This window comes from Tenacibaculum tangerinum (genome assembly GCF_029853675.1).
Classification (GTDB): Bacteria; Bacteroidota; Bacteroidia; order Flavobacteriales; family Flavobacteriaceae; genus Polaribacter; species Polaribacter tangerinum_A.
Genome location: NZ_CP122539.1, coordinates 3,427,470 through 3,485,140, shown reverse-complemented (window position 1 = coordinate 3,485,140; position 57,671 = coordinate 3,427,470). Strand labels below are relative to the sequence as shown.

General features: G+C 36.5%; 30 protein-coding genes and 3 tRNA genes (1 of these 33 only partly in view). 14 read left to right on the top strand and 19 right to left on the bottom strand.

Features of this window, described 5'->3' with window-relative positions:
* From P8625_RS15685 to P8625_RS15655, 7 genes are all read right to left on the bottom strand, one after another.
* Nucleotides 1-1,058, bottom strand: partial view of a MotA/TolQ/ExbB proton channel family protein gene (locus tag P8625_RS15685; RefSeq protein WP_279651360.1) — the 5' portion only. Its footprint begins 70 nt before the window's first position; 1,058 of the gene's 1,128 nt are visible here — the first part of the coding sequence; its start codon is at nt 1,056-1,058; the stop codon falls past the left edge of the window.
* A 2,477-nt stretch (nt 1,059-3,535) separates the two neighbouring features.
* A complete protein-coding gene (locus tag P8625_RS15680) occupies nt 3,536-4,879 on the bottom strand; it encodes a sensor histidine kinase (protein WP_279651359.1) in 1,344 nt (447 codons plus the stop codon).
* 571 nt (nt 4,880-5,450) lie between these two features.
* The gene (locus P8625_RS15675) at nt 5,451-8,003 is read right to left on the bottom strand and encodes a carboxypeptidase regulatory-like domain-containing protein (RefSeq protein WP_279651358.1); all 2,553 of its coding nucleotides are present in this window, start codon (nt 8,001-8,003) and stop codon (nt 5,451-5,453) included.
* Nucleotides 8,004-8,018: 15 nt separating this feature from the next.
* Nucleotides 8,019-8,969: a PorP/SprF family type IX secretion system membrane protein gene (locus tag P8625_RS15670; protein WP_279651357.1), complete on the bottom strand. Its 951-nt coding sequence runs from the start codon at nt 8,967-8,969 to the stop codon at nt 8,019-8,021.
* A gap of 22 nt (nt 8,970-8,991) precedes the next feature.
* Nucleotides 8,992-10,218 (bottom strand): gliding motility-associated C-terminal domain-containing protein, encoded by a 1,227-nt coding sequence (locus P8625_RS15665; RefSeq protein WP_279651356.1) that lies wholly within the window; start codon nt 10,216-10,218, stop codon nt 8,992-8,994.
* Between the two features lie 17 nt (nt 10,219-10,235).
* Nucleotides 10,236-17,888 carry a DUF4347 domain-containing protein gene (locus P8625_RS15660; RefSeq protein WP_279651355.1) on the bottom strand — a complete coding sequence of 2,551 codons (7,653 nt, stop codon included), beginning with the start codon at nt 17,886-17,888 and terminating at the stop codon, nt 10,236-10,238.
* A gap of 19 nt (nt 17,889-17,907) precedes the next feature.
* Nucleotides 17,908-29,220: a hypothetical protein gene (locus P8625_RS15655; protein WP_279651354.1), complete on the bottom strand. Its 11,313-nt coding sequence runs from the start codon at nt 29,218-29,220 to the stop codon at nt 17,908-17,910.
* A gap of 705 nt (nt 29,221-29,925) precedes the next feature.
* On the opposite strand from P8625_RS15655, the gene P8625_RS15650 reads away from it, so the two are divergent.
* On the top strand, nt 29,926-30,684 hold the full coding sequence (locus P8625_RS15650; RefSeq protein ID WP_279651353.1) for a LytR/AlgR family response regulator transcription factor: 759 nt from the start codon (nt 29,926-29,928) through the stop codon (nt 30,682-30,684).
* A 679-nt stretch (nt 30,685-31,363) separates the two neighbouring features.
* On the opposite strand, the gene P8625_RS15645 is transcribed toward P8625_RS15650, so the two are convergent.
* The 4 genes from P8625_RS15645 to P8625_RS15630 form a co-directional block, all read right to left on the bottom strand.
* Nucleotides 31,364-31,437: transfer RNA gene (locus tag P8625_RS15645), tRNA-Arg, on the bottom strand.
* A gap of 6 nt (nt 31,438-31,443) precedes the next feature.
* Nucleotides 31,444-31,518: transfer RNA gene (locus tag P8625_RS15640), tRNA-Pro, on the bottom strand.
* Between the two features lie 80 nt (nt 31,519-31,598).
* Nucleotides 31,599-31,680, bottom strand: a tRNA-Ser gene (locus P8625_RS15635).
* Between the two features lie 91 nt (nt 31,681-31,771).
* A complete protein-coding gene (locus P8625_RS15630; protein ID WP_279651352.1) occupies nt 31,772-33,814 on the bottom strand; it encodes an HD family phosphohydrolase in 2,043 nt (680 codons plus the stop codon).
* 211 nt (nt 33,815-34,025) lie between these two features.
* On the opposite strand from P8625_RS15630, the gene P8625_RS15625 reads away from it, so the two are divergent.
* Together P8625_RS15625 and P8625_RS15620 are read left to right on the top strand one after the other, a co-directional pair.
* Nucleotides 34,026-35,201 (top strand): acetyl-CoA C-acyltransferase, encoded by a 1,176-nt coding sequence (locus tag P8625_RS15625; RefSeq protein ID WP_279651351.1) that lies wholly within the window; start codon nt 34,026-34,028, stop codon nt 35,199-35,201.
* Between the two features lie 28 nt (nt 35,202-35,229).
* Nucleotides 35,230-36,000: a C40 family peptidase gene (locus P8625_RS15620; protein ID WP_279651350.1), complete on the top strand. Its 771-nt coding sequence runs from the start codon at nt 35,230-35,232 to the stop codon at nt 35,998-36,000.
* Nucleotides 36,001-36,077: 77 nt separating this feature from the next.
* Here P8625_RS15620 and P8625_RS15615 read toward each other — a convergent pair whose 3' ends face one another.
* Together P8625_RS15615 and gyrA are read right to left on the bottom strand one after the other, a co-directional pair.
* Nucleotides 36,078-37,316: a tetratricopeptide repeat protein gene (locus P8625_RS15615; RefSeq protein WP_279651349.1), complete on the bottom strand. Its 1,239-nt coding sequence runs from the start codon at nt 37,314-37,316 to the stop codon at nt 36,078-36,080.
* Between the two features lie 17 nt (nt 37,317-37,333).
* Nucleotides 37,334-39,835, bottom strand: coding sequence for a DNA gyrase subunit A (gene gyrA, locus P8625_RS15610; RefSeq protein ID WP_279651348.1), 2,502 nt, complete (start codon nt 39,833-39,835; stop codon nt 37,334-37,336).
* A gap of 567 nt (nt 39,836-40,402) precedes the next feature.
* On the opposite strand from gyrA, the gene P8625_RS15605 reads away from it, so the two are divergent.
* The 4 genes from P8625_RS15605 to P8625_RS15590 all read left to right on the top strand — a co-directional run bounded on the left by P8625_RS15605 (nt 40,403) and on the right by P8625_RS15590 (nt 43,266).
* Complete coding sequence (locus tag P8625_RS15605) at nt 40,403-41,023, top strand: Crp/Fnr family transcriptional regulator (RefSeq protein WP_279651347.1); 621 nt, start codon at nt 40,403-40,405, stop codon at nt 41,021-41,023.
* Nucleotides 41,024-41,098: 75 nt separating this feature from the next.
* Nucleotides 41,099-41,305 (top strand): YgaP family membrane protein, encoded by a 207-nt coding sequence (locus P8625_RS15600; RefSeq protein ID WP_279651346.1) that lies wholly within the window; start codon nt 41,099-41,101, stop codon nt 41,303-41,305.
* Between the two features lie 5 nt (nt 41,306-41,310).
* Nucleotides 41,311-41,757: a hypothetical protein gene (locus P8625_RS15595; protein ID WP_279651345.1), complete on the top strand. Its 447-nt coding sequence runs from the start codon at nt 41,311-41,313 to the stop codon at nt 41,755-41,757.
* Nucleotides 41,758-42,198: 441 nt separating this feature from the next.
* Nucleotides 42,199-43,266 (top strand): Cj0069 family protein, encoded by a 1,068-nt coding sequence (locus P8625_RS15590; protein WP_279651344.1) that lies wholly within the window; start codon nt 42,199-42,201, stop codon nt 43,264-43,266.
* Nucleotides 43,267-43,507: 241 nt separating this feature from the next.
* Here P8625_RS15590 and P8625_RS15585 read toward each other — a convergent pair whose 3' ends face one another.
* Both P8625_RS15585 and P8625_RS15580 read right to left on the bottom strand, forming a co-directional pair.
* Complete coding sequence (locus tag P8625_RS15585) at nt 43,508-44,728, bottom strand: transposase (protein ID WP_279651343.1); 1,221 nt, start codon at nt 44,726-44,728, stop codon at nt 43,508-43,510.
* Between the two features lie 324 nt (nt 44,729-45,052).
* A complete protein-coding gene (locus P8625_RS15580) occupies nt 45,053-45,859 on the bottom strand; it encodes a DUF1338 domain-containing protein (RefSeq protein WP_279651342.1) in 807 nt (268 codons plus the stop codon).
* A 154-nt stretch (nt 45,860-46,013) separates the two neighbouring features.
* On the opposite strand from P8625_RS15580, the gene P8625_RS15575 reads away from it, so the two are divergent.
* The 3 genes from P8625_RS15575 (at nt 46,014) to P8625_RS15565 (ending at nt 49,923) form a co-directional block, all read left to right on the top strand.
* Entirely contained in the window at nt 46,014-46,472 is a 459-nt protein-coding gene (locus P8625_RS15575) for an Lrp/AsnC family transcriptional regulator (protein ID WP_279651341.1), read from the top strand.
* Nucleotides 46,473-46,509: 37 nt separating this feature from the next.
* A complete protein-coding gene (locus P8625_RS15570) occupies nt 46,510-49,407 on the top strand; it encodes an FAD-binding and (Fe-S)-binding domain-containing protein (protein ID WP_279651340.1) in 2,898 nt (965 codons plus the stop codon).
* 63 nt (nt 49,408-49,470) lie between these two features.
* Nucleotides 49,471-49,923 carry a hypothetical protein gene (locus tag P8625_RS15565; RefSeq protein ID WP_279651339.1) on the top strand — a complete coding sequence of 151 codons (453 nt, stop codon included), beginning with the start codon at nt 49,471-49,473 and terminating at the stop codon, nt 49,921-49,923.
* Here the strand turns inward: P8625_RS15565 and ctlX are convergent.
* Complete coding sequence (gene ctlX, locus P8625_RS15560; protein ID WP_279651338.1) at nt 49,920-50,858, bottom strand: citrulline utilization hydrolase CtlX; 939 nt, start codon at nt 50,856-50,858, stop codon at nt 49,920-49,922. The genes P8625_RS15565 and ctlX overlap by 4 nt on opposite strands.
* Nucleotides 50,859-50,976: 118 nt before the next feature.
* Between ctlX and P8625_RS15555 the strand changes: the two genes are divergently transcribed.
* From P8625_RS15555 to P8625_RS15535, 4 genes are all read left to right on the top strand, one after another.
* A complete protein-coding gene (locus P8625_RS15555; RefSeq protein ID WP_279651337.1) occupies nt 50,977-52,251 on the top strand; it encodes a S41 family peptidase in 1,275 nt (424 codons plus the stop codon).
* Nucleotides 52,230-52,661, top strand: coding sequence for a S41 family peptidase (locus P8625_RS15550; RefSeq protein WP_322790525.1), 432 nt, complete (start codon nt 52,230-52,232; stop codon nt 52,659-52,661). The genes P8625_RS15555 and P8625_RS15550 overlap by 22 nt, the downstream gene beginning before the upstream one ends.
* 309 nt (nt 52,662-52,970) lie before the next feature.
* On the top strand, nt 52,971-53,552 hold the full coding sequence (locus tag P8625_RS15540) for a Crp/Fnr family transcriptional regulator (protein ID WP_279651336.1): 582 nt from the start codon (nt 52,971-52,973) through the stop codon (nt 53,550-53,552).
* Nucleotides 53,553-53,628: 76 nt separating this feature from the next.
* Nucleotides 53,629-54,057, top strand: coding sequence for an SRPBCC domain-containing protein (locus P8625_RS15535; protein WP_279651335.1), 429 nt, complete (start codon nt 53,629-53,631; stop codon nt 54,055-54,057).
* A 51-nt stretch (nt 54,058-54,108) separates the two neighbouring features.
* Here P8625_RS15535 and P8625_RS15530 read toward each other — a convergent pair whose 3' ends face one another.
* The 3 genes from P8625_RS15530 to P8625_RS15520 all read right to left on the bottom strand — a co-directional run bounded on the left by P8625_RS15530 (nt 54,109) and on the right by P8625_RS15520 (nt 57,585).
* On the bottom strand, nt 54,109-55,173 hold the full coding sequence (locus P8625_RS15530; RefSeq protein WP_279651334.1) for a HesA/MoeB/ThiF family protein: 1,065 nt from the start codon (nt 55,171-55,173) through the stop codon (nt 54,109-54,111).
* 112 nt (nt 55,174-55,285) lie between these two features.
* A complete protein-coding gene (locus P8625_RS15525; protein ID WP_279651333.1) occupies nt 55,286-56,239 on the bottom strand; it encodes an arginase in 954 nt (317 codons plus the stop codon).
* A gap of 59 nt (nt 56,240-56,298) precedes the next feature.
* Entirely contained in the window at nt 56,299-57,585 is a 1,287-nt protein-coding gene (locus P8625_RS15520; protein WP_279651332.1) for a citrate synthase, read from the bottom strand.
* Nucleotides 57,586-57,671 lie beyond the last annotated feature (86 nt).

Genomic DNA, 57,671 nt, shown 5'->3' with positions numbered 1-57,671 from the left:
AGGGCAATTAATGTTGTTGAAAATGCAACACCTAGTACTTGTGTGATGGAAGAAATAGAAATCGCTTGGTCTAAACCAGCACCTGACCTAAAAATAATATCCGCATCAGAAAGGGCATTGCTTAAACCTCTAATAGTACCAATAAATCCTATAGCTGTAAGTGAGGAGAAAATCCAATTGTAGTAATTGTAATAACGGCTTGCTATTTCATGATGCTCTTCATTTTTATTAGAAATATTGCGTTTTACAATAAGAATTAATAAGGCTACAAAAAACAGACATATCATTACCAATTGTTCTGGACCTTTTATCCATTCTTTTCTTTGTGTTGCATACTTCACCGCTTTGTCATCAGAAATAGAAAGTAGTATTTGAAAACATACGTCTTTAATTTGCTTGTATTCTTCTTGCGCTTCTAAGTTTGAATTTGGAATGCTATTGGGTACATCAACAAACACCTGTTCTACTCTATAATGGTAAAAAAGCCTATTTAGTACCGCATGAATTTCATCTGTAGAAGAGTCTTCAATTTTTTTATAGGGGTCTTGAGAGGTGTTTTGAAGTAAAAATTCGTCATAAGCATCTAAGGCTCCCTTTTTTTCAGACAAGCTTTGTACAATATGTTTTTTTATTTCATTTCTGGCTTCGGGTGCTAATCCGTTTTGACTTTTTCCTATAGATTGAAGTAAATCAATTAGTAGGTCTAACGATGTTGTGGTTCTTATGTCATTGGTATTGGTAATTTCTTTTTGAAAAAACGTAGACAACAAGTTGCTAACATCAGAAATTTGAAGGTCGTTATCAATAACGTTGGCTGCATTTAATATTCTCCAAGTTAATACAGGAGTGTCGCCTCCTTTCATGGCTGATAATCGTTCTTCAGATTGTAACGCTCCGCTTAAAGATGGATCTTTTTCAAAGGTTTGGACTAAAAAGTTACTCTTCAACATGTGCTTCTCCATGGAATTATAAGCCAAGCCTAGAATACTATAATAACAAATAATACCTACTATAATTCCTGTTAAAATCAAAAACACAGGATGCTTTAAGTTTTTCATTTTTTATTCTTTAAGTTTGATTGTGACTAAATTAAGAATTTATAAAACAAAAAAAAGTACCTATGTGTAAGTAGTTTTACAGGGTAGGTAAAATGTCTCTATATAATAGCAGCGTTTTAAAGTGATACGATGTATGTTTTATTATTTTGCATTTAAACCCATTGTCTCTTCGAGTAAAATTAGTTGAATGAGTGTCGAGAAGTCATAGCATGGTTGTGAATAGCTCTGTTGAGTGTTAGTCGAAAGACTTAGTGTCCGTTCGTAATGACGTTGTTGTTTTTTGATTTTCGTCATTGCGAGGCACGAAGCAATCTTTTCCTTGAAAACTCTCATTTCAATCAGTGGGAGAAATAATCTTAATATTATGAGTTGCTTGTGTTTTTTCTTATTGTTATTCTTTTTCCATTGATGAAAAAGAACCAAAAAATCTAGTCTTACGAAACCTTCACTCGAAAATTATCATCCTCGAAACTAAATGAAAAGAACTCGCTGTCGCTCAAACAGCTTTTCATTTTTGACGTTTCTTGTGGTGTAATTTTCGGTTTGTTTTCTGAGGACGTTTCTAATATGGTGGTTATAAAGAGGTAGAGAAGAGAATGGGTAAACGCCGACCTATTTTTATTTTAGTAGAATTCAAGGTTATGGAGTACAAGAGAATCCAAAGAGTTTACGGTCTGGATTCGAATACGGAATACAACGTAGAATTCAATAAAAAGAAAAATAAGTCTTGATTTTTTGTTTCGTTTTGTATCAAGACAAAATGAAAGTAGGTGTTTGTTAGTAACTCCAATTTATGAGATTACGTCACTTTCCACTTCGACTTCGCTCAGTGTCCGTTCGTAATGACGTTGTTGTTTGTTGGTTTCTGTCATTGCGAGGCACGAAGCAATCTTTTCCTCGAAGACTGTTATTTCAACCATTGGAAGAAATCTTAATAGTATGAGTAACTTTTATTTATGAGGTTACGTCATTTTCCACTTCGACTTTAGTTTATCTTGAGTGTTAGTCGAAAGGCTCAGTGTCTGTTTGTAATGATGTTTTTGTTCTTAAAGAGAAGTAGAAAATAGTAAATCAAATACCGACCTATTTTTATTTTAGTAGAATTCAAGGTTATGGAGTACAAGAGAATCCAAAGAGTTTACGGTCTGGATTCGAATACGGAATACAACGTAGAATTCAATAAAAAGAAAAATAAGTCTTGATTTTTTGTTTCGTTTTGTATCAAGACAAAATGAAAGTAGGTGTTTGTGAATAACTCCAATTTATGAGATTACGTCACTTTCCACTTCGACTTCGCTCAGTGTCCGTTCGTAATGACGTTGTTGTTTTTTGGTTTTCGTCATTGCGAGGCACGAAGCAATCTTTTCCTCGAAAACTATCATTTCAATCAGAGGGAGAAATCTTAATATTATGAGTAACTCTTATTCATAAGGTTATATCACTTCAATGCGTTTCGTTTGTAATGACGTTTTATAACCGTCATTACAAGGAGGTAGAGAAAAAAATGGGTAAACGCCGACCTATTTTTATTTTAGTAGAATTCAAGGTTATGGAGTACAAGAGAATCCAAAGAGTTTACGGTCTGGATTCGAATACGGAATACAACGTAGAATTCAATAAAAAGAAAAATAAGTCTTGATTTTTTGTTTCGTTTTGTATCAAGACAAAATGAAAGTAGGTGTTTGTGAATAACTCCAATTTATGAGATTACGTCACTTTCCACTTCGACTTCGCTCAGTGTCCGTTCGTAATGACATTGTTGTTTGTTGGTTTCTGTCATTGCGAGGCACGAAGCAATCTTTTCCTTGAAAACTGTCATTTCGATCAGAGGGAGAAATCTTAATATTATGAGTTGCTTGTGTTTTTTCTTATTGTTATTCTTTTTCCATTGATGAAAAAGAACCAAAAAATCTAGTCTTACGAAACCTTCACTAGAAAATTATCATCCTCGAAACTAAATGAAAAGAACTCGCTGTCGCTCAAACAGCTTTTCATTTTTGACGTTTCTTGTGGTGTAATTTTCGGTTTGTTTTCTGAGGACGTTTCTAATATTCTGGTTACAAGGAGGTAGAGAAGAGAATGGGTAAACGCCGACCTATTTTTATTTTAGTAGAATTCAAGGTTATGGAGTACAAGAGAATCCAAAGAGTTTACGGTCTGGATTCGAATACGGAATACAACGTAGAATTCAATAAAAAGAAAAATAAGTCTTGATTTTTTGTTTCGTTTTGTATCAAGACAAAATGAAAGTATGCGTTTATGAATAACTCCAATTTATGAGATTACGTCACTTTCCACTTCGACTTTAGTTTATCTTGAGCGTCAGTCGAAAGGCTCAGTGTCCGTTCGTAATGACGTTGTTGTTTTTTGATTTTCGTCATTGCGAGGCACGAAGCAATCTTTTCCTTGAAAACTCTCATTTCAATCAGAGGGAGAAATCTTAATAGTATGAGTAACTTTTAAATACAGCATATTATTTAAAGTCCTTGATTTTTTGGGAGGTTATCAGGAAAGCTTAGAACAACTTTTGTTCCATGCGTTTTATTTTTTAAAAATAAATCAATGACACGCATTTCAATTTTAGTTTTGTTAAGCGAATTGATATCTTTTATTCTTTCTTTGATAAAGAGTGTTCCTAAAGATTTATACGATCTTTTACTATTTATTTTTCTCTTTCTTGATTCTTCCATCCCAATTCCATTATCAATAATCTCAACAACTACTTTATCGTCGCTTCTTAAGAAATTTACCACTAAATTTCTATTGTCTTTTTTTGGAAGCAACCCATGCAAAATTGAATTTTCGATTATTGGTTGAACTACTAGAGACGGAATGAAAATGTTTTCACAATCTAAACTCGCTGAAATATTAAAAGTATAATCAAGACTATTGTCTAAATTTACTTTTTGTAATGCTACATAATGGGTAAGGTATTCTATTTCGTTTTTTAAAGAAACAAATTCAGTACTACTCATATCCAAGGTATATCTAATAAACATCGAATATTGTTTAATATAAGAACATACTGATTCATGGTCTTCTAAAAACATGATACTTTGAATGTTATTTAAAACGTTAAAAATAACATGCGGTTTCATTTGAGACCTTGTTAATTTCAGCTTCACTAATTGAAATTGTGTTCTTTTCTTTAATTTATCTACGTACAAAGACCATGAAAGAATTATTAGTTTGACAATAATTAGCGATAGTACTATAATTAATAAGTGGTCGCGATTGAAAAAACCTGCTTCATTAACATTGTATTGTACTGCTACTGATTGATAATTATTACTGCTTTCTAATTCACTTTTTAGTTCTCGACTGTCTAAAAAATAAGTATTTACATCTATACAATTGGGGGGAATGTTTGTAGTTTTCAAATTAAATGGAGGTATTTGTTTTTTTTTAATGTTGATATAGCGGTTATTTAGTAAGTAAAAAAATATTTTTTTCTTAAAGTTAACTCTAAGAAAATCATCAAAATAATCACGACTTTTTTTTGATAACCTTTTAGAAAATCTAAGAATATCTGAGCTATATTGTTCGATAAAAGTATGAATGGTTGATAATTTAACCCCTACTTTTTGCAGAATTGCAGGTGCTGTTTGTTTATCGTAAGAATAACAACTATTAAAATTAGTTGGTTTTGTAGGTACCAGTAAAGATTGTGTCAATGTATTCTGAACTCTTACGGAATAAGTCATCTTTATTTCAGCATCTAACGATGTAGTTGCTAAAAAAAGGCGTTCACGCAAACCAGTTTTTTTAAAATTAAAATTAATTCTAAGATATACATAAGTGTAATATAATTTGTTAAACATTAGCTACTGGGTAGCTTCCATTAACGCAGCCAAAATAAACTACCAAAAAGACGTGAAGCATCTCATTGAAAATTCATTTCAACTATTTATATTACTCTTTATTATATATATTTGAATCTTTTGGGAGACTTTTTAAGCTATAAACACTTAGTAATTTTCTCTCGATTTTGGATAATTAACAATTGTTTTTTATAGAAGGCAGGTATATAAAAAACGAACTGATAAAAACCTCATCTAATCTATACTGTTGTTAATTATATAACATTTTAAATACTAAAAGATTGTTTTTTATAGAAGTACTTCTACTACTAAAATTCACCTCTCTTAAGTACTATAAACACCCAACAGATTCGCATTGCAAATATAATAATAAAACATACAAAATCTAGCTTTATTACAGTTTATTTACTTAAATATCTATTAATTGACACTTAAACTTGCAAAATTTTAAGAGTTTAGATAAAGATATTCTTCTAGAATACTGAATTTTTAAGCTATTTGATACTCAGATTTAGCTTCTGATATTTGTTTTAAGGTTATGCGTTAAGGAATCTTAATCTTTCTCATAGGTTTATTTACTTAGTAATATTGCTTCTTTTAACGTAATCTTTTTTCCGTCGAAAAACGGTACTATAAACGCATCTTTATATCCTAATTTATTTACTTTTCTTCTTTCTGCTTTTGCTTGTTTTAGCGTAGTAGAAGCACAACAAAAATATTTGTAATAGCTTTCAATATAAAGTACTTCTAAGTTTTTTAAGTTTGGAAATAAATCTTTTCTATTTGGGCTATTTAAAACCCCTACTTGAATTCTATACACTAAACCTGTAGCTACTGTTTTGGTTTCTTCATCCGAAAATTTTACTGTTTCGCTTGTATTCAAATTGTTTGTTTCTTGATATTTAGTTGTTGACTCCTCTTTTTTAACGTCAACTATATAAAAATTAGATCTTCTGTTTACTTGGTGTTCTTCTTCGGTACATTTATTCTGATTGGCATTGCCACAATGGTTTAACAGTTTGTCTTCTCCATAGCCTGTAGCACTTGTTATACGATTGTCACTTATTCCTTTATAAATGATATAATCTCTCGTAGCCTTTGCTCTTTTATCCGATAGGTTTCTGTTAAAATCACTCGTTCCTCTACTATCGGTATGCGACTCTATTTTAATGACTAAGGTTGGGTACTTTCTTAGTACTTGTACTATTTTCTCAAGTTCTACCGCTGCATCTGGACGTATGTTACTTTGTCCATAATCGAAATAAATAGGATTTAAGATGGTAGAAATATCGTTACCCATTTCTAATAAAACATTATTTTTTGCTAAATAAATATCTTTTATAAACTCTCCGTTGTGTACTTCTTTAAGATTAATCTCTTCTTCTTCTGTTTGATAAGAGCTTTTCTCTGCGCGCATAAATACCACTGCATTTGTGGTTACATTACTAAACACATAACTTCCTGCATCATTTGATGTTGTTTCTTGTAGTACGTTATTGTTAATATCTAATAGTTTAACAGTAGCCCTTGAAATAGGAGCTTTTAATTTGACATCTTTTACTTTTCCGCTTATGGTTATAAACTTTGGAATTTCTTTCGCTAGCGACAGCATCGTTACATCAAGAATTTTTGCTTCAATATGTTTTGGAGTAATATTCTTTTCTGTGTGTTGATAGGCTTCCTTATCAGCTGTTATATATCCCATTTCAGATGCTTTTATTTCATCAAATTCATATCCACCGAATGCATTAGTTACTGTTTTACTCACGATGTTGTTCTCTTTATCAAAAAGAGTTATTTGTACTTGATGTAAAGGAAGGTCTGTATCGTAATCTGTTACAATTCCATTCAATTTAAAAAAGTTAGGCACCTGAAAATCTTTCAGCATTTCAAAGCTATAAACATCGTCCATGCCTACATCATTTACCTTATTGGAAGCAAAATAACCTATTCTGTTTTTTCCAATAAGAAATGCAAAATCATCGTAGGTACTGTTTATTTGATTTCCTAAATTATAAGCTCTTTTATACACTTTATCTGCTGTTAATTTTGAAATAAATACATCTAACCCTCCCATACTTTGGGGGCCGTCAGAAGAAAAGTAAAGGCTGCCGTCTATATGGTCTATAAAAGGAAACATTTCATCTCCTAAGGTATTTAATTCAACCATGTTTTCAGGTTCTCCAAAAGTACCGTCTTTAAAAACAGTTACTTTATACAAATCGGTACCTCCTTTTCCTCCTGGTTCGTCCGATATATAATAAAGTGTCTTATTATCTTTACTCAGCGTTGGATGTCCGACAGAGTAGTTTTCATTATTAAAAGGGAATTCTTTTACATTTTTCCATTCACCATCTCTAAACTGAGCTACGTAAACTCCAATGGTAACAACGTCGTCTGATCTTTTTTTTAAGCGACCATTCAAATAGGAATTACGTGTAAAATACATTGTTTTTCCGTCGTTGGTAATGGTAAAAGAGCCTTCGTTATACACTGAGTTAACAAAATCTGAGATGGGCACAAACTTTCCTGATTCTTCTAACTTGTATAGGTCTGTGGTTGTATCACGAATACGTCGCTTTTTCTTACTATCTAAGTCATATCCAGAAACATACAAATCATTTTCCTTTATAAAAGCTGGATACTCAGATAAAACAGTATTCCACTCGAACTGTTGAAACCTGAAAATACCACTATTATCAATAATTTCTGTATACTCATTAACGCCTTCTAAACTCTTGTAGCGCATGCCCTTATATTGGTAATATGTTGCCAATAAGCTGTCTGCCTCTTTATACTGTTTTTGCGTTTTTAATACTTGTCCATACCTATAATCATCTAAAATAGTACGTTTTACAGTAGGAATGCTATAATATTTTTTATACCATTTTGCAGCATCGTCGTACTTTCCATTAAAATAATTTGCACTAGCAAGTCGATGAATGAGTTTCGGGTCTTCTACACCACTTTCAACAACGCTTTCGTAAATTTCAATTGCATTTATGTAATTTAGGTTGTCATACTCAGTATTTGCCTTCTCTATAGCATCTGACTGACCTAAAGCACTACTAGACAATCCTATACATAAAAAAAACACATAAATTATTGTTGTTTGATTATTCATAGTAAATTATTTTCTTTAGAAAAAGCGAGGAGTTAACAATCGAACAGATCTTTTCGATTCAAAATCATAACGTAAAAATATACCATGAGATCCTCCGTTGTAATTACCAAGATTTGTCGTATCTAAGTCATACGAATATCCTATAAGGAAGTTGTCGTTTACTTGGAATCCTGTGATGGCACTCACCGCCAATCCAAACCTATACGATGCCCCTAATGTAAACTTTTCATTGAATAAAAAGTTGGCAGATATATCGGCTACTATAGGCGCTCCGCTAGTCATTTTTGCTAAGAAAGCAGGTTTAAATTTGAGGTCGTCGTTTATATAAAACACATACCCTCCCATTGCGTAATACGTCATTCTTTCTCTTGCCGTCGAAACGGTAGTATCGTCATAATAATCGGTCGTTAAAAAGTCAGGTACCGATACCCCCGCATACCATAAATCATCATAAAGATATAGGCCCGCCCCTATTACAGCGCCTAATCTATTATTTATATTATATTGGAATGAGGGGTCGGTAGTATCATAAATATCTAATTTTGTATAATCTATATTAATTAGTTTTAAGCCTGCCTTAACTCCAAAAGCTAACGAAATGTATTGGTTTAGTTTTACTTTATAGGAATAGTCTGCTACCAAGTTTGATTCTACTGACGGACCAATAGTTTCATGTATGATATCTAGCCCAATTCCCATATTATCATATCGAGAGCTTAGTGGACCATTTACCGTTAAATTAATAGTTTTCGGAGCACCTTCTAGTCCCGTCCATTGTGCTCGATACTGGCTGGTAATGCTCCACATGTCTCTCGAACCAACATACGCGGGGTTGATAATATTTGTGGCATACATGTATTGTGTGTATTGACTATCTTGTTGCGCTTCGACATGGTTCGTTCCTAAAAATAGAAACAGTAGTATCGGGCAAACAACTATGTGCATGTATTTCGTAATTTTATTCATGTGTGTTGGTATTAGTGTTTGTCTAATCGGTTGATAGGTATAGAAAACCTGCTTTTTTGACCCTTCCAGAACTTGTGCTATCATAGGTTAATACATAAAAATAGGTTCCTGAAGGAAGTAAGGTATCACTTCTTCCTTGCGCATAACCTCTAAAGACATTGCCCTCGGTATCGTAGTCTGATGTTTTAAAGACTAGCGTACCCCAACGATTGTAAATCTCTAGCCTATTATTGGGTAGTTTTTCTATACCTTCTATAAAAAAGTAATCGTTTTTACCATCGCCAATGGTAGAAACTGCATTCCAAACAACCACGTTATCTGGAAGCACAATATCTAAATCGGCTCCTGCAATGGTAAATACCGCTAAACCATTAATTGTTTGTCGTGAGGTTACGGTGCGGTTAGCAACGTCTACCGTACCACCTACATCTCGCCACGCATTTGCATCAAAATCCCAACGCGCCATACGAATACCTTCGGGGTTCGCAACTATCTCAATAGGGGTCGTTTTACTCTCATCCCATGAAAGTGTCACATCTAAGGTTTCATTTTCTTGATTGTTATCTAACAACCAGTATTCATCTTCATTCATAAGAATAATGTTCCCTATCCTAAATTCGGCAGGATATGGATTTTCTGGGTCTTTATAAACATATCGGCTTTTATAAAGAGCCGAAGTAAAAGCTGGGGAACTTATACCTGCATACCTATAAAACATTGCGTCTCCAATGGGAAAAGTAAAATTGCTATTTCCTTCTTTGGTAATAAAGCCATCTACAAAACTAAGATCGCTGGTATTGCTTACAAACCCTCCGTTTTGTATGATGAACAAACCGTCGTTATCAATCGTGTTAACAATCCCTTCGGTAAAATCAACTTCTTGGGTTACTTCTATCGTACCCGATAGGTCTATTGCTTTTTCCAAACCTGAGCTGTTGTTAAATAACAAATTAAAAAAGTAGCTAGGTACGGGGCTTGTTATGAGTTGTTGATTCATTCCTTCCATACGAGTAAGCCCCCCTGCAATATAATCTACCACACCATTGTTGGTAAAATCACTGTAAAAAAAAGACTCTCCATCGTTTATAAATTCAGCCCCTGAATTGTTCGTAAAATCGTCTACAACACTAAACTGAGTAGCTGACTTTACCACGATATTACCCGTATTTACCGTTTGACCATATACCGTGCCCGCTATAAGACATGCTAGGCATAATAAGTTTATGGTTGTATTTTTATAGTTTATCATCTTCAATCGTTTTAGTGTTATTTACCAAAAATCATAGGTTTTAACTTACCATTATAGAAGTACTTACCGTGTCGCATGTAATCTTTTTGACATGCAGCTCCAACGATCTGGAAATTTTGAAAATCAAAGAAGTTGGGTATACTTTCAATAAGGGTATAGTTACTAGTCGTTGAGTAGGTATCGTTTGTTTCTACAAGACTAGACATACCATTGGTGCCTACATCGCTACCATCGGTAATGGTACCATTTGGCAGTACTGCTTGGTTATGACCCGCTTCGAAGGCATCTAAACAACCATCGGCGTCTGAGTCGAGTTCAAGATAATCTGGATTGTTCACACCATCTGTATTTACTGGTGTAAGACCATTAGTCGCCACATAGGCATTGTCCAGACCCTGTGCATTGTAAGTTCCAGAAGGGATTATATAATTTTGTGTGGTTTGTGCCTCAATATTATCAGGAATACCATCGTTGTCGGCGTCGAGGTCGAGGTAGTCTGGGATGCCATCTGCATCAGTATCGGCAGGGACACAAAAGGCTATCGAGTAAAGGTAAAAGTTAGAGGGATTAGCTGTGGTAGAAAACCCAAAGTTAAAGTCATTTAGGAACGTATCAGAATCCCAAGCTATGAAACCCGTATTTTTAGTGGCGCCAGTGTTCTCTACATAGTAGGTATTGGTTGTGGCATCGTAGCCACTAACAAAGCCTGCAACAAGATTGCCAACATAGCTAAAAGTACCAAAGGTGGTGCCCGCATGGAAATTATCCCTCGAGGATCCTGGTACAACTGAGCCATGCTCAGCACGCAATTGTAGCGCGTACGTGGAGCTCACGGTGTAACTAGACGTGTCTCCTAATCGTTCTAAATAAGTTGATACATCTGTGGTTTTTACACCGGTATAGCTGATGGTAACACTTCCGGGGGCTAGCCCAAGAGCCGCACTGATGTCTGCCGTTCCGCTTTGATTGACCGTATTGGGGGCTAAGCCCAGGTCTGCCAATGTCAGTTTAGCAGTGAGGCTACAGTTGTTTTCTATGTCATCCAAAATACCATCATTATCATCGTCTATATCACAGATGTCCGTTACATTATCGCCATCGGTATCGGTATTAAATGAGATACTGGCATCGCAGGCGTCGTCACTGGCATCGCGGTAGTCGAAATCTACACTATTTGGTATTGCATTGCCACCATTGGCATTGGTATCGTTGTCGCTGTCTATTAAGGTGAATACAGTACCATCGTGTGCTAAGCCATTAACATCAGTATACAATTGGTCTGTTCCACCCGTTTCGGCAGTATCAAATAAACCATTGGCACCTTCTGTACCCGTAGGTGCTGGAGCCAAACCTTCATTGATATCCAAGACTCCATCCTCGTCACTGTCGGTATCTAAAAAGTCGGGTTGGTCTCCTAATCCATCTGTATTTACTGGTGTAAGACCATTAGTCGCCACATAGGCATTGTCTAGACCCTGTGCATTGTAAGTTCCAGAAGGGACTATATAATTTTGTGTGGTCTGTGCCTCAATGTTATCAGGAATACCGTCGTTGTCGGAGTCGAGGTCTAAACTATTGAGCACATTGTCCGCATCGTAATCCTCCCATGATGTACCATTGTTATAACTCGCGTACTTGGCATCATCAATCAGACCGATATAGTTTGATAAACCGTTTCCCTTTGGTGTTCCATTAATAGGACCTCCTATCCCTCCGTTGTCTGAATGGGCTGGTATTACGGTATATGCCGCCGTAACGGCATCCCTTTTACCGTTCACATATACAGCAACCGTACCATTGTCAAAAACAGCAGCTACATGGTACCAGTTGTTGGTAACCAGTCGAGCAGTAGAGGTAACCTCTACCAATCTATCGGCTGCTGGTACACTGGTATCACCAGTTCGGGCACTTACCACAGGCGTATCGTCATCAAGCCACAACATAAAGCCCTGACCCAATGCACCCTCTTCATAAATGACACGTTGCCCTGTAAGGTCGCCCGGCTTGATCCAGGCCGAGAAGAATATATTTGTAGCCGTGATTTCCATAAATCCTCCGTCAACACTGTAGCGAATAGTTGTAGTACCATTTAGATTAAGGGCATTGCTACCCTCAATGGCATCCGTACTATAAGCTGGAGCATTACCAAATGTGGCAACTGCGTTATTACTACCAAGAGCATCGTCGGTAGTGTTTTCAAAAGTCCAGTTCGCTTGTATAGGCTCGCCAAGTACTTCATCTATATCCAATATCCCATCATTATCATCGTCTATATCGCATACATCGGTTACGCCATCGCCATCGGTATCGATATTAAATGAGATACTGGGATCGCAGGCGTCGTTACTGGCATCGCGGTAGTCGAAGTCTACACTATTTGGTATTGCATTGCTACCATTGGCATTGGTATCGTTGTCGCTGTCTATTAAGGTGAATACAGTGCCATCGTGTGCTAAGCCATTAACATCAGTATACAATTGGTCTGTTCCACCCGTTTCGGCAATATCAAATAAACCATTGGTACCTTCTGTTCCTGAAGGGACTGTAGCCAAGCCTTCGTTAATGTCTAAAGTGCCATCTTTGTCACTATCGGTATCTAAAAAGTCGGGTTTGTCTTCTAACCCATCTGTATTTACTGGTGTAAGACCATTAGTCGCCACATAGGCATTGTCTAGACCCTGTGCATTGTAAGTTCCAGAAGGGACTATATAATTTTGTGTGGTCTGTGCCTCAATGTTATCAGGAATACCGTCGTTGTCGGAATCCAGATCGAGGTCGTTGTTGATACCATCGCCATCAGTGTCAACAATATTAGAACTAACATAAATCTCTCCTGTGATAATAGTGGGTCCACTTACTGCTTGATTGATCACAAAATTATTTGTCGAACTCGCATTTAAGGTTACGGGGTTTACGCTGGCTCCATTATACAATTCCATCGGCTCTAAATCACAGGTGCTACAACGCTTACCGAACATTTGCACTGTGCCGTTTGCTTGAACAACAAGACGGAAGTTAGGATTACCAGATGACCCAATAGGGAAACCCCATATGTTAGGAATTCCACCTAGTCCATAGCTTAGACCGTCTAAAAATCTAACATTTCGGGTAGTACCGAATGCTCCAGAAAATTGAAGTTCATTGGGGCCGCCAAATGTATTAAAATTGGGATGATTAAATAATTGTGTGCCATTAATTGTAAAATTAAACGAGTTATCTACTCTAAACACATCGAGCACTATGGGACCATCAGAAAAACCTGGTAAAGAAAAGTTTACAGGATTACCACCGCCGGTTGAAAATGGGGTTAAATGGATTATATAACTCTCATTCACATCCAGTATCCCATCATTATCATCGTCTATATCGCATGCATCGGTTACGCCATCGCCATCGGTATCGATATTAAATGAGATACTGGGATCGCAGGCGTCGTCACTGGCATCGCGGTAGTCGAAATCTACACTATTTGGTATTGCATTGCCACCATTGGCATTGGTATCGTTGTCGCTGTCTATTAAGGTGAATACAGTACCATCGTGTGCTAAGCCATTAACATCAGTATATAATTGGTCTGTTCCACCCGTTTCGGCAGTATCAAATAAACCATTTGCCCCTTCTGTACCCGTAGGTGCTGGAGCCAAACCTTCATTGATATCCAAGACTCCATCCTCGTCACTGTCGGTATCTAAAAAGTCGGGTTGGTCTCCTAATCCATCTGTATTTACTGGTGTAAGACCATTAGTCGCCACATAGGCATTGTCCAGACCCTGTGCATTGTAAGTTCCAGAAGGGACTATATAATTTTGTGTGGTCTGTGCCTCAATGTTATCAGGAATACCGTCGTTGTCGGAGTCTAGGTCTAAGTAGTCGGGATTACCATCTCCATCGGAATCTTTAGGTACACAGATTCCAATAAAATAATTAGCCTGCCCACCACCCGTTGTAGAAACTGCAAAATCAAAATTAAACAAAACATTGTCTGAACGCCATGTTATTAAGCCTGTGTTTTCGTTGGTAACATTGTTATTCTGTACATAATACGTGTTGGTTGCACTGTCATAGTCTTGTGTAAAACCAGCTATAAGGTTTCCTGTATAAGTAAAAGAACCGAATGTGCTTTCCGCATGGAAATTATCTCTTTGTCCTGCAGGTACAATTTCACCATGACTAAAATCCAATTGAAGTGGGTAGCTTGAAGTGATGCTGAAATTGGGTCTGTCTCCTATTTCAACATAAGTAAGATTGGTTGTGCTAACCCCATCATAACTTATAAAAGCAGTGCCTGCAGGCAAGCCTAAGGCAGTACTAATATCTATATCTGTACCACTTTGGTTCGGGGTATGTGTAGTTAATCCTAAATCGGCTAATGATAAGGTGACTAAATTACAATTTGTTTCAACTGTATCTAATATTCCATCGTTATCGTCGTCGAGGTCGCAAGTGTCTGCAACATTATCACCATCCGTATCTGTGTAGTTAAATAGGGTGGCATCACAACATGGTACAATACCTGTATTTGTGGAAGAACCTACTGCTTGTCCTTGCCCACTGCCATTGTCTGCTGTTCCCCCTGTATTCACAATCGTAGGAACGCCGTCTGCATCTACCCCTGTCGTGTTGTTTACCAAGTTATACAATACGGGCTGATTGTGTGTCCCGCTCGTTGCAGCTACATTACCCCCTTGCAAGGTACCGCCAGCCGTTACCAATTGGCTGTTGGTTACATTATCTCCAGCCTCTATGGCATCTGGACAGCCATCGTTGTCCGAGTCTAGGTCCAGGTGGTTTGGTAATCCATCACCATCGGTATCTAAGGCAGCACTTAAATAAATTTTAAAGTTTGAAATCGACGTCGGTGTAGCTCCTTCGTTAGAAAAGGAAAAATTGGAAACAGGTGCATTAGACCTAAAACCAACATTAGGAAAAGTATAAGTGGTACCTGTATCGTTCCTGAGTCCATAATCAAAGTATTCCACCCCTGCCGGTAAAGAAGCTGCCCCTTCAAAACGTGTGTAAGACACACCATCATTACTGAAGAGTTGTTCAACGTTTCCAGCACCTATAGTACCATCCATAATTAATGTAGTGTATACGCCATAACCCGGTAATGTAGTTATTTGGATGTTTGTTACTGGTCGAAGTGACCCGCTCCAATAATTATCTGCTGCTGCAGCATCTCCTGTATGAATTCCAGTTCCCGATACCAGAATGGTGCCTGCCGGTAATCCGAATAAATTACTTATATCTCTATTTGTCACAGTAGCGTTTACTACACCAAGACCCAAACCTAAATTTGCCGGAGTAAGTATAATTACATCGCCATATTCATCCACATCCAAAACCCCGTCGTTGTCATCGTCTAAATCGCATTGATCTACAACGCCATCGCCATCGGTGTCGGGTTTTACGTCGGATGCCAATACGGTTATGGTGTTAGTTTGTTCTGAGACAAGGCCATCGCTTGCTACAGCGTAATAATCTCCCGCGGTTGTAGGCACATAGTCTTGTGCGGTTGCACCACTAATAAGTACCCCATTTAAATACCAGGAATAGATGGACCAAGGACCATCGCTAACACGTAAGGTTGCCCCACAGATATCACTTATTTTTTCTATTATGGGAATATTGCTAAACCCTGCATAATAACTACTAAAACCAAGATATTGAGTTGCACCAAGGCTGGAAACCTGTATGGGGCTATTACTGCTAAATGCGTAATGACTTCCAAGTGTAATAGGACTAACATTGTAGTAAACCCAATCAGATGTTCCAGGAATAGAAATGGGAGAAACCAAACTAACTGGAGTTCCAGAATTTTCGGTGTATTGCACAGTAGCACCAGCATAGGCCAAAACACGAAATTGAGAGGTTGAAGCGCTAAGATTTAAAGTTCCTATTGTTGCGGAAAAGGGAATATTATCAATATAATTGGAAGCAAATCCGTTTAACCTAGGCACGAAAACCAACCCTTGCCTCATAATGTTACCTGACGATATGGCGTGCAGTGCATATATAGGGTTGGTAGTTTCCACGTACATAGCATTATTAACATTGTTATTACCATCTATTTTTACATAATCGCCATCGTTTAAGGTAACCAATGGCGTAGCTGAGCCATTGAGGTAAACCTCAGTATTGTCTGTTGTAGCAATAAGAAAAACATTATCATAATTCACATCCCTAATTACAAAAGCATGGCGTGACCCGAGATAATCAACAGGGACTATTTGGTCTATTCCTATATCAGATGATGTGTTCGTATTGATTTCATTAACCGATGTAATGTTAAAGCCCCCAACTGCCACTGCAATTTTTCCAGTAGATGATATATTTGCACCTATCATGCCCTCGCGGTTGGCGGCAGTATTGTTAGCGGTTTGGATATTATAAATAACACTCTGCCCTGCATTTAATGAAACTGTTATCGTACCCGAGTGCGTAACCCCTGTAATCTCTGTTGCAGGATCAATTCCGGTTATAGTAATATCCGCATTTTCTGTAGCAAAAATGGAGAGCATATTATTTGTATTATTATTTAGGACATAATTAGACGCACTGGCCCACCTAAAATTTGTACCTAAAGCATAGTTACCCTTTGAAGAGAGTGATCCCCCATGATGTATTCCGCTTTGATTGAGAAATCTATATTCGGCATAAAACAAATCCGCAGAGGTCGCTATGAGCCCTACCCCAGTCATGGGGCTACCAAGTGCTGCACTACTTACAGAAACTGGCAAAGACGTGTTGCCATCTCCAAAATCGATGTAAGTAGGACTGCTATTTGAGATGGTAAAAGGACTACCTGTTATGGGATTTCCAGCGCCATCGGTTACCGCAACGGATATATTAGTTAAAGAAGGCGTAGACAGATAAAGATATTGCTTATAGGTTAGAGGCCCATAAACTGGATTTAGGTAATGCACATTATCCAGTTGAAGGTTATATGGATAAGCGATTTGAAGTAGGTTGGTATTGGAGTCATTGGTTTCCAGCACCCAATCTCCATCTTTACCTGTGATGTTTGTGGAGGCCGCAATGCTTAGTCCAAGTTCTTTTTCGAGATAGGCAACTGCTGCTGCTCCTTTTTCGCCTTTAGCGAATTCACAACCGTAGATGTTTACAGTTGTTGGTTGATAGTTGTACGCTTCGACTCCGCTCAGCGCACGGGTTGATAGTTGACGGTGTACAAATTTGGCGATTTCTTCTTTTTTAAGCCATTGGCCGTTGATGAGGAGTTCTCCTGGGCGACCGTGGGTGAAGAGGTGGAAGCTTTGCGTTTCCCATGGTTTTATGCTATTTTGAATTATAGCTTTTCCCTGTACATCCTGATCTATAAAGTAGGCGGTATTGTGGTTGATTGCTGAGCCATTTTTAGCATTGTAACTCAAGCCGCTGCTCAAGGGGTTATCTGCTGGTATAATATCAATAGATTTAAAATTATATTCAGCCTCATCCAATATCCCATCGTTATCGTCGTCTATATCTACGCTATCAGGAACTAGATCTCCATCTGTGTCTCGGGCATGTAAGGTATTTGTACTTGCTAATAAGAATACAGCCAAGATTAAGCTAGGTAGTATTTTTAAAACCGATGTTTTAATATGCTCAGCATTTAGAGCAGCTTTAAAAACAACAGTACATGTATTTTTGAAAATTTGATGTAACATGGTATCCTATTATCTCTTATTAAAACTTATTCTTAATGTAGTTTAAGGTCACATCTCCTATACGGATGATACTCGTGTTTTGAGTAGCTACATCTGTTACTTGAAGTTTGATCACTATAACAAAGGTGTTACCTGCTATTACGTTTGTTAAGCTAGCAGCAGTAGCAACTGTACTTTCAGCAAAGCCTGTTAAACCTGTTCCAGATATAGCCGCATTGTCTTGTAAAGCAGTAGCATTGCCTTCTTGGAACACATCGGCTTCGAAAGAAGCATCTGCGGTGCCCTCGAAATCAATCACGATAGCATCGGTGGTTGTAGACCAAGCTTGAAAATCTTCTGGTAGTGTGATGCGCAGTACTACGTTAAAATCGTTGTTTCCACCATCGGTTAAAAAATTACGAGCTTCGTAGTAGTTCATAAACGATGGGGCGCCAGAATTAGATGCATTCATCGTTAAATTATTATCTGTTCCATCTGCCTGTAATGCTGCTCCTGCATATTCTGCGCTAAACACGAGTTTTTCAGGTACTAATAAACTCACAGCAGTTACAGCACCTGTTTCGTCTGTATAGCTGAGTTCTTGAAAATCATCGGTTGTGTCTGCTGCTGTACCATTGTCGTTGGTCGTTAACCCAAACGTTGTGATGGTTTCATTTACAGGTACCGCTGTACCGTCTTCATTCGTATAGGTTGCAATTGTTCTAGCTGTACCAGCAGTAACTTCTGCATCGGTATTGCCAACTGCTTGTACCGCCGTAGTTATGGTTTCATTAAGGTTTACTGCTGTACCTTCTTCGTTCGTGTAAACACCTATAGTTCTCGCTGTACCAGCGGTAACTTCTGTATCGGTATTACCAGCACCTTGTGTTGCCGTAGTTACGGTTTCGTTAAGGTTTACAGGTGTACCTTCTTCATTCGTGTAAAAACCTATAGTTCGTGCTGTACCCGCAGTAACTTCTGCATCGGTATTACCAGCACCTTGTGTAGCGGTCGTAATCGTTTCATCAATATCTACCGTTGTGCCATCAGCTTCGGTTACTGTAGCAATCAACTTTCCGTCAATCAAATTGGTTATCGCTACTCCATTGGTATTAATCGTTACATCGGTGCCGTCGTTGTTGGTAAAGGTATAGGTACCATCGCCATTATCCGTTAAATCGGCTTTGGCTACTGTTTGGGTAGTGCCGCTTTCGTTGGTGTAGGTTATCGTACCGTTTGCATTGTCTACTAGATTGGTAACCGTCTCATTGATGTTGGTCACTGTATTGTCTTCACTGGTATAGGTACCCACTGTGCGTGCTGTACCTGCAGTAACTTCTGCATCCGTATTACCAGCACCTTGTGTAGCGGTCGTAATCGTTTCATCAATATCTACCGTAGTACCATCAGCTTCGGTTACTGTAGCAATCAACTTTCCGTCAATCACATTGGTTATCGCTACTCCATTGGTATTAATCGTTACATCGGTACCGTCGTTGTTGGTAAAGGTATAGGTACCATCGCCATTATCCGTCAAATCAGCTTTGGCTACTGTTTGTAACGCTCCTGATTCGTTGGTGTAGGTTATCGTACCGTTTGCATTATCAACTAGATTGGTAACCGTCTCATTGATGTTGGTCACTGTATTGTCTTCACTGGTATAGGTACCCACTGTGCGTGCTGTACCTGCAGTAACTTCTGCATCGGTATTACCAGCACCTTGTGTAGTGGTCGTAATCGTTTCATCAATATCTACCGTAGTACCATCAGCTTCGGTTACCCTAGCAATCAACTTTCCGTCAATCACATTGGTTATCGCTACTCCATTGGTATTAATCGTTACATCGGTACCGTCGTTGTTGGTAAAGGTATAGGTACCATCGCCATTATCCGTCAAATCAGCTTTGGCTACTGTTTGTAACGCTCCTGATTCGTTGGTATAGGTTATCGTACCGTTTGCATTATCAACTAGATTGGTAACCGTCTCATTGATGTTGGTCACTGTATTGTCTTCACTGGTATAGGTACCCACTGTGCGTGCTGTACCTGCAGTAACTTCTGCATCCGTATTACCAGCACCTTGTGTAGCGGTCGTAATCGTTTCATCAATATCTACCGTAGTACCATCAGCTTCGGTTACTGTAGCAATCAACTTTCCGTCAATCACATTGGTTATCGCTACTCCATTGGTATTAATCGTTACATCGGTACCGTCGTTGTTGGTAAAGGTATAGGTACCATCGCCATTATCCGTTAAATCAGCTTTGGCTACTGTTTGTAACGCTCCTGATTCGTTGGTATAGGTTATCGTACCGTTTGCATTATCAACTAGATTGGTAACCGTCTCATTGATGTTGGTCACTGTATTGTCTTCACTGGTATAGGTACCCACTGTGCGTGCTGTACCTGCAGTAACTTCTGCATCGGTATTACCAGCACCTTGTGTAGCGGTCGTAATCGTTTCATCAATATCTACCGTAGTACCATCAGCTTCGGTTACTGTAGCAATCAACTTTCCGTCAATCACATTGGTTATCGCTACTCCATTGGTATTAATCGTTACATCGGTGCCGTCGTTGTTGGTAAAGGTATAGGTACCATCGCCATTATCCGTTAAATCGGCTTTGGCTACTGTTTGTAACGCTCCTGATTCGTTGGTATAGGTTATCGTACCGTTTGCATTATCAACTAGATTGGTAACCGTCTCATTGATGTTGGTCACTGTGCCGTTTTCACTAGTATACGTACCTACTGTTCGTGCTGTACCCGCAGTAACTTCTGCATCGGTATTACCAGCACCTTGTGTAGCGGTCGTAATCGTTTCATCAATATCTACCGTAGTACCATCAGCTTCGGTTACTGTAGCAATCAACTTTCCGTCAATCACATTGGTTATCGCTACTCCATTGGTATTAATCGTTACATCGGTACCGTCGTTGTTGGTAAAGGTATAGGTACCATCGCCATTATCCGTTAAATCGGCTTTGGCTACTGTTTGGGTAGTGCCGCTTTCGTTGGTGTAGGTTATCGTACCGTTTGCATTGTCTACTAGATTGGTAACCGTCTCATTGATGTTGGTCACTGTGCCGTTTTCACTAGTATACGTACCTACTGTTCGTGCTGTACCCGCAGTAACTTCTGCATCGGTATTACCAGCACCTTGTGTAGCGGTCGTAATCGTTTCATCAATATCTACCGTAGTACCATCAGCTTCGGTTACTGTAGCAATCAACTTTCCGTCAATCAAATTGGTTATCGCTACTCCATTGGTATTAATCGTTACATCGGTACCGTCGTTGTTGGTAAAGGTATAGGTACCATCGCCATTATCCGTCAAATCAGCTTTGGCTACTGTTTGGGTAGTCCCGCTTTCGTTGGTATAGGTTATCGTACCGTTTGCATTGTCTACTAGATTGGTAACCGTCTCATTGATGTTGGTTACTGTATTGTCTTCACTAATATAGGTACCTACTGTGCGTGCTGTACCTGCAGTAACTTCTGCATCGGTATTACCAGCACCTTGTGTAGCGGTCGTAATCGTTTCATCAATATCTACCGTAGTACCATCAGCTTCGGTTACTGTAGCAATCAACTTTCCGTCAATCAAATTGGTAATCGCTACTCCATTGGTATTAATCGTTACATCGGTACCGTCGTTGTTGGTAAAGGTATAGGTACCATCGCCATTATCCGTCAAATCGGCTTTGGCTACTGTTTGTAACGCTCCTGATTCGTTGGTATAGGTTATCGTACCGTTTGCATTATCAACTAGATTGGTAACCGTCTCATTGATGTTGGTCACTGTATTGTCTTCACTGGTATAGGTACCCACTGTGCGTGCTGTACCTGCAGTAACTTCTGCATCGGTATTACCAGCACCTTGTGTAGCGGTCGTAATCGTTTCATCAATATCTACCGTAGTACCATCAGCTTCGGTTACTGTAGCAATCAACTTTCCGTCAATCACATTGGTTATCGCTACTCCATTGGTATTAATCGTTACATCGGTACCGTCGTTGTTGGTAAAGGTATAGGTACCATCGCCATTATCCGTTAAATCGGCTTTGGCTACTGTTTGGGTAGTGCCACTTTCGTTGGTGTAGGTTATCGTACCGTTTGCATTGTCTACTAGATTGGTAACCGTCTCATTGATGTTGGTCACTGTATTGTCTTCACTGGTATAGGTACCCACTGTGCGTGCTGTACCGGCAGTAACTTCTGCATCGGTATTACCAGCACCTTGTGTAGCGGTCGTAATCGTTTCATCAATATCTACCGTAGTACCATCAGCTTCGGTTACTGTAGCAATCAACTTTCCGTCAATCACATTGGTTATCGCTACTCCATTGGTATTAATCGTTACATCGGTACCGTCGTTGTTGGTAAAGGTATAGGTACCATCGCCATTATCCGTTAAATCGGCTTTGGCTACTGTTTGGGTAGTGCCGCTTTCGTTGGTGTAGGTTATCGTACCGTTTGCATTGTCTACTAGATTGGTAACCGTCTCATTGATGTTGGTTACTGTATTGTCTTCACTGGTATAGGTACCCACTGTGCGTGCTGTACCTGCAGTAACTTCTGCATCGGTATTACCAGCACCTTGTGTAGCGGTCGTGATCGTTTCATCAATATCTACCGTAGTACCATCAGCTTCGGTTACCCTAGCTATCAACTTTCCGTCAATCACATTGGTTATCGCTACTCCATTGGTATTAATCGTTACATCGGTGCCGTCGTTGTTGGTAAAGGTATAGGTACCATCGCCATTATCCGTTAAATCGGCTTTGGCTACTGTTTGGGTAGTGCCGCTTTCGTTGGTGTAGGTTATCGTACCGTTTGCATTGTCTACTAGATTGGTAACCGTCTCATTGATGTTGGTCACTGTATTGTCTTCACTGGTATAGGTACCTACTGTTCGTGCTGTACCCGCAGTAACTTCTGCATCGGTATTACCAGCACCTTGTGTAGCGGTCGTAATCGTTTCATCAATATCTACCGTAGTACCATCAGCTTCGGTTACTGTAGCAATCAACTTTCCGTCAATCACATTGGTTATCGCTACTCCATTGGTATTAATCGTTACATCGGTACCGTCGTTGTTGGTAAAGGTATAGGTACCATCGCCATTATCCGTTAAATCAGCTTTGGCTACTGTTTGTAACGCTCCTGATTCGTTGGTATAGGTTATCGTACCGTTTGCATTATCAACTAGATTGGTAACCGTCTCATTGATGTTGGTCACTGTATTGTCTTCACTGGTATAGGTACCCACTGTGCGTGCTGTACCTGCAGTAACTTCTGCATCGGTATTACCAGCACCTTGTGTAGCGGTCGTAATCGTTTCATCAATATCTACCGTAGTACCATCGGCTTCGGTTACTGTAGCAATCAACTTTCCGTCAATCACATTGGTTATCGCTACTCCATTGGTATTAATCGTTACATCGGTGCCGTCGTTGTTGGTAAAGGTATAGGTACCATCGCCATTATCCGTTAAATCGGCTTTGGCTACTGTTTGTAACGCTCCTGATTCGTTGGTATAGGTTATCGTACCGTTTGCATTATCAACTAGATTGGTAACCGTCTCATTGATGTTGGTCACTGTGCCGTTTTCACTAGTATACGTACCTACTGTTCGTGCTGTACCCGCAGTAACTTCTGCATCGGTATTACCAGCACCTTGTGTAGCGGTCGTAATCGTTTCATCAATATCTACCGTAGTACCATCAGCTTCGGTTACTGTAGCAATCAACTTTCCGTCAATCACATTGGTTATCGCTACTCCATTGGTATTAATCGTTACATCGGTACCGTCGTTGTTGGTAAAGGTATAGGTACCATCGCCATTATCCGTTAAATCGGCTTTGGCTACTGTTTGGGTAGTGCCGCTTTCGTTGGTGTAGGTTATCGTACCGTTTGCATTGTCTACTAGATTGGTAACCGTCTCATTGATGTTGGTCACTGTGCCGTTTTCACTAGTATACGTACCTACTGTTCGTGCTGTACCCGCAGTAACTTCTGCATCGGTATTACCAGCACCTTGTGTAGCGGTCGTAATCGTTTCATCAATATCTACCGTAGTACCATCAGCTTCGGTTACTGTAGCAATCAACTTTCCGTCAATCAAATTGGTTATCGCTACTCCATTGGTATTAATCGTTACATCGGTACCGTCGTTGTTGGTAAAGGTATAGGTACCATCGCCATTATCCGTCAAATCAGCTTTGGCTACTGTTTGGGTAGTCCCGCTTTCGTTGGTATAGGTTATCGTACCGTTTGCATTGTCTACTAGATTGGTAACCGTCTCATTGATGTTGGTTACTGTATTGTCTTCACTAATATAGGTACCTACTGTGCGTGCTGTACCTGCAGTAACTTCTGCATCGGTATTACCAGCACCTTGTGTAGCGGTCGTAATCGTTTCATCAATATCTACCGTAGTACCATCAGCTTCGGTTACTGTAGCAATCAACTTTCCGTCAATCAAATTGGTAATCGCTACTCCATTGGTATTAATCGTTACATCGGTACCGTCGTTGTTGGTAAAGGTATAGGTACCATCGCCATTATCCGTCAAATCGGCTTTGGCTACTGTTTGTAACGCTCCTGATTCGTTGGTATAGGTTATCGTACCGTTTGCATTATCAACTAGATTGGTAACCGTCTCATTGATGTTGGTCACTGTATTGTCTTCACTGGTATAGGTACCCACTGTGCGTGCTGTACCTGCAGTAACTTCTGCATCCGTATTACCAGCACCTTGTGTAGCGGTCGTAATCGTTTCATCAATATCTACCGTAGTACCATCAGCTTCGGTTACTGTAGCAATCAACTTTCCGTCAATCACATTGGTTATCGCTACTCCATTGGTATTAATCGTTACATCGGTACCGTCGTTGTTGGTAAAGGTATAGGTACCATCGCCATTATCCGTTAAATCGGCTTTGGCTACTGTTTGGGTAGTGCCACTTTCGTTGGTGTAGGTTATCGTACCGTTTGCATTGTCTACTAGATTGGTAACCGTCTCATTGATGTTGGTCACTGTATTGTCTTCACTGGTATAGGTACCCACTGTGCGTGCTGTACCGGCAGTAACTTCTGCATCGGTATTACCAGCACCTTGTGTAGCGGTCGTAATCGTTTCATCAATATCTACCGTAGTACCATCAGCTTCGGTTACTGTAGCAATCAACTTTCCGTCAATCACATTGGTTATCGCTACTCCATTGGTATTAATCGTTACATCGGTACCGTCGTTGTTGGTAAAGGTATAGGTACCATCGCCATTATCCGTTAAATCGGCTTTGGCTACTGTTTGGGTAGTGCCGCTTTCGTTGGTGTAGGTTATCGTACCGTTTGCATTGTCTACTAGATTGGTAACCGTCTCATTGATGTTGGTTACTGTATTGTCTTCACTGGTATAGGTACCCACTGTGCGTGCTGTACCTGCAGTAACTTCTGCATCGGTATTACCAGCACCTTGTGTAGCGGTCGTGATCGTTTCATCAATATCTACCGTAGTACCATCAGCTTCGGTTACCCTAGCTATCAACTTTCCGTCAATCACATTGGTTATCGCTACTCCATTGGTATTAATCGTTACATCGGTGCCGTCGTTGTTGGTAAAGGTATAGGTACCATCGCCATTATCCGTTAAATCGGCTTTGGCTACTGTTTGGGTAGTGCCGCTTTCGTTGGTGTAGGTTATCGTACCGTTTGCATTGTCTACTAGATTGGTAACCGTCTCATTGATGTTGGTCACTGTATTGTCTTCACTGGTATAGGTACCTACTGTGCGTGCTGTACCCGCAGTAACTTCTGCATCGGTATTACCAGCACCTTGTGTAGCGGTCGTAATCGTTTCATCTATCTCTTCAAAAGTGCCATCGGCTTGGGTTACTGTAGCAATCAACTTTCCGTCAATCAAATTGGTTATCGCTACTCCATTGGTATTAATCGTTACATCGGTACCGTCGTTGTTGGTAAAGGTATAGGTACCATCGCCATTATCCGTTAAATCAGCTTTGGCTACTGTTTGTAACGCTCCTGACTCGTTGGTATAGGTTATCGTACCGTTTGCATTATCAACTAGATTGGTAACCGTCTCATTGATGTTGGTCACTGTGCCGTTTTCACTAGTATACGTACCTACTGTGCGTGCTGTACCCGCAGTAACTTCTACATCGGTATTACCAGCACCTTGTGTAGCGGTCGTAATCGTTTCATCTATCTCTTCAAAAGTGCCATCGGCTTGGGTTACTGTAGCAATCAACTTTCCGTCAATCAAATTGGTTATCGCTACTCCATTGGTATTAATCGTTACATCGGTACCGTCGTTGTTGGTAAAGGTATAGGTACCATCGCCATTATCCGTCAAATCAGCTTTGGCTACTGTTTGGGTAGTGCCGCTTTCGTTGGTGTAGGTTATCGTACCGTCGGAATTATCAATAAGGTTAGTGACAGTCTCGGCATTGTCGATTAAGGTGTTGATGTCTAAGACCGTATCGATTCCGTCTTCATCTTTATAGGTAATGGTACCTGCGGCTGCATCTTGAGCAATCGTAGTTAAGGTTTCTTGTGCATCAATCACTGCTCCTAAGTTTACTTGTGTAAGAGCGCCGTTCTCATCGGTATAGTCTAGGTTGACACCGTCGGCATTCATCGCCAAGGTAGTTAACGTCTCGGCATTGTCGATTAAAGTGTTGATGTCTAGGACCGTATCGATTCCGTCTTCATCTTTATAGGTGATGGTACCTGCGGCTGCATCTTGAGCGATCGTAGTTAAGGTTTCTTGTGCATCAATCACTGCCCCTAAGTTTACTTGTGTAAGAGCGCCGTTCTCATCGGTATAGTCTAGGTTGACACCGTCGGCATTCATCGCCAAGGTAGTTAACGTCTCGGCATTGTCGATTAAGGTGTTGATGTCTAAGACCGTATCGATTCCGTCTTCATCTTTATAGGTAATGGTACCTGCGGCTGCATCTTGAGCAATCGTAGTTAAGGTTTCTTGTGCATCAATCACTGCTCCTAAGTTTACTTGTGTAAGAGCGCCGTTCTCATCGGTATAGTCTAGGTTGACACCGTCGGCATTCATCGCCAAGGTAGTTAACGTCTCGGCATTGTCGATTAAAGTGTTGATGTCTAAGACTGTATCGATTCCGTCTTCATCTTTATAGGTAATGGTGCCTGCGGCTGCATCTTGAGCGATCGTAGTTAAGGTTTCTTGTGCATCAATCACTGCTCCTAAGTTTACTTGTGTAAGAGCGCCGTTCTCATCGGTATAGTCTAGGTTGACACCGTCGGCATTCATCGCCAAGGTGGTTAACGTCTCGGCATTGTCGATTAAGGTGTTGATGTCTAAGACCGTATCGATTCCGTCTTCATCTTTATAGGTAATGGTACCTGCAGCTGCATCTTGAGCAATCGTAGTTAAGGTTTCTTGTGCATCAATCACTGCTCCTAAGTTTACTTGTGTAAGAGCGCCGTTCTCATCGGTATAGTCTAGGTTGACACCGTCGGCATTCATCGCCAAGGTAGTTAACGTCTCGGCATTGTCGATTAAGGTGTTGATGTCTAAGACCGTATCGATTCCGTCTTCATCTTTATAGGTAATGGTACCTGCGGCTGCATCTTGAGCAATCGTAGTTAAGGTTTCTTGGAGGCGTACTAATGTGCCCACATCTAGTATAGTGTTGCCGCCAACTTCATCAATATAAGAGATTGTTCCTGCCGTATTATCTATTGAGATAGTTGTTAGGGTTTCGTTGGCTGCTACAATATTGTTGATGTTGTTAATCACATCTTGTACGGTAACGTTGGTATCTGCGACACCGTCTCCATCGATATCTATAGTATTGTCGTCTACCAACACATTGTTCGTTACAGCGGTTGTATTGATGGTGGTGGATACTCCGTTTTCATCAGTATAAGTCATGGTACCATCTCCATTGTCAACTAAGGTTGTGAGCGTTTCAGAAGTATTGATAATCGTACCAAGATCTATGACGGTGGGTGTGCCATCTTCATCGGTATAGGTTAATTCTTCAGTGGTAGCATTGTACTCTAAAGTGGTTAGGGTTTCGTTCGCTGCTATAATGTTGTTGATGTTGTTAATCACATCTTGTATTGTAACATTGGTATCGTTAATACCATCGCCATCGATATCTATAGTATTGTCGTCTACCAACACATTGTTCGTTACAGCGGTTGTATTGATGATGGTGGGTACTCCGTTTTCATCAGTATACGTCATGGTACCATCTCCATTGTCAACTAAGGTGGTGAGCGTTTCAGAAGTATTGATAATCGTACCAAGGTCTATGACAGTGGGCGTGCCATCTTCATCGGTATAGGTTAATTCTTCGGTGGTAGCATTGTACTCTAAAGTGGTTAGGGTTTCATTGCCTGTTATAATGTTGTTGATGTTGTTAATCACATCTTGTATTGTAACATTGGTATCGTTAATACCATCGCCATCAATATCTATAGTATTGTCGTCTACCAACACATTGTTCGTTACAGCGGTTGTATTGATGGTGGTGGGTACTCCGTTTTCATCAGTATACGTCATGGTACCATCGCCATTGTCAACTAAGGTGGTGAGCGTTTCAGAAGTATTGATAATCGTACCAAGATCTATGACGGTGGGTGTGCCATCTTCATCGGTATAGGTTAATTCTTCAGTGGTAGCATTGTACTCTAAAGTGGTTAGGGTTTCTTGCACCTTTACTAAGGCAGCTACATCTAATGTATTGGAGTTACCTTCTTCATCTACATAGGTAATCGTTCCTAACGTATTGTCTATCGAGATACTCGTCAACGTTTCATGTGCAGCTATGATAGAGGTAATATCTATAACCGTATCATTTCCTTCTTCATCTGTATAGGTTATGGCACCTGCTGCATCATCTTTTGAAATGCTAGTTAATGTTTGAAAATTAGAAATCAAAGAGGTCAAGTCTATACTAGTATTAAGACCGTTTTCATCTTTGTATGTCAAAACACCTGTGATAGAATCAAATGAAATGTTTGTCAGTGTTTCACTGAGAACTGCATCACTTGCGTTTATAAAGCGTTGCCAAGAAGTACCATCCCAATAGTAAAATCCTGGAGTTATATCTGCAATAGTTGTAGTATTGTAAACCAATAAGCTTACGACATTCCCGCTAGTTATAGTAATCGTATCGACAGAACTTTTTAGGGCTACTCTTGGAATCAACACCCCTCTATTACTTGAAACTATATCTAGTTGTGCTGAATTATCGGGAGCTGGTGTTCCTACACCTACTTGAGCTTCTGTTGTTATTGTAATAAACAACCCAATAATAATTGATAGAATGGTAATTTTTTTCATAATTGACTGTGTTATATCAAAAATGAATTTACTTACTAATTATTTTTTTTAAGAGATAGAATTTACTAAAGGCTAGAATAAATAATCTTTCGGTAATATTTCTTTTTTAACGGTTATTTTACAATTTCTTAAAGTTTCTAATAAAAAAGCTTCTTTCTCTTATAAACTCATGCTTTTAAGTCGCTGAAAATCAAAATGCTTTAAACTACTAGCAACTGATGTATTGTAAATGAGACGTGAATTGGAGTAGTTTTCTATAGAAAGAATTAGGAGTTAACATAGCCAACACATTATAGTAGTATTTTTAATTTTTATATGAAATCCAAATAATTAAAAGAAAAGATTTTTTGCCCTGTATTTCTATACAGGTTATCGTAAGATTCAACAGAACTAAATAAGATAATTTAGCGTGAGTTCGGAATACAAAATCAAATTGAGTTTACTTAAAATCAACACCATTTCATCTTGATAGCGTGAAGTATGAACGATGAGACATCTCAACACTATGAATTACTTGTTTACACGAGATTTAGCTCTGCTAAACTTTATAATTTCTTCTTTCAAATCACAATGCATCAAAGGTAAAATAAATGTCTTATCTTAGTGGGCTCTAAAATAAAAAGCTATATACAAATAAAGGAGTATAGTAATTTATTTAATTTTGTAACTCTTTTTGCTTTGGAGGATTATTAGTTTTATCGTGATATGCAAAAAATAACCGCAGTAATAGTTGATGATCAAATAAAAAGTGTTAACCTTTTAAAACACTTTATCGAATTATATTGTAGTACAATAGAAATTGTTGGCACTGCTTTAGACGTTGAAGATGGTATTGCTATTATCAACGAAAAGCAGCCCAGAGTTATCTTTCTTGACATACTGCTTGGAGATAGAACTTCTTTTGAAATTTTAGAGAAAAAAAATTACGACGAAGTAAAAGTAGTGTTTGTAACTGCCTATCATGAATATGCTATAAAAACATTTCAGTACAATACCGTAGATTACCTTCTTAAACCATTTTCTATTAGTGATTTGAAAAGGGTAGAAAGCAAGTTGAATCAAGATATTATTGAGAATAAAATTACTTTACCAGAGCAAGTTGCTTCAACTGCACATGGGCTAAGAAATTCTCATGATATTAAATTTATTGCCGTTTCAAGTTCAAATAGAATTGATTTCATTAAATTTCATGAATTGATATACTTAAAATCCGAAAGAAGCTACACCACTTTTTACCTTTCTAATAATAGTAATATTATAGCCTCCTTAAACATAGGCTCGTACGAGGAAGTTCTTGAAAGAAATTCCTTTTATAGAATACACAAAAGCTATATTGTTAATTTAAATTATATCAAATCAATTGACAAGGCTGACGGAGCCAAATGTATTATGGATGACGATAGCTCCTTGCCTATTTCTAGAAGAAAACTTAAAGGGCTAATTGATTTATTCAAAAACGACTAAAACTACAGTCTAATAAAAAACTAAGATTAGTTATTTCTTGAACATTAATTATCAAAATAACAGATGATAATATTCTAACGCTCTTACTCATTTTGTATAAAATTTATCATGGTTTAATATGCGTTATTTTTTTCTGAATTATTCCATACGCTTTTATCTTATTGAATTATCAAAAACAACCTTCTACATAAATACTTCTAGAGTAGTTAAAAAAGTTCTCCTATTGTTGAGAATATAAAACCTATTACAAACAGCTTGTAAAAAAAAGACTCTCATTTTTCCCTCGGTATATAAGGTATATAATGAGAGTCATAGAAAAACCAAACGTTCAACTGAATGAACAATTCAGCTTATCCCCTTATTGTGTGATTAAAGGTAAATAATCGTAGATAAAAGTACTTAATTAATGGTTAATGCAACTGTAAGATTTGACGAACGTAGGCTTTTACTTAACTATCGGTTTGAAAACAAAATTTAATGTCTTTATTTATGATTCGAAGTAATCGTAATTTTTGAGTTGGTAATCAAACTATTGAATTTTACTGAATACCTCTTTTTAGAGTATCACAATTTTTTGCCCAACTACAACTTTTGGGATTGCCCCCAAATAATCACAAACTGCACGCACCAAAAACCTACAAAAACAAAAAAGCCTTACTATTTCAAGTAAGGCTTTATGTGATCGCGACAGGATTCGAACCTGTGACCGTCTGCTTAGAAGGCAGATGCTCTATCCAGCTGAGCTACGCGACCATTGTGTCGGGGTGGCAGGATTCGAACCTGCGACCTCCTGCTCCCAAAGCAGGCGCGATGACCGGGCTACGCTACACCCCGAAAATGGTTTACTCGTAGTGTAGTTTATCTCGAACAAAGTTGAGAGACTACACCTTGAATGGTGTTATAAACAATTTTTGCGGAGAGACCGGGATTCGAACCCGGGCATCCCGAAGGATGACAGCTTAGCAGGCTGCTGCATTACCACTCTGCCACCTCTCCTTAATTCTTACCGAAGCATGAACTAAAAATTGCGAGTGCAAATGTATAACTATATATACGTTTCTACAAACTTTTTTACTAAAAAAAACATCTATTCTGGATACTCAACTCGTAAGTGATAGATATTCATCAACTTATTCTTAATAATTTTTTTAATTTTCTCTATCTCTCTAAAAGTAATATCTGAATTTATAAATTGGTTTTCATTCTTTTGCTTGTCTACAATTTTATCAATTAGCATGTCTATTGATTGTGCCGTTGGATTTTTTAAACTCTTAGAAGCTGCTTCCGACGCATCACACATCATTAAAATAGCCGTTTCTTTTGAAAAAGGAATAGGTCCTTGATATTGAAATTTACGTATATCAACATCTGGATTGTTTTCTTTTTCTAACATATAAAAATAATATGTTACGCTTGTTCCATGGTGTGTACGAATAAAATCAATGATTCTATCTGGTAATTTGTTCTTTTTGGCTAATTCAATTCCGTTAATTACATGATCTAAAATAATACGTGCACTATCTACGGGCAATAAATCGTTATGCGGGTTTACCCCTGTAGATTGATTTTCGGTAAAATACATAGGATTTATCATTTTACCAATATCATGATACAATGCTCCTGTTCGTACCAACATTGAATTTGCTCCTATTTCATTGGCTGCGGCTTCTGCCAAATTAGCTACTTGCATAGAATGTTGAAAAGTTCCTGGTGCTTTTTCGTTTAAATCTCTTAACAATTTTGAATTTGTATTAGAAAGTTCTAGCAAAGTTACATCAGACACCAATCCGAAGAGTTTCTCGTAAAAGTAGATAAAAAATACTGCTAGAAACGACAACAGACCATTAGCTGCAAATAATCCAAAATACATCCAATTTATCTTATCTGCATTTCCTTCTTTTAAAATAGAGAAAGCAAAATAAGTTACCATATAAATAAGCGTAATTTGCCCAATAGATATAAACAAGCTGGCTCGTTTATACAATTCAGATACTGAAAGTATCGTTACTATTCCAGCAATGATATGTAGGTAAATAAACTCAAAACTATTGGGTACGATAAATCCCAATAATAGTACTGTAAGTACATGCGTAAACAGGCCTAATCGTGCATTAAAAAACGCTTTGAGTACAATTGGCAAAATACTTAATGGTACAACATATAAGTAGTCTGAATTGTATTTTACTACCATGGTTTGTACCAAAATCATCAAAAAAACATTGAAGAAAATAAACGTTACTTTATTATTGTCATTAAATATCTCAAATCGATATTTCTGTAAAAACAGCAATAGCATTAGTAAAGCTAATGAGACTAAAATAGTATATCCAAAAACAATCCAATTATAATTAGACTTTGTCCAAATTCTAGAACTTGAAGCTACTTCATACGATTTTAAAACATTGTATTTTTTTCCTTCTACAATATCTCCTTTCAAAATAATTAGTTCTCCTTTCGAAACCTTTCCTTTCGCATAAGAAATGCTTTGTAGGCGCTCGTTTAACTCTTTCTCGCTATACTCATTATCGTAGGTAACATTAGGGCGAATGTTACTAGACAGGTAGTTTACCAGCAAGCGTTGTTTGTAATACTCGAGTTCTTTCGTATTGGCTCTTAAAAAACTTAAAATATCTTTCGACTGTAATAGCTTTGAAAATGGAACATCATCTATCGAATTGCCTTTTCTCAGTATAATTACCTCTCCTTTTTTTGCTTTTTTGTTACTTACATCATCTAAAAAACCATACAAGTATATCTTATTAATAAGTGTTTCTCCTTTTTTTATGATATCTCTTACAGCACTTGTTGATAAAGAGTCTAAATTAGTAACTTCATTTACAAACGAAGTGGTAACATCTGGCTTTACCGACGTATCTACAACAAAGTATTTTTTTGAACTCGATTCTAATTCTTTTTTTTCTTCAGCAAGCTCTTCTGGAGTTTTTTGTATCGCAAAATCGAAAGGAGCATATAAATTATCATACTGCCAAGGTTTTCCTTGTGGAAAATCGTACTTAAACTGTCCTCCTTTCGGAAATAGATATACAATTGCAGTTACTGTAATTAAAAACAATAGTGCTTTATAAATTATCGTATTATTCTTATACAGTTTGTTGATAAAATCGTTCATTTTTAATATTTATAAAATGTAAATATAACCTTTATCTATTATTTGAGTACTTATTATAAAATGGTTATTTTCGCAAAACAAATCGTAACACAATTTACCCAATATATGAGACCTGTTATAACAAAGTATATGCAAAACACTAAACAGCTTTGGTGTTTTGATCGTATTTTGTAGTTTATTGGGACTAATAAAATTTAACAAATAGTAACACATGAAAGAAGTAGTAATAGTATCGGTTGCAAGAACTCCAATAGGTAGTTTTTTAGGAACATTATCAACTACACCTGCACCAAAATTAGGTGCTGTAGCCATCAAAGGTGCTTTAGAAAAAATTAACTTAAAACCAGCAATGGTTGAGGAGGTTTTTATGGGAAATGTAGTTTCAGCAGGTTTAGGTCAAGCACCAGCACGACAAGCTGCTATTTTTGCAGGAATACCAGATACTGTGCCTTGTACTACGGTAAACAAAGTTTGTTCGTCAGGAATGAAAGCTATTATGTTAGCTGCACAAACTATTGCTTTGGGTGATGCCGAAATCGTTGTAGCGGGTGGTATGGAAAACATGAGTATGATTCCTCATTACCAACATGCTAGAACAGGTACTAAATTCGGACCAGTTAAAATGGAAGATGGAATGCAAAAAGACGGATTGGTAGATGCTTACGAGCAAGTAGCTATGGGTGTTTGTGCTGATGAGTGTGCTGTAACATATGAGTTCTCTAGAGAAGATCAAGATGCGTTTGCTATCGAATCATATAACCGCTCTTCAAAAGCTTGGAGCGAAGGTAAATTTGCAGATGAAGTTGTACCTGTTAAAATACCTCAACGCCGTGGTGAGCCTATTATTTTTTCTGAAGATGAAGAGTATAAGAATGTAAAAATGGAGAAAATTCCAGCTTTACGCCCTGCCTTTACAAAGGAAGGAACTGTTACCGCTGCGAATGCCTCTACTATAAATGACGGAGGAGCTGCCTTGGTATTAATGTCTGCAGAAAAAGCTGCTGAATTAGGATTGACTCCTTTGGCTAAAATTAGAGGTTATGCAGATGCTGCTCATGAACCAAAGTGGTTTACAACAGCTCCTGCTAAAGCATTACCAAAAGCCTTAGCGAAAGCTGGAGTTGCTATTGATGAGGTTGATTATTTTGAGTTAAACGAAGCGTTTTCTGTAGTCGGATTGGCAAATATGAAAATCTTAGGATTGTCTGCCGATAAAGTAAATGTCAATGGTGGCGCGGTTTCATTAGGACATCCATTAGGGGTTTCTGGTGCTAGAATTATCATTGCTTTAACTTCAATTTTAAAACAGAACAACGCTAAAATTGGTGCTGCTGGAATATGTAACGGTGGTGGTGGTGCAAGTGCCATGGTAATTGAAAGAGTGTAATTGTTTTTAAAAAAACTAGTTAACAAAGATGCACTTTGGAATTTGTAATTTAAGTATTGTTCCTCTTCGACTAACTCCTTCTGATACTTCAGAAATGGTGAATCAAGTTATTTTTGGTGAACACTTCGAGGTTATAGAGAAATCTAAAAAATGGAGTAAAATCCGTTTAGCTTTTGATGGCTATGAAGGATACATAGATAACAAACAATACGAGGAAATTTCAGAGGAAGCGCATATACTTTTATCAAAAGAGAAAAAGCATTATGCAGGTGAGTTAATTGATTTTATTACCGACAATCATAACAATCTAACCACAATTCCTATGGGAGCTCGTCTTCCTTTTTTTAAACACAACAAAATAACTATTAATAACAGTAATTTTTTCTATGATGGTAAAGTGTATGCTAGTAAATTAAAGAAATCTGCCATTATAGAAACTGCCTTTTTATTCTTAAATGCTCCTTACTTATGGGGAGGGAAATCTCCTTTTGGTATTGATTGCTCTGGTTTTACCCAAACTGTGTATAAACTATGTGGATACAACTTACTTCGCGATGCGAAACAACAAGCCTCTCAGGGTGAAGTATTAAGCTTTATAGAAGAAAGTGAACCTGGCGATTTGGCCTTTTTTGATAATGAGGAGGGAGTTATTACGCATGTCGGAATTATTATGAATGACTACAACATTATACATGCTCACGGAAAAGTTAGAATTGATAAACTAGACCATAGCGGTATTTACAATGTCGATACACAACAACACACCCATAAACTTAGAGTTATTAAACGTTTGGTTTAGCCAAAACTGCTTTAATTTTATAACAAAAAAAACCGAAACTTTGAAAGTTTCGGTTTTTTTTATAACTGAATAATTGCTTATTTCATCGAGTTGTATAATTCTCTGTATTCAGAAGCTTTTTCAGAATTTTCTAATACTTCGTATAAATTCATTAACGTTTTTACAGTATCTACATTTCTATTTAAACTATCTGCTTTCTCTAAAAATGGTATTGCTTCTCTGTATACTTCTTTTTGCTTGGCTGCTAACTCATCGTACTTTTTAAAGTTTGATAAGTTTTTATTCATTTCGTCTACAATCGCTTTTTCTTGGTTTAAAACCACCACTGCTAAATTCATATACGCATCTGCATAATCAGGTTTCAACTCAATCGCTTTCGTGTAGTACTTTTTAGCATCATCCATTCTTCCTTGATTAAAGTTTACTACACCTAAGTTATAGTATAACGAAGCGTTTTCAGGATCTAATGCTACAGCTTCGCTCATTAATTCTCCAAACTTATCCATTTCATCCATTTCAACATACAACTGAGCTTCATTTAAAATCAAATTTAAGTCTTTCGGATCTGATTTGCGAGCTTCTTTAAAAGCTGCAATAGCTTCGTCAGTTTTTCCTTGTTCTTTTAAAATTAACGCTATGTTTTTAACTATGGTAGCTGTTTTAGATTCTGTAGTTTTAATTTCTGGCTTTACATAACTCCCTGATTTTACCATTAAGTCTCTTCTGGCTTTGTCGTTACCAAAATTTTCTAATTTACCAGTAGCTTTATCAGTTGCCACGTATTGTTTTTCAATTCCTGTATAACCTACTTCTTGTAATTCTCTATAATATCCAATCGCCTTATCGTAGTCTTTCGCTTGAGTTGCAGAAATGGCTGCATTGTAAGCATAAGAAGTATCTTTTGGACTTAAGACATAAGTTAAATAAAAATTATCTGCCGCTTTTTGATAATCTTTATTTTTGTTATACAAGTCAATTGCCTTTTGTGAAACCTCTTGAATCATTTGATTCAAAATAGGTTGTGCTTCATTTACATACTTATTTCCTTTCATTGCCAACAAAGTATTGAATGACTTTCCTGCCTCTTCATACTTTTTTTGAGCTGCCAACGCTTTACCTTTTAAGAAGTAAAATTTAGACTTATATTTATCTTCACCACTCGCCAATACAGAACTCTCAATTGAATTAAGAGTGCTTAATGCTGTAGTAAACTCTTGTTTTTTTATGGCCTTCTCTGCAAGTTTAAGTTCCGACTTTTGAGCCATTGCCCCTAGCGACATTAATCCTAAAGAAAGGGCTAAGATTTGTTTTTTCATTTTTAGTTATGATTTATTTATTGTTGTTCTTGACTTTCGTTCGTATCATTTTCAATTTCCGTGCCATTTTCATCTTCGTCTCTTTCATGCATAACTTTTGCTACTGCAGCAATATCATCATTATCTTTAATATTAATTAACTTAACTCCTTGGGTTGCTCTACCCATTACTCTTAAGTCTTCTACTGCCATTCTTATGGTTAAACCTGATTTATTTATAATCATCAAGTCGTTAGAATCATCGACATTTTTAATAGCAACTAAGTTACCTGTTTTTTCTGAAATATTCAATGTTTTAACACCTTTACCTCCACGGTTAGTAATACGATAATCGTCTAAACTTGAGCGTTTTCCATATCCCTTTTCAGAAACTACCAAGATATCGCTTTCTGAATCATTTACAGCAACCATGCCTATTACCTCATCGTTATCATGACCTAAGGTGATACCACGAACCCCAGATGCCGTTCTACCCATAGGTCGTGTTTTTTCTTCTTCGAAACGAATTGCTTTTCCTGATTTAAGTGCTAACATTACTTGGCTATCACCAGTAGTTAATTTAGCTTCTAACAGCTCATCTCCTTCTTTAATTGTAATGGCATTGATTCCATTAGCTCTTGGACGAGAATATTGTTCTAAAGGTGTTTTTTTAACCTGACCTCGTTTTGTAGCCATAATTACATAGTGATTGTTAATGTAATCTTCATCCTTCAAATCACCTGTTACTAAGAATGCTTTTACCTTATCATCTTGCTCGATATTGATTAAATTCTGTATGGCTCTTCCTTTGGTATTCTTTCCTCCTTCGGGAACTTCGTACACACGCATCCAAAATACTTTTCCTTTTTGAGTAAAGAATAACATATACTGGTGGTTTGTACCTACAAATAGGTGCTCTAAGAAATCTTCGTTGCGGGTAGTTGCTCCTTTTTGTCCACGTCCTCCTCTATTTTGAACCTTGTACTCATCTAAGTTGGTACGCTTTACATAACCCGCATGCGAGATAGTTACTACTACTTCAGAGTTTGGTATCATATCTTCAATACGCATATCTCCTCCTGCATATTCAATTACTGATCGGCGCTCATCTCCATACTTCTCTTTGATGTGCAGTAACTCATCTTTAATAATTTGGTAACGTCTCGGTTCATTAGCAAGGATATCTTTTAAATCGGCAATAGTTTTAATGATTTCATCATACTCTGCACGTAACTTATCTTGCTCTAGTCCTGTTAACTGACGTAAACGCATTTCAACAATAGCACGTGCTTGAAGTTCTGTTAATTCAAAACGTTCCATCAATTTTTCACGAGCCTCATCAGCGTTCTCAGAACCTCTTATAATAGCAATTACTTCATCAATGTTATCTGAGGCGATAATCAATCCCTCTAAGATATGTGCACGAGCTTCTGCTTTCTTTAATTCAAACTCTGTTCTGCGAACAATTACTTCGTGTCTGTGTGCTACGAAATGATGTATTAATTGCTTTAAATTTAGCTGTTCAGGACGCCCATTTACTAGTGCAATATTGTTTACACTAAACGATGTTTGTAGTTGGGTATACTTAAACAGTTTATTCAATACAATATTAGGAATTGCATCACGCTTTAATACATATACGATACGCATTCCTTTACGATCAGATTCATCACGAATACTTGCAATACCCTCTAATTTCTTTTCATTAACCAAGTCGGCAGTTTTCTTAATCATTTCTGCTTTATTTACTTGGTAAGGAATCTCAGTTACTATAATACACTCACGTCCCTTCACTTCTTCAATAGTAGCTTTAGCACGCATTACAATACGTCCTCTACCTGTATGAAAAGCATCTCTTACACCATCGTATCCATAAATAATTCCTCCAGTAGGAAAATCAGGTGCTTTGATGTGCTGCATTAGCTCATCAATTTCAATATCACGATTATCGATATAGGCAACAGTACCATTAACAACTTCAGTTAAGTTATGTGGCGCCATGTTTGTTGCCATACCCACTGCAATTCCTGATGCTCCGTTAACTAATAAGTTAGGAATACGTGTTGGTAGAACGGTTGGTTCTTGTAGTGTATCATCAAAATTCAACTTATGATCTACGGTATCCTTTTCAATATCAGACAACATTTCTTCTGATATTTTCTGCATGCGCACCTCTGTATAACGCATTGCTGCGGGGCTATCACCGTCTACCGAACCAAAGTTTCCTTGTCCGTCAACCATCATATAACGCATACTCCAATCTTGTGCCATACGCACCATAGAGTCGTACACAGATGTATCTCCATGTGGGTGATACTTACCTAATACTTCCCCTACAACTCTTGCAGATTTTTTATAGGCACCAGTAGCTTTAATTCCTAATTCATGCATTCCATATAAAACTCTTCTATGTACTGGTTTTAAACCGTCTCTTACATCTGGTAACGCTCTCGATACTATTACCGACATTGAGTAATCAATGTATGCCGACTTCATTTGCTCTTCAATGTTGATAGGGATCAACTTTTCGCCATCTGCCATATATTTTCTTTTAAAATATTAGTATTTATTTTCGTCAAAAAAGTGAATTTTACACTCGATAAAACTCACTTTTAAAATGCTTTCAAATTCTCTACATTTTCTAAAACATTGCAAGATACTACAACCCTCAGTTTTACACAAAAAATATGCAACTAGTTTTACTGTTATTTATTAACAATTTAACGGGTTTTTAAACAAAAAAAGGCTTTTTTAAGAACGTTAGAATCGGCTATTTATCGTATTAATATTTCATGATTTTTTTTATACGATTATAAAGCCCTCTGCATTAGCAGATAGTATTTATGGTTTACGTAGGCAAAAGATAAAAAACACCTTTTTATACAAGTAAATCATCTGACTAATTAGAATCATTTAAAGTTTACAATATAAGAATATGTCACACATACATTTTTTGAATCTATCGTTATGTAACAAAGTGCATCAAGACCTGAATTGAGAGCAATTACTTATGAAAATATGGATTAACCGAAAGACAAAAATCTAAAATTAAGCACTACATCAACAAGAAAATTACGTATACTTGACAAGTACTGTAAAACTAACAAAATGGAAATTGTAAAAACTATCTTATCATTTTTAAAACCAGAACTAGTAGAGCTCATACTCAAAGAATCGAATATTCAAGAGGTTCCAAAAGGAACCGAAATTTTAAGAGAAGAACAATATGTAAAAGTATTGCCCATTGTTGTTGAAGGACTTGTTAAAGTGTATTCTCGTTTTGATGAAAAAGAATTACTCCTTTATTATATCGAACCCTCTCAGAGTTGCGTAATGTCATTTTATGCCGCATTAAAAAATACACCAAGTAAGGTATTTGCACAAACAGAAAAAGACTCTAAAATAATTTTAATCCCAGTTAGCTATTTACCTACTTGGTTAAGAGAGTATCCTGGTTTAAATGAACTTTTTTACGAACAATTTAACTTGAGGTATACCGAACTTTTAGACACCATTAGTCATTTACTTTTAGATAAAATGGATAAAAGGTTATATGAGCATTTAAAGAGAAAAACTGAACTTATAAACAATAAATCAATAAAAATAAGTCATAGCCAATTAGCAAACGAATTAGGTACGGCGAGAGAAGTAGTTTCGAGAGTAATGAAAAAACTTGAGATTGACGGTAAAGTCAATCAAAAAGCTGGTGTCATAAAAATTATTGAATAGTAGTGACTACAGTCACTGCACAAGACCTTAATTACATATATCTTTGAAGTAGATTAATATATAAAAAGTCATATCATGAAAAAAAATATGGGATCAACAGACAAGATAATTAGACTAATAATCGCTGCGGTTATTGTAATTCTTTATTTTACAGGAACAATTTCTGGCATCTTAGGAACGGTACTTTTAATACTGGCTGGAGTATTTGTTTTAACTAGTTTGGTTGGGTTCTGCCCGCTCTATTCTCCTTTTGGAATCAATACTTGCTCTGTTAAAAAATAACACCAATGAATTTAAAATCGCTTATACTATTTTTATTCAGTTTAGTGCTCTTATGGTCTTGTACGGAGGAGAATGACACCCCCATTAGCAATAATATACAAATAGAAAATAATCTTAAGAATGGAGTTTGGAAAATTACCAGTTTTATAGATTCTGGCACCGACAAAACCATTGATTTTTTAGGCTATAATTTTACATTCGACAGTTCGGGCGTACTATATGCAACCAATGAAGCAAATAATTATCAAGGTACTTGGAGTATTACAAATAGCAACAGCAATGACGACAGTCAGGAGGATTTAGATTTTAATATCAACTTTAATCTTACAAATAATTTTGTAGAGTTGAATGAAGATTGGGACTTTGTATCTCATTCATCAACAAAAATCGCACTTATTAACATTAGTGGTGGAGACGGTGACACAGACTACTTAACTTTTGAAAAAAAATAAAGTCCTTATAAAAATTCTACATAAAAAACACAAACAGTTTGTCATTGCATACAAGCCTTTTTAGTAAGAGCCAGGTGTTTTATTATAAATACTATTTCATGTTTTTAAAATGGAAATAGGTTATTTATTCTAAAAAAAGTTAACAGGTTCCCCCCCAGAAAAAAACCTAAAGCTTAGCACCTGGCTATATTGTAGAACCCCTCTATGAGTAACGATAAAATTAGATAGTGTACCCTATTACAATAGTTAATTTTTCAATTACAAAACTGAAAAATAAAAAACAGCAATACCTCCCACAACTAGTGGATTGATTTCTTAGACAAGAAAAGTAAATTCATATAATTTTTTATGATAAAAATACCTTAAAAAGATGATAAAATTCATTTTTTTAAGTTGGAGTATGAACTATATTTACCGAAAATAAAGTTGAACAATTCATAGATGAAAAAACACGTCGTAATTTTAGAAGCTAGAGGTGGATCTGACAAAGGCCCCTATGGATTTAGAAAAGATTCTAAACCAATTATTGATTCCTTTAAAAAAAGAGGATGGTCAGCAGAAATTATCTTTTATCGAGATGAAGATAGAGGAGAAATTTATCGCTACATACATGAAAAAGCCGATGCCTATATTAGTAGAGTAAATCCAGGTAACTTACCCGATGAAACAGGCTACTTCCAAATGCTAAAAGAACTTGTTTCTAATGGAATTGAGGGGCTTCCTCATCCTGATGCTATGGTAGCCTATGGTGCCAAAAATTCAGTTGAAAAACTTAAAGGAACCGATATTGTACCCGAAGATGTATATGCTTATTACGATTTTGATACGCTTAAAGAAAACCTTCCTAAAAGTTTAGCAAAGGGCGTACGAGTAATCAAACAAAATAGAGGATCTACTGGTGAGGGAATTTGGAGAGTTGAAGTTATAGAAAAAGACAAATACAAAGGAAAAATTCCTTTAGATGCAAAACTAAAATTAACTGAAGCTAAAGACAATCATACCGAAGAAAAATCACTTCAAGATTTTCTTGAATTTTGTATTCAATACCTTGAGGGACCCAATGGAATGCTCTTAGATATGCCCTTTTTAGATAGAATTATCGAAGGAGAAATAAGGGTGTTAATGTTAAGAAACAAGGTTGTAAACGTAGTACATAAAAAACCAGCACAAACCAAAGATGCTTTTTCGGCTACTCTTTTCTCTGGGGCTAAATATCGTTATGATAAACCAGATAAATGGCCAGAACTTGTAAAACTAGTAGAAGGAATGGTACCTACCATGCAAAAAAGACTTGGTAATTACGACTTACCCTTAATCTGGACAGCAGACTTCATTTTAGATACTGATAAGAAAACAGGTAATGATAAATATGTTTTAGGAGAAATTAACGCATCTTGTGTAGGTTTTACCACCTCTCTTGAGTTGAGTGAAGACATTGCTGATGAAGTTCTTGCTTTACTCGATGCTGAATCGGCTGTTAACAATCGGTGGGCTGCCTTTACAAGATAATCAGTAAATGATTTTTAAACGATTCCTATATCATATATTTCGAGGAATCAATCCAATTTATAGGCACTTTCAGAAAACAGATTGTTTTCTGAGATTTAAGAAAAATCGGTATTCGAATTTTACAAATTTAATCCCGATTTTTGATTTTAGTGGCTTTTTTGAGTTTCTTCAAGGTAAAATTTTAGGAAAAAGATCCGACAAGACATACCTCTCTCATTAACCTTATTTTTGGGCTTTAAAATTAGGCTGTTTTTTTGTCTATTTCTCTCGCTTTTCTACGACCAATTTCAAGTGCGTTCCCTGTGTGTATTCCAAAGAAAATCCAAAGAATCTCATTTTTTTTAGTTTTAGCCTTTATCTTTTTTAAATGATAATGTTCTTTATCCTTACCAAAAGACCCTTCTAATCTTGTAGCTCTTTCTTTGGAAATAATAGCTCTAAGTTTCTGTTTTTCTTTGTGGTTTTTAGATTTTTTCCCCTTAGGAATAAAGTCTGTTTGTATAGCTTTAGAACTACAGTATTTTCTGTTTTTATTGGTGGCATAAATTTTATCTGCTCCAGCTATTTTTACTTTCTTTCGAGTTAATCCTTGCACTTTTTGAACCGTTTGTATAAAACGATTTCCCTCGTGAAAAGCATTAAAATTGATGTGTTCTATAAAACTAATCCCGTCTATTTGAACTTTGTTCACTTTTGCTCCAAATTCAACAGGTTTTACTTCTTTTCCCCTGACAATAGGACGAATATAATCCTTATGAATACTCACAATTCTATCCTTTATTTTCTCTCCTGTATCAAAGTGATGCTTTTGTTGCTCGTAAATCTTTTGAATTGTAGTTATTCTCTTATAATATTGTGGGGTAAACTCTAGGTTAGAATGGATTTGTAGTTCTTTTTTAAAATTGATAAACTTCAATAGTAATTTTAATAATGCTCTAGTTAATGAGATTCGTTTTGATTTGGTTTTTCTTCGCATTTTACTAAACCCTTGATACCGTTTCTTCCATTTCAAATACTTACTTCGAATCATTTTAACTCCTAACACTGAGCAGGTTTTTTGTAGTTGTTTATAAAGCCAATGCACAGACTGCCAAAGTAATTTTTGAATGCTAGGATAAGATAGTTCACTCTCATAACAAGTTGCATCCATAACTATTTGATTGGCGCTCTCTATTTGACCTTTCCAAAAAGAAAAAAGAACTTTTTCAACTGAACTAATCTCTAATTTCTCTGATAATTCACAACGTATTTGACTTACTATTTTATAATTGGTCAAACGTTCAAATCCTAGTTCAATATCACAAAAAAATTGATAATCAAGATTAGAATTTAATTGCTCTATTAATTTCTTATCTGAACAATTAGCGTAATGCTTCAAAAACATTAAACCAAGCCTCCCTTTAGGACTAAAAAGATAGTTTCGCCCTGTTGATTGTTCGTGGATACCAAAAGTATTTACCAAATCATCCCAAGGAATAGCAGCATGGATTTTGCCTAAATCTCCCTCTAAAAAACGTGCATAATGAGCATCATAATTCTCGCTTAGGGGAAAAAATTGAAATACGGTGTTGCATTTCAGAAATTCTTCGTATTTTCATAATTAAGTAATGTGAAAACCCCGTTTTTTGCCTTTTTAGGTGATTTTCGGGGTTTGTTTTGAAGATAAGGTACAACAAATCCCCTGTAAAAACAAGGGATTTCTATTTTATGAAAGTGCCTTTATAATATCAATCAAAGAACAAACCCCGCTAGTGCGGGGTTTTATAATTGTATATCGTTCTTCAAATTATTGTAACTTCATATCGGTACTTTCAAAAATTTTATCGGCAGAACCTGCAATAAAACCAGAATATAATTCGCCATTGTGCATTGGGTGACGGAACGCAAACTCATAGTAGCAAGAAGTAATCTCTTTAGTAGTTTCTTGAAATGCTACCGGAATTCGATCTGCCAGTACACTCGATTGCTCTAATAGTTGCTCTGGAGTTCCTTTAATTTCACCACCCGAAGTATTCATTTTAAATCCGTTTTCTTTTAAAAATTCATTTACCTCTTGTAACGAATCAAACGTATCTAACTTGTTTACATCTACCGTAAAGTGGTTAGAGCAGAATCCGTTTACATACAACCAAGCAGCATACTCGCTCTCAGCCTGTAACTTTTCATACACTTCAAAACTTGGTTGTTCCCACAAACGACCTTTAAACACCAATTCAGCAGGGTTTAGATCTTCTTCCGATAATCCGTCAATTAAACGCTTAACCGTAGCTTGTAATTCATCAGAAAACTCGTTTGTTTTTAACTGACTAATAAACACACGTGGTGCATTTTTATCTGTGGTATGTTCAAAATGTTTTGCATATAATTTCTTAGCCTCAAAAGTATACTCTCCACATTCTTCGTAACCCGCTTCAATAAACGGAGTCGCTAAAACATCGATGTTTACACGCGCATCATCGTAGGTTCTAAAAGCAACATGATCGTTATACACTGTGTTCCCTTTATTGGTAAATAAATCTTTTATTTTTTGTGCAGAAGGAGTACGCTCGGTGTACTCATTCCATAACTTATCAAATATTTGCGTTGTAGTCATATATTAGTATTTTTACGCAAATCTAAATCATATTCCTTAAAAAAAAGAAATATAATAATTAGTTTTACACTCTGAATAATTATTTTGTGTTAAAAACAACAAAAGACAACCCTAAAAAAGTCAAACAAACAGTTCATAATCCATAAATCAAGAAATGAATAATCAATTTGATTATATAGACAAGCAAATACTTTCAAAATTACGCTCAGACGCTCGTAAAGCCTATTCGCAAATAGCAGAAGAATTGAAGGTTTCAAACTCGTTAATTCATCAGCGCATTAAAAAATTAACCGCAGAAGGAGTAATTAAGAATGCAGAGTTTGTTTTAGAGGAAAAAAGCTTAGGTTATAAAACCAAATCGTATACAGGTATTCGGCTTCAAGAAGCTCGTTTTGCAAAAGAGGTAATGCTTGAATTGAAAAAAATTCCTGAAATAACCGAATGTAATTTTGTTTCTGGTTATTATGCTATTTTTGTTTTAATCTTTGCTAGAGACAATGAACATTTACAAAAAATATTATACGACAACGTACATTTAATTAAAGGAGTGGCAGGAACCGATACGTTTATTTGTTTCGACACCTGCTTTAAACGTCATATACCAATAGAATAATTAACAACACGACTCACCTTTTTAGGTATTTAAGATAATGACACAAACAACATCACTAGAAACATTCAAAAAATCATTAACTGGCGAATTATTTTTTGACGACTTACATAAAAACATCTATGCGACCGATGCGTCGGTATATCGTAAAATTCCGTTAGCAGTTGCCTACCCAAAAAACATACAAGATATTCAGCTATTAATTGATTTTGCTACTAAAAATAAGATTACCCTAATTCCTCGTACTGCTGGAACTTCGTTAGCAGGACAGTGTGTGGGAGACGGTATTGTAGTAGACGTTTCGAAGCACTTTACCAACATATTGGCTTTTGACGAAATTAAGAAAACCATTACGGTAGAACCAGGAATTATTCGCGACGATTTAAACCGTTTCTTAAAACCCTTCGGCTTGTTTTTTGGTCCGAATACCTCAACTTCTAACCGTTGTATGATTGGCGGTATGGTGGGAAATAATTCTTCAGGAAGTACGTCAATTCGTTACGGAGTTACCCGCGATAAAGTACTTGCCATTCAAGGATTGCTAAGTGATGGTAGTGAAGTTACCTTTGCTGAAATGACCTCAGCAGAATTTCATCAAAAGAAAATAGAAAATTCGTTAGAAGGAACGATTTATCGTGCTGTGTATGCCGAACTTTCTCAAGAAGCCATTCAACAAGAAATCAAAAAGGAATTTCCGAAGGAAAGCATTCACCGAAGAAATACGGGCTATGCTGTTGATGAATTTTTAAGCTCTGATTTGTTTGGTGGAACAGCGCCTACTATCAATCCAGCAAAATTTTTATCAGGAAGTGAAGGAACTCTGGTGTTTTCAACAGCGATTACGATTCAGTTAGACGACCTACCCCCTGCGCACAGCATTATGGTATGTCCGCATTTTACCAGTGTAAACGAAAGCTTAAAAGCTACGGTAACCACTATGGAACATACGCTGTATGCCTGTGAGTTGATGGATAAAGTAATTTTAGATTGTACTAAAAACAACCGCGAACAAGCAAAAAACCGTTTCTTTTTACAGGGTGACCCCGAGGCGGTATTAATGCTAGAAGTTTCGGCAGATACTATGGAAGAAGCAGCGGTGTTAGCCGACAAACTCATTGAAGATTTAAAAGCGAATAACTTCGGATATCATTATCCAAAAGTATACGGAGAAGACATCGCTAAAGTGCATGAGCTACGAAAAGCTGGTTTAGGTTTGTTAGGAAACATTGTTGGAGATGATAAAGCTGTAGCTTGTATTGAAGATACTGCCGTAGCCTTAGAAGATTTACCTGCCTATATTGAGGAATTCACTAAAATTATGGACAAATACCAGCAACGAGCCGTATATTATGCACATGCAGGAGCTGGTGAGCTACATTTACGTCCTATTTTGAATTTAAAGAAAAAAGAAGATGTTGTACTCTTCAGAAAGATAACTACTGAAACTGCCGAGTTGGTCAAAAAATATCAAGGGTCGTTTAGTGGGGAGCATGGTGATGGTATTGTTCGTGCAGAGTTTATTCCGTTAATGATTGGTGATAAAAACTACCAACTATTACGAAGAATAAAAAAAGCATTTGACCCAAACAATGTATTTAACAAAGGGAAAATTACCGATGCTTTTCCGATGGATGAAAACTTACGATATGAGGTTGACAGAAACGAACCTGTTATTGAAACGCTTCAAGATTTTTCTGATAGTGAAGGTATTTTAAAACTAGCTGAAAAATGCAACGGTTCGGGCGATTGTCGTAAATCTCCTGAAGCAGGTGGAACCCTGTGTCCGAGTTACCGAGCTACTCGAAACGAAAAAGAAACGACCCGTGCTAGAGCTAATACTTTACGGGAGGTACTTACCAATAACACTGCTAAAAACAAGTTCGACTCTAAAGAGTTAAAAGAAATTCTCGACCTTTGTTTAAGCTGTAAAGCGTGTGCTAGTGAATGTCCGAGTAATGTAGATATTGCTTCGATGAAAGCAGAGTTCTTATACCAATATCAAGAAACAAACGGCTATTCTTTCCGCAGTAAATTGTTTGCTAACAATGCTAAGTATAATAAATTAGGAAGTAAGTTTCCTGTACTAACAAATTTCTTTACCAATACTACGTTGGCTAAAAAGGTTATGGGAGTTGCTACCCAACGTTCAGTTCCGAAGTTAGCAAAACAACCGTTGCGTGATTGGTTAAAAAAACATGAATCGAAAAATTCGAAAAGAACCCTGTATTTATTCAACGATGAATTTACCAACTACTACGATGCTGAAATAGGAAAAGATGCCGTTGTTGTATTGGAAAAATTAGGATATAACGTAAAAACAGTAACCCACGAAGAAAGCGGACGTAGTTATATATCGAAAGGGTTTTTAAAGGAAGCGAAAGAAATTGCGAATAAAAATATAAGCACTTTTAAGGAATTAATCTCTGAAGAAACCCCACTGATTGGAATAGAGCCTTCTGCTATTTTAACTTTTAGAGACGAGTACTTGCGAATCGCAGATGACAAAGAAGCTGCAAAGAAAATTGCTGAGAACTGTTTTACTATAGAAGAGTTTTTGGCTACCGAGCATAGCCAAGGAAATATTGATGAGCAATTATTTACTACCAAAGCGAAAACCTTAAAAATTCATGGGCATTGCCATCAAAAAGCCTTATCGAGTACCCACGCTGCTTTTGCGATGTTGAATATGCCTAAAAATTATAAAGTAACCATTATGAATACGGGTTGTTGTGGTATGGCAGGTTCATTTGGATACGAAAAAGAGCACTATGACGTAAGTATGCAGGTGGGTGAAGACACCTTGTTTCCGAAGGTTAGAAACTGTGCAGCTGATACAGAAATAGTAGCTGCTGGTACGAGTTGTCGCCATCAAATTTATGACGGAACAAAACGTTTGGCGAAACACCCTGTAACAATTTTAAAAGAAGCTTTACTATAAATAATTGATTTTCATCTCTTTATTTTGTACTTTTAAGAATATTAATTCTTAAAACGTACTATTATGACAAGTAACAAAATCATCTTTAATAATGCGTTGTTAATTTTTGCAGGCATTGTTAGCTTCTTTCTAATCATGAAGATTTTTGAATTGGAAAATATTTCTGAACTGCGTTTTTTAAACTTTGCTTTTGTTCTTTATGGCATAAACAGAGCTATTAAAATGAATATTGTTGAGAATCATGAAACATCATATTTCATTAATTTTTTAGTAGGCACAGGAACTTCTATGATTGCTGTTGTTTTGACTATTTTTAGCCTGATTATTTATGTAGACTTTATTGATTCTAGCTTTATGATCGTGCTTGAAAAATCTTCTTTTTGGGGACAAAATTTAAGTTTACCTCTAGTAGTATTTGCATTAGCCATTGAGGGGATTGCTTCTTCAGTAATTTGTTCGTTTATTTTAATGCAGTATTATAAAAACCATAAGATTTCAAATACAATGGTAACTTAATGAGTTTTAGGTAAGAAAACCTCTGTCATCATACAACGGGCACTTCCACCACCATAGGTTTCTATAGTTTTCAGAGGAGTGTGAAGTATTTTACTGTGTTTTTTTAGGACTTCAATTTGGTTGGTCTTTAACGAATGAAACGCAGAAGAACTCATTACTACATAGCTTTCATCATCCAGTCCTGTAACCTGTAACATATTTCCTGCAAACTGACTCACTTGTGTTTCAGAAATGGCAACAATTTCTTTTCCGTCAGACTTCAAGTGTTTTACTAGATTTTTCTTTTCCTTTTTATCGTCTATAGCGTCTAAACATACCACTGCAAATGTTTCTGCAACACACATCATTACATTGGTATGATAAATAGGAACTCTTTTTCCCTCAGCTGTTTGATTCGCAGTAAAAATAACAGGCGTGTATTCAAAATCCTCACAAAACTCTATAAACAATTCTTCATCTGTTCGAGGAGACAAGGCACAATAGGCTTTTCTGTGCTGCCTATCTAACACCATACTTCCTGTTCCTTCTAAAAAAACCGCTTCCTCTTCTGCCTCTGAATAGTCTATTACATTTTCGATTGCAAATCCTTTTTCCTCTAGTACTTCTAGCACGTCTTCCCTGCGCTCTAAACGACGATTTTCTGCAAACATGGGGTAGATAGCCACATCGCCATTTTCGTGAAAGGAAATCCAATTATTTGAAAAAATTGCATCGGGAGTATCGGGTTCTTTCCTATCTTCAACCACTACAACCTCTACTCCAACAGCCTCTAATTTCTGCACAAAAACATCAAATTCTTCTTGTGCTTTCGCATTGATTGATGCTGGTACAATTCCTGACAATTCTTGCTGATAATAATTATTTACGGCTGTTTCCTCATTCATCCTAAAGTTTACAGGACGAACCATTAAGATGGTATTTGTCGTTTGTTGCATGCTGCGAAGGTAAAGTAAAATTCGATATCTTTATAAGGCATTAATTTAACAATGCTTTAACCAATATGAGCTATGAAATCATGGTTTCTACAATTAATTTTGAAACAAAAAAATACTCATGACTAAGAAACTAATCCTACTATTCTTATTTCCATTCACTATTTATTCTCAAACAAAGATTACTGAGACAGAAAAATATAAACAAGTATGTTTAATTTGGGGGTTAATGAAATACCACCATCCCGACGTAAGTAGAGGAATATATAACTGGGACTTAGAATTAATATCTTTATTAAACTCTATAGAGGATATTGTAGAACAAGAAGAATTAAATAAAGAACTAAATTATTTCATTACTAAATATGATAATTCAGCTACAGAATTTAAAAATATCTCTATTAATATTGATTCAGAAAAAATTTTTAAAAAGAATTTTAAGTATGATTGGATAGATGAGTTTGCTTTTAACCAAGAAATAAAAACAAGACTCGTAAAATTAAAAAACAATAGTAATATAGGAGATTATTATGCTTCTTCAAGTAAGTTAACTAAAATGATTTCGTTTGAGAATGAAAAGGGTTTTCTTAACTTCAATCCCCTATTGAAAAATCACAGACTACTGGAATTATATAGTTTTTGGAATATTATTCAATATTGGGATGTAAATAAATATTTAACCGATATAAACTGGATCGATAACTTAGATGAATTAATTAAAAGTTTTATAAATGATAAGAGTATTAAAGAATATGAAGTTTCGAAACTACATATGTTAGCTATGTTAAATGATTCGCATTCATACAAAACATCCATGTACTTTTACGAAACATTATTCAGGTATTCTCCTTCTTTTGGTGTAAAAGTAATTAATGACTCATTGCTTGTCACATCCGTATACAATGAAACACTAACAGAAAAAAACAATATTGATTTAGGAGAAATTATCGTAAAGATTAACGATACGAGCATATCAGACTACATAAACACTAATTTTTCGAAACTGATATCTACCTCTAATGATACATATTTAAGATACAGGCTAAATCATCTCATATTAAGAAGCAGTGTAGACTCTCTAAGAGTTCATTCTTTAGATATAAATGGTAATCTGAAAGAAAAGAAATTGAAATTATACAAATCCTTCAAGCGAGAAAACTATAAAAGTCTAATTCAACCAGAAAAAACAAATTGGAAAAAAATTACCGCGAAAATAACTTACATAAACCTAGCTAACATAACTTCTAAAGAATTTGCTAAAATCTTAAAACAAAATAAAACCGATGATGGTATTATATTAGATTTAAGAAATTATCCAAGAAACCTTAAACTTAATGATTTTTCTAAACATTTTTATCCCGAAAAAAAGAGTTTATCAAAGTATTACTTCCTTTAGTAAAAAAACCGTCTTTAGGAGAATATCCCGCTTCTGCACCTTTAAGATTTATTTCAAATCCATTCAAAATAGGAAAAAAGAACTCTAATTACTTTAAAGGCAAAATTATATTGCTTGTAAATAGACAAACAGGAAGTATGGCTGAATACTTTGGCATGGCAATACAACAAGCCCCAAATTGCATTACTATAGGAGAGCAAACTATGGGAGCAGTGATGAATATTACATCGGCTATATTGCCTGATAAACAAGAATTTTATTTCACTGGTGCTGGTGCCTTTTATCCAAATGGAGAGAGGGTACAAAGAAAAGGATTGCATATCGATTACTTCATAAAAGAAAACACAAAAAATTACGATTCTCAGTTATATATAGATAAAGCAGTAAAAATCATAAAAAGCGATAATTAAATTCCCCCAATACAAACATACTGTACATTAAAAAAACACTTAAGAATTTCGAGGCAAACTCTAGTAATTCAAACCTTTGATATCATCTGCGATTGAATGAATACGCCTCTTAGAACTAACGCATAATAATTAGTTACGGCTGTTTTCTCGTTCATCCTAAAGTTCGCAGGACGAACCATTAAGATGGTGTTTGTTGTTTGTCGCAGTATACGACAGTCTAAAGAATTTATAATTTTAACAATAACCGTTTGCGATAAAAATCAAGTACATTTGTTTCAATTTCTTTACTTGCAAAGGCTTTGTATAAATATGAATAACAATTTTAACACCATACTTCAGGAATATTTTGGAAACCTTAACCCCGAAGAATTAACTATCCTGCTTTCATATTTTAGGGAAGAAACACTTTGTAAAGATGATTTTTTTACAAAAACGGACTCCTTTTGTAATCGATTGAGTTTGGTGAAATCTGGGTTGCTTAGAATTTATACGTTCTCAGATGGAAAAGAAATTACGCAATGGATTTCAACCCCTAACTATTTTGTAACTGAAATTTCGAGTTTCTTTTTTAACCAACCCAACCGTTGGAACATACAAGCATTAACCGATGTAAAACTGCTAACCCTCACTAAAGAAAGCTACACACAGTTGTGCAAGGACTTTCCGAAATGGAATGACATTGAAAAACAATTTATTGCCAAATGCTTTGCAATGTTAGAAAATAGGGTTTTCTCTCACTTATCGATGACTGCCGAAGAACGATATCAACTGTTTTTTGAGCAAAACAAAGTGTTATTTAATGAAGTTCCTTTACAATACATCGCCTCTATTTTAGGAATGACTCCTGAAACTTTAAGTAGAATACGTAAACGCCAACTTTCTAATTCTTGATTTATATCAAGTAAGTTTTCTTTTTATTTAGTCAATTTTGTCTTGTGAGTGTAACCTATAAAACTAGACAGAAATCATGACTAAAAAAATCAGTGCTCAAATTAACATCAATGCAACTCCCGAAAAAGTTTGGAGCGTGTTAACCAATATACATTCGTATCCTGAATGGAATCCGTTTATCACAAAAATAGAAGGAATACTTGCCATTGGTAAAACGATTAAAATTACGGTTCGCCCAGAAGGTTCTTCTACAATGACTTTTAAACCTACTATTCTAACTTACACTGAAAACAAAATTCTTTTATGGCAAGGAAAACTCCTCGTTAAAGGGCTTTTCGATGGCAAGCACAAATTTGAGTTGATAGACAATGAGAATGGAAGTACTACCTTTATTCAAAGTGAAATTTTTACGGGAATATTGGTAGGTATTTTTGATTTAACGAATACTGAAAAAGGGTTTGAAAAGATGAATGTAGCCTTAAAAAAAAGATGTGAAAACTCCTGATGACTAGATTCAAGATAATTTTTAAATCCAGTATTTCGCTTCGATTGTACGTTATTTTACCCCTCCTTTTAGATTGATAAAAGTAGTGTTATTCAATTGTTGTTCTAAAAAACCAATCGCTCGTTGGCTACGTACTCCTGATTTGCAATATACCACTACAGGTTTACTTGTATCTACTTCTTGAAATCGTTTTGAAAGGTTTCCTAGCGGAATATGCTGCCCACCAATATGATGTTGTTCTCGCTCCCAATCTTCACGAATATCCAATAGATTATAAGACGATAAATTGTTTTGTAGTTCTTGGAACGTTATTTCGTGAGTAGCGGTTTTTATTCCGCAGAAAAAGTCATAATCGCTGTTTAACTCAGCAACTTCAGCGTTTTTAGTTTTTTTAAATTTTAAGATCATTTGACGCATACTTAGCGTATCGTACATCAATAATTTATTCGCTAACACCTCTCCTATTCCACAAATAATCTTAATAGCTTCGTTAGCTTGTAAACTTCCTATAATTCCAGGTAACACTCCTAAAACCCCTATTTGAGAGCAATTAGGTGATTCCTCTGGTTTGGGAGGGATTGGATATAAACATCGATAGGTGGCACTTTTTTGATAATTGAACACACTTACCTGCCCTTCAAACTTAAAAATAGCACCATACACCAACGGCTTTTGAGTGAGTACTGCCGCATCGTTCGTTAAATACCGTGTAGCGAAATTATCACTTCCATCTACAATGATATCGTATTTCTCAAATAAAGAAATAGCATTGTGACGGGTTAACTTCTCGTTGTACACATAAAATTGAACAAACGGATTTAATTCTGACAAACGCTTTGCTGCTGTATGTGCTTTTGATTTTTCTATATCGCTAATCGTATATAGTACCTGACGTTGTAAATTACTTTGACTAACTACATCATCATCTACAATTCCAATCGTACCCACACCTGCTGCTGCCAAATATTGTAACACGGGACAACCCAAACCACCAGCACCAACGACTAATACTTTGGATTGTTTTAACTTCAACTGTCCCTCCTCTCCTATTTTATCGAGAATTAGGTGACGGTTATATTGTTGTTTTTCTTCGTTTGTTAATTCGCTTGTTGACATTTGACTATTGGTAACTAGTCTTTACAAATCCATTTTCTATATGATTAAGTATACGCTATTAGTTGTTAAGTATACTCAATAGTTTCCTATTGGTTAGGTTTGGCAAAAAACGTTATATCATTTTTATTTTCTCCGTTACTTTTTCTAACACTTCAAAAGCTGTTTCTGCCATCTTATTACCCCTGAAATCTAAGAGCGGATTAACTTCCACAAACTCTAAGCATACTACTTTTTTACTGGCAACTAACCCCTTTATAATGTTTATAATTTCATATTGATCAAATCCTTTTGGCACGGGCGTTCCTGTTCCGTAAGAAATCATATCACAGTCCATTGAATCTACATCGAACGAGATATAAATAACATCACAATCAGAGAGTTTCTCCAGCGCTTCATTTACACAAACTTCTACGCCTCTATACCGAACTTCGTCAACCCTGTAGTTTTTCATTCCATATTTTTCCATCTGCTTGTCTTCAGGTTCTTCGGTATCTCGAACTCCAAAAAACACTACATCTTCTGGTAGTACTTTTTGACCAAGAGTTGCTACATTTTTCATTCGGTCCCATAAATCGGAAGTTATTCTATCTACCTGATTCACTTGACTCTCTAGATTATCATCGGCAATAGCTGCAGCCAATGGCATACCATGAATATTTCCTGAAGGCGACGTGTAAGGTGAATGTAAATCTCCGTGGGCATCAATCCAAACTACTCCAACTCTTTTGGTAGGGTAAGCTGCTTTAACACCGCTAATGGTTCCAAGTGCAGAAGAATGGTCTCCAGACAACACAATGGGAAATTTTCCTTCTTGTAAATTTACTTTTACATGATTGCTTAAACGCTTACATTGAGTTAACACACTATCAATTCTCTTTGCAAATGAGTTGTTAACTTTATTGTAAATAGACTCATTCTCTGTAATTACATCTTCATATTCATAAGAATCAAAGTAATTACTTTTTTGATTTATTGCTGCAATTTCAATAGCATCAATTCCCATATCAGAGCCACGAGTTCCTGCTCCGATATCAGACCTATTTTTTATTATTTTAATTTCTTTCATCAGTAGGTATTTTAAATAAAAAATGTCATTTAGAAATTAAATGACATTTTTTAATGTTTTTATCTTTTCTCTAATGGTACGAACTCTCTTAGATTCTCACCTATATACACTTGTCGCGGGCGACCAATTGGTTCTTTACGCAAACGCATCTCTCTCCATTGTGCAATCCAGCCTGGTAAACGTCCTAATGCAAACATTACGGTAAACATTTCTACTGGAATTCCCATCGCTCTATAGATAATTCCTGAGTAGAAGTCTACATTCGGATATAATTTTCTTTCTACGAAGTACGGATCGTTTAATGCCTCTTGCTCTAATCCTTTTGCAACATCTAAAATTGGGTCTTCAACTCCCAAGTCGTTCAATACTTCGTCTGCTGCTTTTTTAATAATTCTAGCTCTTGGGTCAAAGTTTTTATATACACGGTGTCCGAAGCCCATTAAGCGGAAAGGATCGTTTTTATCTTTGGCTTTTGCCATATACTTCTTCGTATCTCCTCCGTCTTCTCTAATTGCTTCTAACATTTCTAAAACTGCTTGGTTAGCTCCTCCATGTAGTGGACCCCATAAAGCAGAAATACCAGCTGATAACGATGCGAATAACCCTGCGTGAGATGAACCTACAATACGTACTGTTGAGGTAGAACAGTTTTGCTCATGATCTGCGTGTAAGATTAATAATTTATCTAAGGCATTAATCATGATAGGATTTAATTCATACTCATCATTCGGTTTTTGGAACATCATGGTTAAGATATTTTCTACGTATCCTAACTTGCGAGAACCATAGTGTAATGGTAATCCTTGTTTTTTACGTAGTGTCCAAGCTACCAATACTGGAAACTTACCCATAATTTTAACAATAGCTTTGTACATGTCTTCCTCAGAATTAACATTTACAGAAGATGGATTGAAAGCTGTTAAAGCTGATGTTAATGATGACAATACGCCCATTGGATGTGCATTCTTAGGAAAAGCATCGATGATTTTTTTAATGTCATCGTCTACAATTGCTTCATCTAAAATATCTCTATAAAATTTATCTAACTGTTCTTGCGTTGGTAATTCTCCAAAAATTAGTAAGTACGCAACTTCTAAAAAGTCTGCTTTTTCTGCTAACTCTTCAATTGAATATCCTCGATATCTTAGCACACCTTCTTCTCCATTCAAAAATGTGATAGCACTTTCACATGAACCTGTATTCTTGTAACCTGGATCGATGGTTATAATTCCATCCGTAGCTCCTCTCAAGGTTTTTATATCTATTGCGGTTTCATTTTCTGTTCCTTTTACTAAAGGAAACTCATACGTGTTTTCGCCAATTTGTAATTTTGCTATATCTGACATTTTCTTACTAAAATTTTTATGATTGAAGTGAGTTGCGAAGATACCATTTTTTGAAGTATTTTGAAAGAGTGACCTCATAGATTTTT

Coding starts and splice junctions, on each gene's coding strand:
- P8625_RS15680 (WP_279651359.1), bottom strand. CDS start 4,879: ATGTTTAACAAATTATATTACACTTATGTATATCTTAGAATTAATTTT.
- P8625_RS15675 (WP_279651358.1), bottom strand. CDS start 8,003: ATGAATAATCAAACAACAATAATTTATGTGTTTTTTTTATGTATAGGA.
- P8625_RS15670 (WP_279651357.1), bottom strand. CDS start 8,969: ATGAATAAAATTACGAAATACATGCACATAGTTGTTTGCCCGATACTA.
- P8625_RS15665 (WP_279651356.1), bottom strand. CDS start 10,218: ATGATAAACTATAAAAATACAACCATAAACTTATTATGCCTAGCATGT.
- P8625_RS15660 (WP_279651355.1), bottom strand. CDS start 17,888: ATGTTACATCAAATTTTCAAAAATACATGTACTGTTGTTTTTAAAGCT.
- P8625_RS15655 (WP_279651354.1), bottom strand. CDS start 29,220: ATGAAAAAAATTACCATTCTATCAATTATTATTGGGTTGTTTATTACA.
- P8625_RS15650 (WP_279651353.1), top strand. CDS start 29,926: ATGCAAAAAATAACCGCAGTAATAGTTGATGATCAAATAAAAAGTGTT.
- P8625_RS15630 (WP_279651352.1), bottom strand. CDS start 33,814: ATGAACGATTTTATCAACAAACTGTATAAGAATAATACGATAATTTAT.
- P8625_RS15625 (WP_279651351.1), top strand. CDS start 34,026: ATGAAAGAAGTAGTAATAGTATCGGTTGCAAGAACTCCAATAGGTAGT.
- P8625_RS15620 (WP_279651350.1), top strand. CDS start 35,230: ATGCACTTTGGAATTTGTAATTTAAGTATTGTTCCTCTTCGACTAACT.
- P8625_RS15615 (WP_279651349.1), bottom strand. CDS start 37,316: ATGAAAAAACAAATCTTAGCCCTTTCTTTAGGATTAATGTCGCTAGGG.
- gyrA (WP_279651348.1), bottom strand. CDS start 39,835: ATGGCAGATGGCGAAAAGTTGATCCCTATCAACATTGAAGAGCAAATG.
- P8625_RS15605 (WP_279651347.1), top strand. CDS start 40,403: ATGGAAATTGTAAAAACTATCTTATCATTTTTAAAACCAGAACTAGTA.
- P8625_RS15600 (WP_279651346.1), top strand. CDS start 41,099: ATGAAAAAAAATATGGGATCAACAGACAAGATAATTAGACTAATAATC.
- P8625_RS15595 (WP_279651345.1), top strand. CDS start 41,311: ATGAATTTAAAATCGCTTATACTATTTTTATTCAGTTTAGTGCTCTTA.
- P8625_RS15590 (WP_279651344.1), top strand. CDS start 42,199: ATGAAAAAACACGTCGTAATTTTAGAAGCTAGAGGTGGATCTGACAAA.
- P8625_RS15580 (WP_279651342.1), bottom strand. CDS start 45,859: ATGACTACAACGCAAATATTTGATAAGTTATGGAATGAGTACACCGAG.
- P8625_RS15575 (WP_279651341.1), top strand. CDS start 46,014: ATGAATAATCAATTTGATTATATAGACAAGCAAATACTTTCAAAATTA.
- P8625_RS15570 (WP_279651340.1), top strand. CDS start 46,510: ATGACACAAACAACATCACTAGAAACATTCAAAAAATCATTAACTGGC.
- P8625_RS15565 (WP_279651339.1), top strand. CDS start 49,471: ATGACAAGTAACAAAATCATCTTTAATAATGCGTTGTTAATTTTTGCA.
- ctlX (WP_279651338.1), bottom strand. CDS start 50,858: ATGCAACAAACGACAAATACCATCTTAATGGTTCGTCCTGTAAACTTT.
- P8625_RS15555 (WP_279651337.1), top strand. CDS start 50,977: ATGACTAAGAAACTAATCCTACTATTCTTATTTCCATTCACTATTTAT.
- P8625_RS15540 (WP_279651336.1), top strand. CDS start 52,971: ATGAATAACAATTTTAACACCATACTTCAGGAATATTTTGGAAACCTT.
- P8625_RS15535 (WP_279651335.1), top strand. CDS start 53,629: ATGACTAAAAAAATCAGTGCTCAAATTAACATCAATGCAACTCCCGAA.
- P8625_RS15530 (WP_279651334.1), bottom strand. CDS start 55,173: ATGTCAACAAGCGAATTAACAAACGAAGAAAAACAACAATATAACCGT.
- P8625_RS15525 (WP_279651333.1), bottom strand. CDS start 56,239: ATGAAAGAAATTAAAATAATAAAAAATAGGTCTGATATCGGAGCAGGA.
- P8625_RS15520 (WP_279651332.1), bottom strand. CDS start 57,585: ATGTCAGATATAGCAAAATTACAAATTGGCGAAAACACGTATGAGTTT.